Source organism: Smaragdicoccus niigatensis DSM 44881 = NBRC 103563 (genome assembly GCF_000380645.1).
GTDB classification, from domain to species: Bacteria; Actinomycetota; Actinomycetes; order Mycobacteriales; family Mycobacteriaceae; genus Smaragdicoccus; species Smaragdicoccus niigatensis.
Genome location: NZ_AQXZ01000008.1, coordinates 1 through 55,935, shown reverse-complemented (window position 1 = coordinate 55,935; position 55,935 = coordinate 1). Strand labels below are relative to the sequence as shown.

Genomic DNA, 55,935 nt, shown 5'->3' with positions numbered 1-55,935 from the left:
ATTCCTCGAGCTGTGCAGCCTTGTCGGGGTTGTTGCTCAGGAGTCGAATGCGGTCGGCACCGAACGACAGCAGCATCTGCGCGGCAACGCGGTAGTCGCGTTCGTCCTCGCCGTGCCCGAGTGCGACGTTCGCCTCGTAGGTGTCGAGGCCGGAGTCCTGCAACGCGTAGGCGTCGAGCTTGGCGTACAAGCCGATTCCGCGACCTTCCTGGCGGAGGTACAGCAGGAATCCACCTTCGGCCGCGATCCGCTCGACCGCTTCGCGCAGCTGCGGGCCGCAGTCGCAACGCTGCGAACCGAACACATCGCCCGTGAGGCATTCGCTGTGCGGGCGCACGATGGGAGCGTCACCGCGATCGAGCGCACCGCGCCAGTCCCCCAGCCCCAGGAGCAGGTGCTCGCGGTTGTCGACGAGGTCGAAGAACGTGAAGACGTCGGCGACGGTCGAGTACCCGTCGGCGAACGTCAGCGGGATTCGCACGTGAGTACGGACCGTGGCGGGGACCAGCCCCGCAGTGGGGCGCAGCGCGGCGGTCATGATGGCTCCTCGGCGTCGGCGATTCACTTCAAGCTTGAAGTGACGCCACGTTCAGCACCCAGCCGCCGCGGATTATTCCCGTCCGCTCATGAAGTCTTGAGGGCCGCCGCGAGATCCTCGACCGTCGTCACCGGCAGATCGCACACGTATCCGCGGCAGACATAGGCCGCCGGTTGGCCGTCGACGAGTCCGCGATCCGTCAAAAGCGGCATCGAATCGCGAGGCCCCGCGACCACGACCGCTCCTCCGGGCGCGAGTCGTCGCGCAACCTCGACCAACGTCTGGTCACCGTCCGTCGCCACCGCGACCTGCAGCGATGCGATCTCCGCCTCGGCTACGGCCAGCCAGTGCCCGGCGGATCGACTCGCGCGCGCGAGCAGGACTGCGGACCGGCCGACGGTCTGCGCGACATGGTCGCGGTAGGTCTGTGCCTCGGCCGGATCGCTCAACGCAGCAGCCAGTTGCAACGCTTCCGCAAGCGACGACGCGCCCGCCGGCGTCGCCCCGTCGACGGCGTCCCGCGGTCGTGTGATGAGGCTCTCGGCGTCATCGGCCGTGTCGTACCAGCTGCCCAGATCGCCCGGAACCTCGAAGTGGTTGATCGCCCGCTGCAGAATCTCCTGCGCGTGCGTGAGCCATTCCCGCTGGCCCGTCACCTGGTTCAGCGTCAGCAAGCCGGTCGCGAGCCACGCATAATCCTCGAGGACGCCCGGCGCCTTACCTACCGCACCGCCGAGCGACGACCGCCGGACGCGCCCCTTCTTCACATGCTTGTCGAGCAGGAACTCGGCACATTCGACCGCGGCGGCGATCCACTCCGGACGTCCATGAATCGCACCCGCCTCCGCGAGCGCGGCGATCGCCATGCCGTTCCACGCCGTGACGACCTTGTCGTCGCGCGCCGGCTGCGGCCGCGATTCCCGGGCCTTGAGCAACGCCGCCTTGACCCGCGCGAATCGCTCCGGATCGTCCGGATCGGCGAGCAACTGAAGCACCGACGCGCCCTCTTCGAACGTCCCCTCGACCGTCACGTGAAAAAGGTCTGCGGCCCAGTCGCTGTCCGACTGGTCGAGCACCTCGTCGAGTTGCTCGGGCGTCCAGACATACGTGAGTCCCTCGACGCCGTCGGTGTCCGCATCGAGTGCCGACGCGAAGCCGCCTTCGGACGTGCGCAGGTCAGCGAGGAGAAACTCCGCGGTCTCCGCGCTGATCCGCAGGGCGAAGTCGTACCCGAGGCGCCCGAGGTGCGTGTACGCGCGCAACAGCAACGCGTTGTCGTAGAGCATCTTCTCGAAGTGCGGAACGACCCAATCCGCGTCGACCGAATAGCGGGCGAACCCACCTTTGAGCTGGTCGTAGATCCCACCGCGCGCCATCGCGTCGGCGGTGATGGCGACCGCGTCGAGCGTCGTCGAGTCGCCGGTCCGCTCGTAACTCCGCAACAGCCCTTCGAGCAGCGACGACGGCGGGAACTTGGGCGCCCCACCGAACCCGCCCTTCTCGTGGTCCAGGTCGCGCAGCACGTTCGCCGTGGCCGCGTCGAGCAATTCCGGGCCGACTGTTCCGCCGAACCGCGGAATGGCGTTCTGTTTGCGAAGTTGCGCGGAGATCCCCGACGCAGCCCGGACCACCTCAGCACGGCGCGATGTCCATGTCCGCGCGACCGCTTCGAGCACCTGGGTGAACGACGGCATGCCACCCCGCGGAGTCTTCGGGTAGTAGGTGCCGCACAAGAAGGGCTCGCCCTCCGGAGTCAAGAAGCACGTCATGGGCCAGCCACCCTGGCCGATCATCGCGACGGTCGCGTTCATATAGACCGAGTCGATGTCGGGCCGCTCCTCGCGGTCGACCTTGATGCAGATGAAGTTGTTGTTCATCAAGGTCGCCGTGGCCGGGTCCTCGAATGACTCGTGCGCCATCACGTGGCACCAGTGGCACGCCGCATATCCGACCGACAGCAGGATCGGGACATCGAGCTGTTTGGCTTGCTCGATCGCCGAGGGTCCCCACTGCCACCAGTCGACCGGATTGTCCGCATGCTGTCGCAGGTAGGGACTCGTTGCGTTCCGCAAGCGGTTCATGACACAACCCTAGGCATGCCCTATGGCTCCTGCACCTCGGCGGGCGGCGCTTCCGGCGTCGTCGTCGGTGGTGTGGTGGTCGGCGTCGCGGGCGCCGGCTTAGCATCGTCGGCCGGCTTGGGGTCGGGCTTCGCCGGTGGCTTCGGCTTCTCGCAGATCACGACGGGCACGGGCTCGTACACGACGATTCGCGTGGCACGCGAGCGCTCCGCATTCGTCGTGGCGTCGCGGATCACGCGGGTGTCGCTCGTGGTGAATCCGTCCTGACCACCCGACGCCGCACAGCCCGGCCCTTCTGGCAGTCGAATCGTCGACGGACTCGTGTAGTCCCAGCGACCACCGTTGATCGACTCGACGTTGACGGTCTTCGTACCCCAGATCCGCACCGTGATCGACGAGTCGTCGCCGATCGCCTGGATCAGGACGCCGGTCTTGGCCGGGTTGCGGAACTTGACGTCGATCGAGCCCTCCCACACCGTCGCCTCCCGACCGGCCGGATAGCGCGAGATGTAGTAGCTGTGCTCACGGTGTTCGATGTCGTCCATGCCAGCGAAGTAGCCCGCGTTGTACAGCGTCGTCGCGAACTGGCTCACGCCGCCGCCGACACCGCGACCGGGACGGCCGTTGATGATCACTCCGGACTCGACGTACCCCTGGTCGAGTCCCCGCGGACCTGTCCAGCCGTTCAGCGAGAAGTCCGCGCCCGGCTTGACGATCGCGCCGTTGACCTGCTCAGCAGTGCGACGAATGTTCACCCCGGAGGCGTACTCGAAGCCGCTCGTGGAGAACTCCCCGATGACCTCGCGAATGCCCAGCTTCTCGGCGTCGGCCTTCTTGAACGTGGGGACCGAGTCGCCGTAGGTCGCGGTCAACACCCGGTCGGTCGGCTTGAGCATGTCCTTGCTGAAGTTCGCGAGGGTCTTACCCCAGTCCACCGTGCGACCCGATTGCTCGCCGACGACGTACGGCCCCTTGGCGCCGATCGCGACCGTGGCGTCGCGGGCCGGCTTCTCCGTCGATGCGAGTTGCGGGGCCAGGATCTTCTCCGCCGACTTCACGTCCCACTTCGCGTCGAGCCCACCCTTGCCGTCCGGCTTGAACGACAGCACCTCGCCGATTCGATCGCGCGGGAGCGTCGCCTTGATGTTCTGCTCGCCCTGGACGACCAGGTCAGCAGACGAAGCCGGAATCGCGACCTCGCGCATGGTCTGCTTGAGCGCCTGGTCGGTGACGAGGGCGCCTGGGTCGGTCAGCGGAAGTTCGACCGGTCCGCCCGTGGGCCACCCGTCTTGAACCGCGCCGCGCAGCTTTGCCGCATCGAGCTTCTGGCCCGCGATCGAGTTGATCGCCTCCGGGACCGACCCGTGGAACACGATGCCGCCCTGCAGTTGCTCATGGTTGATCGCGGCGGACACGCTCTGCAGCTCCGCGCTGAACTTCGGCTCGTCGACGGTCTGCACCGGTGCGATGTCGTGCGTGTGGAACAGCGCGATGAGACGGCTGAAGGGGTTGTAGCTCTGATGGGCCGCAGATTCTGCGGTCGCCTTCCAGTTGATACCGAGACCGGCGGTCGCCGGGACCATCTCGACCGAGGTCTCACCAGCGCGGAGGCTCACCGGCTTCGACGCGATCTCCGGGAACTGGCCTTCGAGCTTTTGCTGCGCGGCGGCCGGCGAGATTCCGCTGATGTCGACGCCGAGGACGCTCGTTCCCCGGCCGGTCTCGCCGTGGGTCACGTAGATATCGACGCCGTACGCCGCGATCGCGGCCATGGCGACCCCGGCACCGGCGAACAGAACCTTCCGGCTCAGCCTGCGTTTCGGTGTCGCCGTTGGGGTTTCGACGTTTTCCTCGGCGACCTCGGCGCTTGCGTCGGCGTTTTCGATGCTCTCGTCACGGTCGTCGTCGGGATGCTGCGCGTCGGAATCCACGCGACCAGTATCCAATGAAGATCACAGATCGGTCGCTCCGTGGTCGCCCGGCGCGCCATTTGCGCACGTGGCGGCGCTGAAAGATGGCAAGCTGAATGCCATGTCCAGCAACGAAGCCCGGTTCATACCCAGCCTCGATTCGGTTGCCAAGAAACTGCATCTGCCGTTCGGCGTACCGGACTTCATCGACAACATGGTCAAAGGCGCGTCGAACGACATCGGCGAACGCCTCATCAAGACCATGATCATCACGTGGGACGCCACGGGCGGCGGTCCGTTCGCGGTCAGCGCGGCCGGTGGCCTCGCCGCCAACAAGGCCGTCGACGCCTCGATGGACCTGTTCCTCGGCCCCGTGTTCGAGCAGCTTCTCCGGCGCCTCGGTGTGCAAGACGTCCCGTTCCGGGCGTCGCTGTGCGCATCGGCGATCGTCGGCATGGGCACGATGCGCTGGGTTGTGCGGACCGATCCGCTGGCTTCGGCGCCGGTCGACGACCTCGTCGCCGCGCTGGCGCCCACATTGCAGCGCTACCTCACCGGGGAGATCAGGAAGCCGGCGAAGGAAACGCCCCGCTGATCCTCGGAATCCACGCGGCCCGGGTTCAATGTCTCCCGCACGGCGGCCTGTACAAACTATAAGTTTTGTACAAGCCACCTGGGCAGAGACCTTCACCCGGATTTCCGGAGCCCAACGTCCGGTGCAGAACCGCTAGTCTTCCGGCTTCTTTCCCGGCTGCTCTTGCGCTTCCGGAGCTTCCGCCGGTTCGTCGAATGATTCCGGCAGCCGCTTGATGTGCCCGTTCATCGACCGCACTAGCAGGATCGTGCCGATGAGCAGCAGCAGGATGATGAACAACCCGAGCGGCGATGCTTCGCCGAATTCGGGTCCTGCGGGGTTGTTGTCACCGGCCGCGAGCAGGAGCTGGTTCATCAGGGCTGCGCCTCCTCGTCGTCAATGCCAGCGAACAGATCGGACTCCGGGATCGAAGTCTGCACCCGCGATTGTGCCAGTTCGAATTCCTCCGTTGTCCACACGCGTTGCTGCAAGTCCATCGGGATCGCGAAGAACGGGCCGTTCGGGTCGACCTGCGTCGCGTGCGCGCGGAGGGCGTCGTCGCGCTGTTGGAAGTACTTTCCGCACTCGATCTGCGTGGTGATGCGGTCCGGAGCGATCAGCAGCGGACGCATCATCTCCATCCGTTCGGCGAACGGGAACTTCTCGCCACGAGCGGCGTAGTCCGCCGCGAGCGCCTCGCCCCGGGCACGGACGAACCACGCGCCGTGGACGTAGTACAGCTTCGACACCAACCAGGCTTCGCCCGCGTCCGGGAACTGGTCCGGATCTGCGGCGGCGTGGTAGGCCGCGACCGAAACCTCATGGCAGCGAATGTGATCCGGGTGCGGGTAGTCGCCGTTCTCGTCGTACGTGATCATCACGTGCGGCTGGAAATCGCGCACGACCTGGACCAACGCGGCCGTCGCCTCGTCCAGTGGAACCGCAGCGAAGGAGTCCTCAGGCAGCGGCGGCAACGGGTCGCCCTCCGGCCACCCGGAATCGACGAACCCCAGCCAGTGCTGCCGGACGCCGAGGATTCGCGCAGCTTCGGCCATCTCCTGCCGCCGGACTTCGTGCATCCGATCCGCGACACCTTCGATGTCGACAGCTGGGTTGAGAACGTCGCCGCGCTCGCCCCCGGTCAGTGTGACCACAAGCACGTCGTGCCCCTCGGCGGCGTACTTGGCCAAGGTCGCCGCACCCTTGCTCGATTCGTCGTCCGGATGTGCATGCACCGCCATCAGACGCAAAGCTGCTCACCGTCCCTCTCGCCGTAGCTGAAGAGCGGGCCGACCGGATGTGTCGACCACTCCCCTATAGTTCCACTTGATGGCTGAGCGTCCACTGACAACCCCAGCAGGTCGTTATCCGACCGCGGGCAGTTCGCGCATTTCCAAACGCGCCGCGGTTCTCGTCCTCGTCGCGGGACTCGTGGTGGGCGCGGGGATCGGTGTCGCCTTCTATCTGCGGTTCGGGCGGACGCCGATCGACACCGGAGCGGTCTCGTTCCAGCTCGTCGACGACTCGACCGTCGAGATGACGTTCTCCGTCACTCGAGACGACCCGAGCAGGCCCGCGGTCTGCATCGTGCGTGCGCGCTCCAAGCAGGCGGATGAAGTCGGCCGGCGCGAGGTTCTCGTTCCTCAGAGTGCGGAATCGTCGACAGTGGTGCACACTTCCATCCGTACGTCGCGTCCTCCGGTGGTCGCTGAGGTTTACGGTTGCGGATATGAGGTACCCCGTTACCTGCGGTCCGACCAGGCCGGCATCAATTAGCTGAAGGTTCACAAGATCAGCCCGGAGTTGCCTTCGCACGTTGTCATGCGTGTTGGCTAAGGGTGCTAAAATGTTCGGATACACGGTTCCGTGCATCGGAGCCGTGTTTGCTGCTTTACGTGGCCGGGAGCGAGACCCCGAGCACGGTGGTTCGGGGGGACACCGCCCGATGATCGCCATGCAACCAGACCTCTGGCCGCGGCTGGGCAGCTGCGTGCACATGGATCCCGCGGGGGGATCCAACGTATGAGGGAGAGACCGAGATGTCCGAAACCACGTGGTTGACGCCCGAGTCCCACGACCGGCTTAAGCGGGAACTCGACGCGCTCATCGCGAACCGACCGATCATTGCGGCGGAGATCAACGAGCGACGTGAAGAAGGTGACCTCCGGGAGAACGGTGGCTACCACGCCGCGCGCGAGCAGCAGGGCCAGGAAGAGGCGCGTATCCGCGAGCTCCAGGAACTGCTCAACAACGCCAAGGTCGGCGTTGCGCCGGCGCAGGCGGGCGTTGCGCAGCCGGGCACCGTGGTGACCGTTTACTACGACGGCGACGAAAGCGACACCGAAACCTTCCTCATCGGGACGCGCGCCGCCGGTGGCGCCACCACGCTCGAGGTTTACTCCCCCGATTCGCCGCTGGGCGGTGCCCTGATCGGCGCCAAGATCGGCGACACCAAGAAGTACCAGCTGCCCAACGGCAACTACATGCAGGTCACGCTCGTCAGCGCAGAGCCGTACCACGGCTGACAATTCAGACCAAGAGAGCGGCCCGCCGGATCACCGGCGGGCCGCTTCTTTGTCCAGGTCAGGCCGTGCGTGCAGGGCTGAAGACCCAACCGCGGAGTGCCACGAAGCGCATACCGCCGATCACTCCGCTGAGCGCGATCGTGATCAGCGCCAAAACCGCTGCACTGATCGCCGGCACGGACATCTGAAGCAGCGCGATCGCTGCCGCACTGATGCCCAACCCGACGAGCGCCACGCCGCCGCCTTCCACCTGCGCGGTGAGCCAGTGGACCCGGTCGCTCGCGTGGAATGAGACTCGGCGATGCAGCTCGTTGGCAGCGATCGTGCTGGCGACGACGGCGGCCACATTCGCGACCTGGGTCCCGTCGTCGGTGAGCAGAACAAATACGGCAAAATAGAGAACGTTGCTCAGCCCGCCGGTCACTGCGAACCGCGTCAGCTGCGCAGCCCAGTGGTCACCTCGAATATCGATGCGTCCAGGCACGAATCGCGTGGGCGCTGCCCAGTTGATCGTGGGCACTTCGGTGAGGATCATTGCATCGTTCTTTCGATCGGCCAGCGACTCGATCCGCCAAGCGGAGGGGGTCATTCCGTTTACTGATTTGACCCTATCTGATTAAACGGACGATGTCATTCCGTTTACGCGTAGAATAGTGTTATGCAGCTAACAGGGGCGGACCCTGCGGTGAACGAGAAAACTCCCGCGGACGAAAAGCCGCTGCGCAAAGACGCCATTCGCAATCGCGAGAAGATCGTTCCGGCCGCGATGGCCGCGTTTGCCGAACACGGTTTGGAAGTCTCGATCGCCGAGGTCGCCGAACGGGCCGGAGTGGGCGTCGGCACGGTCTACCGGCGCTTCGGCGACAAAGAGAATCTGATCGACGCACTGTTCGCCGCAAAGATCGACGAGGTCATCGAACTCGCCGAGCGCGCGCTCGCCGAAGACGACGCAGCGGCCGCTTTCCTGACCTTCTGCGTTCGGTGCAGCGAACTGTTTGCCGAGAACAAGGGTCTGCGCCAGCTCATGTTGAGCCGTCAGCTCCCGCCCACCGAACTCACCTCGTCCGCCGCCGCGCGGCTGGGACCACTGCGAGAAGCCATTACCGACCGCGCCAAGAAGGCTGGCTGGCTGCGGGAATCTTTCGCCCCCAGCGATTTTCCGGTCATGCTGATCGCCGTTCAAGCGGTCCGCGACCTCGGCGGGGCCGAGCACCCCGACCTCTGGCGGCGTGCCCTGCGCCTGTGCATGGACGGCGCCCGTCAGGACTCCCGCATCCCCTCCGACTTGGACGTCCCCACACCGCTCACCCGCGAGGAACTCCAATCCGTCATCGACCGCCGCATTCGGGCGGCACAGGTAGATTGCGGTAAGTGACGACGCGCATAACCCCCTGGGGTTTGACGGCCAAAGTTCTCGTGGACGGCATTCTGCCGCGCATCGACAGCCGTCTCGAGGCGTCCCGACGGCCGTTCGACCGCGACGACCTGTTTCGGCCGTACGCCCAGTCCCGCCTGTGGGGCTGGACGCACTACGGCGTGTTCATTCCCGACCTGCCTGCGCCGTATCGGTACCTCAACACGATGACGTTCATCGGCCCCACCGGAACCCTCATGTTCGACAACGACGAGCTCGCCGCGGCGGACGCCCGCAACACCGCCACCGTGCTTTCGTCGACCGCACATGCGAACCAGCACCACTACCGGGCCTACGACGCGTCCACCGAGTGCGATTTCGCCGAGGACGGACATCTCCTGAAATGGGGTGACGACCTTTCGATCCGGGTCGCGCTCCCGAACGTTGCCGTCGACGCCACGTACGAGTCGTTCGAAGCGCACATCACGCTCACTGTCACCGACACCGTGTCGTACTTCGTGCGTAGCGCCGTCTACGACCACATCAGTCTTCTCGCACCGTTCGACGCGGTGATCAAAGACGAGACCGGCAACCACCGATTCTCCGGCCTGGGCACTTTTGAGTACGCCCGCTGTGTGTCGCCGCAGGCGTTGTCCAGTCGCCCGCTTCCCAAGGCGCTCAAGCTGCCGGCCGACTTCTTCACGTACCAGATCATCAATCTGGATGCGGACACCCAACTATTGCTCACCGACGTTCGCGCCGCTGGAGCCACCGCGTGCCGACTGGCACACGTGCGCACGCGCAGCGGGCAGGCTGAGGTGTATTCCGACGTGACGTTCGAGGTCCTCGAGCACGAGGAACCGCTCACCGACCCGTACGGCCGGGAAATGCGCGTCCCAGCGCGCATGCGGTGGACTGTCCGAGACGGCGAGCGCGAAGTCCTGACGATCGACGCCACCCATGACTCCCCGTGGCGATTCGGACACGGCCGCGGTTACGTCTCCGCGTACAGCTACACCGGTCGGTGGAACGGCTCCGCGATCAGCGGGAATGGCTACATCGAGTGGGTCGACGTCGAGCCCTGAGCCGCACCCGTCAACGCTCGATCCACTCGATGTAGCCGGTGCCGTCGATGGACTCACCTTCGAACGTTCCCGTGTAGCGGTAACTGCCGGCATAACCGGCGGCGAGCCCGTAAGCCCAGTCGCCGTTGGTTTCGCCCTCGATGGTGACGAGGTCCCCGCAACTCCAACGGAATCGTGTCGGCAATTCCATCTTCGCGCCGTCTGGCGTGGTCACGGTTGTCGTCGCGAGCACCTCGTGATGGAACCCGCTGCTGTGCACCGTCGCCGTACCGTCCGTGCGCCGGACGTAGACGTACCGGGACACGGGAAGTCCGGCCGTCGCGCGCACGTCGGTGAAGAGCACCTGCGTGTTGTCGTCGATGTTCAGGATTTGATAGGTGAAGAACCGGAACGGCAGCGGGAGGTTCACCGCCCGGGCGTATTCGAACGTGCACAGGCCCGTTTGGGTGAACGTTTCGCCGCCGGTCGGGGTGAAGGTGCCCTCGTACTCGCACAGCACGCTCCAGTGGTCGTAGACACCGAGCATGTGCGCAAAGTGCGAGACCGCCGCCGTCGGACGGATCGTCAGCTCGATGTGCGCCTGCGGCCGGACGGCTTTCAGTGCAATCTCATCGGCGCCGTGTTTGATGTCGAGGTCGTCGCCGAATCGCAGTGCCTTCCCATCGGGCGCGAGATCACAGTCGGCCGCCTGACTGAATTCGCGGAAGGAGTCCCGGGTGATTGCCGATCCAACGAGCACCCACGCCGGGTCATCGGTCGTGGCGAGTTTCCGATTGTCGAAGATCGGCGCCTTCGACGTCCCGAGCACGACGATGGCGTCGAAGAAGCAGAACGGCTCGGGCAGGCCCGGGATCATCACGCCGTAGTGGATGATCCCGAAGCGCCCGTGCTGGGTCGCGATCGTGGTGTTCGCGTCGAACGGCCGGCGGTTGAGCTCGTGCGTCCGGTTGATGAGTCCTAAAGCGTTGTGCAGTAATGACATTGCGAATCCCCGCTATCTCGTTCGGGTGGCGGCGGCCATGGTCTTCTTGACGACCGACCGCAGCGTTCGCTGGGTGGCCCGGCTGATGAAATCGAGCGAGAAGATCGTCCGTTCCCCCAGCGCCTGCTCGACATCGAACGCGGCTGACTCATTGAGTCCGACACTTGCGTACGTCGATTCCCGGTCGCTGAGCAGGCACGCCTGCGGGTGCCCGGCGATGAGTTCTGCAAGTTCGGTCGCTGCCGTGAGCGCGGTGCCGTCCGGCACCAGTCGATTGACGAAGCCAAGATGGAACGCCTCGTCGGCATCGAACTCACGTCCGGTCAAAATCAGGTCGAGCGCACGGCCCAGCCCGATGATCCGAGGTAGGCGAACCGTCCCGCCATCCACGAGTGGGACGCCGTGGAGTCGATCGAAGAAGCCGAACCGGGCACCTTCCCCGGCGACTCGGAGGTCGCAGAGCGCGGCCAGTTCGATGCCGCCGGCGATGCACCATCCTTCGATTGCCGCGATCACTGGTTTGGTGATCAGGCGGCGACTCGGCCCGAGCGGCCCGTCATCGCGGAGCGCCGGCAACCGCACGAGGTCTGCGCCGGAACTGAACGCCTTCTCGTCGCCGTACAGCACCGCGACCTTGGCTTCCGGATCGGCTTCGAACTCGGCGAACTCGTGGTGCAGGCGCTCGGCGGTCGCCGCATCGATCGCGTTGCGCACCTCGGGGCGGCCGATCCGAATAACCCGCACGGAGGTCACTTGCTGACTCCCGCCGGAATGAGCACACCGGGATTGAGGATCGCAGCGGGATCGAGCGCAGCCTTCGCTCCGGTCAGTGCGAGGGCGAACGGCTCAGGTCGCTGCCGGTCGTACCACGGCCGATGATCACGCCCAACGGCGTGATGGTGCGTGATCGTGCCACCGTTGAGGTTGATCGCCTCCGACACCGCGGACTTGATGTCGTCCCACTGCGCCAGGAGGGAATCCCAACGGCCCGGGGCATAGATCCCGTAGTAGGGCGCGGGTCCGTCGGGATAGACATGGGTGAACCGACAGGTGACCACACCGCCTCCGCAGACTTCCGCGAGCGCCGCGTTCGCCGCCGAGGTGACGGCGCCATGGAAGCGGTCGAAGTTGTCCCACGTGCACGAGGTCTCGAAGGTCTCGGCGATCATCGATCGCCGTGCCATGGCATCTCGCTGGTACGGCATCCGGAGGAACGAGGATTTCCAGGCCGCCGCCGCTGAAACATTGGCCGATTCGTCCTTGGATTTCGACGACACGACCACTCCGCCATAGTTGGTCGCGATGTCGATCGCACGGTCGAACCACGCATCGACCGGGTGGTCAGCGGATTCGAAAGCAACGATCAACACCCCTCCGCTCGTACCCACCCCGGCATTGATGAAGGCCTCCGCGGGATCGAGAAGCCGACAGTTCGACGGGTAGAGACCGGACTGCGAGATGGCCCGGGTGGCCGCGACTGCCGACGCGAAATCGGTGAACGTGATCGATGCGGTGATCTGCCATTTCGGCCGGTCCTGCAACCGCATCCACGCCTCGGTGATGACCCCGAGCGTTCCTTCCGAGCCCAGGAACATTCGATCCGGCGACGGACCCGCACCCGATCCCGGCAGACGCCGGGACTCGCTGATCCCGGCGGGAGTGACGGCTCGAATCGACTCGGTCAGATCGTCGATGTGCGTGTAGAGCGTGGCGAAATGGCCGCCGGCGCGGGTCGCGAGCCAGCCGCCCAGGGTCGAGTAGGCGAACGACTGCGGGAAGTGCCGCAGCGTCAGACCTTCGGGACGAAGCTGCTGTTCCAGCGCCGGACCGTACGTTCCGGACTGAATACGCGCCGCGCGACTGACCAGGTCGACCTCGAGGACCTGGTCGAGCAAGCCGAGGTCGAGACTCACCGACGGCCCGTCGAACCGCGGCTCGACACCACCGACAACGGAACTTCCACCGCCATACGGAATGACCGGTGTCGAAGTGGCCGAGCACCAGTCCAGCACGTCGACAACGTCCTGTTCATCGCGCGGCCGGAGCACGAGGTCCGGCACATGCGCGACATCACCCTGCAGGTTTCGCACCACATCGCGGAACGCCTTACCGCGGGCATGCGAGAGACGGTCGACCTGCTCATCGCTGGCGATTGCGGTCAGCGCCGCGGGCATCGAGATCCGGGGCGCTGAGACCGGCAAGCTCGACGGGTCCGGCGGGGCATGGTCGGTGAAGTCGTGACCGGGCAGCAGCGCCTGCACACGTGCGACGAGAGCTTCGGTTTCGGTCGCGGTCAGCTCGTCGCCGACGGCACCCCATCCCCACCACGAACGAGTCTCGGGCGATCGATCCGTCACAGTTGAACCCCTCACTGAATTGACTAATCGGTAATATACCGATCGGTTAATCTAATGCAAGGGTTCGAGGAAAGGTCGTCACGACGGTGAGCACCGCAGGAACGAAAGGCGTGCCGCGCGCTGCCCGAGAGTCGCAGATTCTCGACATCGCGGCTGAGCAGATCGCCCGAACCGGGTATGCCGGACTGTCATTGCGCGAGGTAGCGGCGCAGGCCGGAGTGTCGAAACCGCTGGTGTACGCCTACTTCGACACGAAGGACCGGCTGTACATCGCATGCGTCGAACGCGCCGCGGGAATCCTGAGCACGGCGATCGACTCGGCCGCCCACGGCAGTGGACGCGAGCGTGCGAAAGAGACGTTTCGGCGCGTGTTCACCGCGCTCGAACCTCGCCCCAGTGACTGGTCTGTGCTCTTCGATCGATCCCATCCGATGGACGGACCGGTCGCCGACGCGGCCCGTAGCGCTCGCCGGCGAATCGCCGCTCAATCCCGCGAAAGTGTCGCCGCAGCCTTCATCAGCACCGGGATTCAGCCTGATCCCACCGATTTGTCGACGCTCGCCGACATCTGGATGAGCAGCTTTTCCGCCCTGGTGAATGGGTGGCTCCGGCATCCCGACGTCAGTGCCGAGGTCATGGTGGCGCGCAGTCATCGACTCATCGACACCCTCCTCCGCGCTGCCAGCGGACCGCACACCTTGACTGCGCCTTTCCAGGACCACGCCCCCGATATCGACGACACCGCCTGGGTCGCTCCCAACGCGACCGTGATCGGCGACATCACGATCGGTCCCGGCGCCAGCATCTGGTACCAGGCAGTGCTTCGCGCCGAAGCGGAACCCATCTCCATCGGCGCCGGTTCGAACATCCAGGACGGGTGCGTGCTGCACACTGACCGCGGGTTCCCACTGCGGGTCGGTGCGGGTGTCTCCGTGGGACACAACGCGATCCTGCATGGCTGCACGATCGGCGACGACGTTCTGATCGGAATGGGCGCGACGGTCCTCAACGGCGCCACGATCGGCGCCGGCTCACTCATCGCCGCGAACGCCCTGGTCCCCCAGGGTGTCGACATTCCGCCGGGCTCACTCGTCGCGGGGGTACCCGGAAAGATTCGCCGGCCCGTGACCGACGAGGAGGTCGCCGACATCCGCGCGAACGCCGCCGGCTACGAGGAGCTGCGCGAACATCACCGGCAGATCAGTCTGCGGGCGCGTTGAGATAGGCCTCGGTCAGCCAGTTGCGGATCTCGTCGTCGAAGTCCGCGGGTTCGCGCAGGTTGACGACGTGAAAGTACTTGCCCGAGTACTCCATCGGCTTGCGGGTCATCAGGCCATGCGACACCCGATGCGACAGCGAGAACGACAGCGCCACCCACTTCGTCATGGGTCGCAACTGCGCGAACGACTGCGCTCGTTTGAGGAAGATCCCGACCGAGACCGGCTCGACGTGTACCGGTCCGATCGACTCCAGATGGTCGATGACCGCTTCGAAGATCGGTCGTTCCCACGGCGGGCCGGTCGCGAAATACTCCTCGATCGACATCGCCGGCGCGCACTCGTGGGACTGCCCGGACCGCCGGAAGCGGCGACCACACTGCGGGCAGTCCCAGGGCACGTTCTATCCCAGCGCTTGCTCGAGGTCGGCGAGCAGGTCTTCGATGTCCTCGATACCCACCGAGAGACGCACGAGGTCAGCCGGAACTTCGAGTTCCGAGCCCTCGGTCGACGCGTGCGTCATGGCCGCGGGGTGCTCGATGAGCGATTCGACGCCACCGAGCGACTCGGCGAGCGTGAAGACCTTGGTACCGGCGCACAGTTCGCGGGCGGCGTCCGCTCCCCCGTGGAGGCGGACCGACAGCATGCCACCGAACCGGCGCATCTGCTTCTCGGCGACCTTGTGGCCCGGGTGGCTTTCGAGTCCCGGGTAGATCACCTGAGACACCGCCGAGTGCCCGACGAGGAAGTCGGCGATCTTCTCGGCGTTATCGCTGTGGCGCTCCATGCGGATCGCGAGCGTCTTGATCCCGCGCAGCGTGAGGTAGCAATCCATCGGTCCCGGAACCGCGCCGGCGCCGTTCTGCAGGAATCCGAAACCTGCGTGCAGTTCTTCGTCGTTGGTGACCAACGCACCACCAACCACGTCGGAGTGACCACCCAGGTACTTCGTCGTCGAGTGCAGCACGATGTCCGCGCCGAGCGTGATCGGCTGCTGGAGGTACGGCGACGCAAAGGTGTTGTCGACGACGAGCTTCGCGCCACTCTCATGCGCGATGTCGGCGAGGGCGGCGATGTCTCCGATGTTGAGCAGCGGGTTCGTCGGCGTCTCGACCCACACGAGCTTGGTGTTGGGGCGCATCGCCGCGCGAACGGCATCGGGGTCGCTCACGGCGGCGACGCTGTGCTCGATTCCCCAGTGCTTGAACACCTTGTCGATCAGGCGGAAGGTGCCGCCGTAGGCGTCGTTCGGGATCACCAGGTGGTCGCCCGGGCGCAGCACCGTACGGAGCGTGCAGTCCGTGGCGGCCATACCGGAGCTGAATGCCCGGCCGAACTGACCGGCTTCGATCGCGGCGATGTTCGCCTCGAGCGCGGCACGGGTCGGGTTGCCGGTGCGCGCGTACTCGTAGCCGTTGCGCATGCCGCCCACGCCGTCCTGCATGAACGTCGAGCTCGTGTAGATCGGAACGTTGACGGCGCCGGTCTGCGGGTCCGGGTCATATCCGGCGTGAATGGCTTTCGTCGAGAACCCGGCGTTGTCGAAGGCGCTGTCACTCATTCCTTGAGGGTATCGGGTGCCCGAACGGTTAGTGGCGTCCGATCCGGGTACGCGGACTGAAGCAACTTGCCGTCAAGGAGGAACTCATCATGCCGGAATTCACGATCCCTGGAATGACGAAGAAGGACAGCGTCAAGGTCGCCCAGATTCTGCAGAAGCAGCTCAGCACGTACAACGACCTGCATCTCACGCTCAAGCACGTTCACTGGAACGTCGTCGGCCCGAACTTCATCGGCGTCCACGAGATGATCGACCCGCAGGTCGTGCTCGTGCGCGGCTTCGCGGACGAGACCGCCGAACGCATCGCCGCACTGGGCGAGTCACCGCAGGGCACGCCCGGCGCCATCATCAAGGACCGGACCTGGAACGACTACTCGCTGGGCCGGGACACGGTCCTCGCCCATCTGGGCGCGCTCGACGTCGTCTATCGAGGCGTCATCGAAGACACGCGCAAGGCCATCTCGGACACCGATAAGCCCGACCCGGTCACCCAGGACATGCTCATCGGTCATGCCGCTGAGCTGGAGAAGTTCCAGTGGTTCGTGCGGGCACACCTCGAGAACGCCGGTGGTCAGCTCAGCGATTCCGGTCAGCGGACCGAGAAGGGCGCCGCAGCCAAATCGCGGTGACGCCACCACCGAATGAGCGCGTAGACACCGCCCGCCGCCCACACGACGATCAGTACCGCAGCCAGCCCCCCGACGTAGTTGCGATCGAGGACCGTCGTGTTCGGCAGCGTGCGCCCGAGCACGGGTATCGCGATCAACACCAGGACGACCGTCAAGAAGCCGCAGACCGAGACCCACACGGGCATCCGGCGAAGGAGCAGGAACCACACCGCCAAGCACAGTGGAGCGAACAGCCCGTCGTGCAGCGCGATGCCGCCTCCAAACCACACTGCGGCGTTGATGAGTTCCGGGATCGGACGGGTGAACGCCGACGCCACGCCGAAGGCGATCGCGGCGAGACCACCGACGATGAGGGCCGTTCGGACCAACATCACAACACCTCGATTCGCGACAGCCACTTCGTCTGCAGCACGCCCGGACGCGCGGGTGCGATGAGTCGGCACGGATAGCCGTGGTCGAGGTCGAGCACGGCGCCGTTGAGGCGCAGCGCCACCACAGTGAGCGGATCGTCGGCGACGTCGGCGGGCAGTGTCGTCGCGCGATAGAGCCCGTTCTTCTCGAGCGAAGTGACTCGGACTTCGCGGCCTTGGGGCGCTTTAACGAGGTCCAGGAGCTGCCGCACCGTGACGCCTTCCCAGTTCGCGGAGGCACTCCAGCCCTCGACGCAGGAGATCGGAAGGGTGGCCTTCGTCTGGGCCATCAACTGCAGATCAATCCGGCTGAAACTCTTTTCCTGGCCGGCGCCGACCACGGCAAGTCGATAATCGGGCGATTGCGCGGCCGCGCCGATGTCGGCTGCGGCGGCGGTCCGGTTGATCGGCAGATCCTGCGGGCCGTTCCCGCTGCGCGGCGCCAGTACCGACACGCGCCGGAGAACAGGTACCGATTGTCCGGCGACCACGAGCACGGCAATACCGGTCGCCAGCCACGCGGTACGCAGCACCGTCCGACGAGCGGGATCGATCTCCTTCTCCGCGAGCGCCGTCCGAATCTCGGGCAGTTTGACCCCGATGTGAATGAGCAACGCGCCCACCACAACCCACGCGACGGCATAGTGGACGGGCGGGAAGAAGAAGGCCCACGGGTACCACTGCGCTGCGTTGAGAATGCCCGAGACGACCTCGAAGATCATCGCACCGACGAGGACCGCGATACTTCCCCGCTCCGCGGCGTGCAAGGGCGATCGGATGATCGGCTTCTGGAACAGATTCGGGAACACCGCCCACAGCTTGACCAGCAACAACGGGATGCTCGCGACGCCGGTGATGACGTGCAATCCCTGCGTGAAGCTGTAGAGCCACACGGGACGCGTCGGCCACGGAACCCAACCGTGCGAATGCTGGATCAGGAACGAGAGATATCCCGTCACGAAGCAGATCGTGATCGCAATCCCGAGCAAGAGTCCAACCCGGGAGGCGATCGCGGGGCCTCGCACTGTCTTCGCGTCGCTCATGCTGCTCGCCCCATTACCGCCAGATGCCGACCGTCGTCCGACATCGTGGACATCACCGCAAGACCCGCCGACGCAGCCAGTTCGGCAGCAGAATCGAGTCCCGCCTGCGCCCACGGGAACCATGGACTGGCCGCGTCCCGGGTTTCGAGGCGCACCGCCCGAACTCCCAATGCCACTCCAGGCGAATCGAATTCGACGATCGCCGTGCCGTTGGGACGAAGCAGTTCGCCGACCCTGCGCAGCAGTCGAACCGGGTTCGCACCGAGCCCGAGGTTGTGATCCATCACCAGCACGTGATGCCAGCGACCACCGCCGGGCAGTTGGCCGAAGACGTCCCGCTGCAGCGCCGGAACGCCGAGTGCCGGCGTCCCGCGTTCCGCGAGCCACTCCACGAATCGGCCCGGACCGCAGACCACATCGATCGTCGGGCCGCTGCACAGCCGGAGCACCCTCGACTCGAATGATCCGACGACTCGGGGATGTCCCAACGGGAGCGGTGCGCGGCTGCCATCCGCGGCGCGCATCCAGACGCGGTCGCCGCTCAACGCGCGCTCGAAGATTTCGGTCGTTTTCACGCGCCGCATCTCAGGCTCCTCGGGCCATTCGCGCGGCAAAGAGTTCCGCGCGAAAGTGCGAGTCAGGTTGGCACTGCGCGGCAACTGCGGCCGCATCCTCCGGAGTGTCGACATCGCGAAGCTGGGCGACGGACCGAATGACGAGTCCCGCACCACGCAGGGCCGCGGCGGTCAGGTCACCGGTCTGCGACGTCGACATCGGCACCTCGGCCAGTACTGCCGCAGCCTCCGGGTTCGCCAGCCCGAGGACCCACCAGCCGCCGTCGTCGGCCGGTCCGAGTGCGGCAAAGCCCGGCTGGGTGGAGGTGGCCGCGGCATGCAATTCTTCCGACGTGACCTGCGGGGTATCCATTCCGATCTGCACGACGGGCCCGCGACCCAGGCGCGCCGAATCGACGTGCGCGTTCGCCAGACGCGCGCCGAATCCGTCACCACGCTGCGGAATCACCGTGAAATGCGCAAGCATCCGCCGAACCTCGTCGGCGCGCTCGGCGCGGGCGAGATCACCGGTGAAGGCCACCACGCGATGCTGAGCCGGGGTTCGAAGGACGGTTCCCAGAGTGTCGAGCAGGCTCGCGGCCGCCAGCCGCGCAGCCTGAACGCTTCCGAACTCGGGCGCCAGCCGCGTCTTCGCCTCTCCGGCAACCGGAGCCTTTGCAATCACCAGAAGAGTCGTCATCGCAGCATCCTCAGAAAATCCACCGTCGCGACGAAGCTGCCGCGAACCGACCCGGAAACCTTCGACACCCCACCTGCCCGACGCCGGTACGAGATGTCGTGCTCGCTGATGCGCCAATTGGCGGCACCCGCGCGGACCAACAGTTCGATCGGAAAACCGAAGCGTCGATCCTGGACATTGAGTCCTTGCAGCCGATCGGTCCGGGCGACTCGCATCGGTGCGATGTCATGGACGTCGACGCCGTGTTTGCGACGCAGCCGCCACGCCGCGACCGACGATCCCAGTCGCGCATGCCATGGCCAGACTCCAGCCTCGGAGAGGCGGGACCGCCGGCGACCCACTGCCAGATCGGCACCCGCCTCGACCGCGGCGATCAGTTGAGCCAATTCCTTCGGGTCGAGAGATCCGTCGCCATCGATCACTGCCGTCAGCGGCGTCGTGACCGTGGCGATGCCCGCGAGAACCGCCGCCCCATATCCGGGCTGTGGTTCGTGGACGACCCGTGCGCCCCACGCGGTGGCTACCTCCGCGGTCGCATCGGTCGAACCGTTGTCGACGACGATCACTGAGTACTCCGGCGGGATCGCGGCCAGAACCACTGGCAATGCGTCCGCTTCGTTTCGGCACGGCACCACGACCGTCACGGGTTGTCCCATGTCTCGACGCTAGAGGGGGCGGGCGTCTCGCGACCCCAAGATGGCCATGACGAAACCATGACATTCGCTGTTTCCACGTCTTGACCTGCGTTTATCGGACAAACAGGCGACTATCGTCTTCTCGTATGGCGGTTGGCACCCTCGAGTCGAAGAGCGCGTCGCGGACGCGACTCGATTACCTGATGGCGGCCGGCGCATTGACGCTCGTCGCGATCGCCATAGCGGTGCCATTGATCAACAAGAGCCTGCACCGCCGGAATCACGCATCGACCGCGCCGATCTTCGGCGAATGGCACCCCCACGTGGGATGGGGCACCGTTCCGGCGCTCGCCATCGCCGCCGCTGTTGTCTGGTGGGGTCCCGACCTAGCCCAACGACTGTCATGGCGCAGGCTTGTCGCGGTCACCTGGCTGGGGAATCTAGCGTGGACGGTGAGCCTCGTCTTAGTCGACTCTTCCCTGCGCGGATTCGGCGACCCGCTGACCGACAAGAACGAGTATCTGCACGACATTCCGCGCATCAGCAGCATCGGCGAAGCTGTGCGCGACTTCTCGAGCCGAATTCTCGACTTTCAGCCGGATTCCTGGACCACGCACGTGTCGGGTCATCCGCCCGGCGCCTTCCTCACGTTCGTCGCCCTCGACCGTCTGGGCCTATCCGGCGGAACGTGGGCGGGACTCTTCGTGGTCATCACCGGGAGTTCGGCGGTGGTTGCCGTCATGCTGACCATCCGAGTTCTGGGCGACGCAGACTGGGCGCGACGGACCGCACCATTTCTCGCGTTGGCTCCGATCGCAGTCTGGGTCGGAACATCTGCGGACGGCTGGTTCATGTGCGTCACCGCATGGGGAATCGCACTTCTGGCCATCGCCGCGACGACCTCGAACCTGGCCGCCGGTTTTGCGAGCGGCCTGCTCCTCGGGTTCGGGGTGTACCTCAACTACGGACTTCTCCTCATGGGTGTGCCCGCGGTGGCCGTCCTGTGGGCGGCCCGGAATTGGCGGCCGCTGGTACCCGCGCTCGTCGGTGCGGTGCTTGTCGCCGCGGCGTTCACGCTGAGCGGGTTCTGGTGGCTGGACGGCATGCATCTTGTCGTTCAGCGCTACTACCAGGGCATCGCGAGCGAGCGTCAGTTCGGATATTGGGTGTGGGCCAACCTCGCGGCGACCGTGTGTGCGGTCGGCCTCGCGACGGTCGCGGGGCTGCACCGGGTACGACCGCAAGGTGCTGGCATGCTGCCGATCGGCGGATTGGTCGCGATCCTCGCCGCCGACCTCAGCGCGCTGTCGAAAGCCGAAACCGAACGAATCTGGCTATCGTTCACCATCTGGCTGCTCGCGGCCGCCGCCCTACTCCCCCAGGCGCGAAGATGGCTCGTCGTCCAAGCGGCGGGCGCACTATTGATCAACCATGTGATCCTGACGAATTGGTGAGTGAGATGACCGTCCTGATTGCCGACGACGATCCGATCGTCCTCGACATCGCCCGCCGCTACCTCGAGCGCGACGGCCATACGGTGCTCGCCGCCCCGGACGGCAACCGCGCGTGGGACCTGTTGCGCAACAACGAGGTCGAACTGGTGGTCGCCGACATCATGATGCCCGGCCGAGATGGACTTTCGCTGTGCCGCGACATCCGAACGGGCGCGGTCGTCGACGCGGCGACGCCGATCATCCTGCTCACCGCACTCGGCGAAGAGGAGGACCGCGTCGTCGGGCTCGAATCCGGAGCCGACGACTACATCGTGAAGCCGTTCAGCCCGCGCGAGCTCGCGCTGCGCGTTGCGGCTCTGCTCCGTCGCGCCCAGGCGGCACCGATCACTCGAACGGCGGCGGTGATCCGCGATGGCGATATCGAACTGCATCCCGGTGCGCGGACAGTCGTGGCGGGCGGAAAGCCGATCAATCTCACGGGTCGCGAGTTCGACCTTCTGCACTTCTTCCTCACGCACCAGGGCGTGGTGTTCTCTCGGCAGGACCTCCTCGAGCAGGTCTGGAACTGGGACTTCGGCGACTACTCGACCGTCACCGTGCACGTGAAGCGCCTGCGCGCCAAACTCGCGGAGCATCACCGAGTGCGGACGGTGTGGGGTCACGGTTACAGCTGGGGCGGCTCGGGGGAAGAGGAATGACGATGCCCACCGACTCGCTCCACATCGTTTTATATGCGCTGGTCTTCGCGGTTCCGGTGGTAGTGCTCGGCGCGCTTGTGGTCCTCCGGATGAACCGTGGTTCACTCACGCTCAGCACCGCAGTGCTCGTGATGATCCCGGTCCTCGCGACGCTTTCCGGCGTCGTCGGGGTCAGCGGGTTCATGTTCACCGACGACTTCACGCGCAACCTGTTCGTCCTGATCGTCGTCGCCGTCGTGACGCTGCCTGCTGCCGTCGCGCTAGGTCGAATGCAGGCGAAACGAACGGTCTGGCAGGAGCAGATGCGCGAGAAGGAACGCGCTGCGGAGAAGTCCCGCCGCGAACTCGTCGCGTGGATCAGCCACGACCTGCGAACGCCGCTCGCCGGCATTCGTGCCGTGACCGAGGCTTTCCTCGACGGCGTCGTCACCGATCGCGACGACGTCGAGAACTACGCCCGCCAAGTCCGAAGCGAGGCGCTTCGGCTTTCTGCGATGGTCGACGACCTGTTCGAGATGTCGCGGATCAACTCGGGCGCGATGATGCTCGACGTGGAACCGGTCGACCTCGCCGAGATCGCCGACGAAGTACTCGCCTCGCATCGCCTCGCGGCCGCGCGCGCTCAGGTCGACCTCCGGTCACACGCTCCTGATCAGCGGGTTGTCGTGAAAGGCAGCGACCGCGCGCTGGCACGCGTGCTGTCCAACCTCATCGTCAACGCCATTCAGCACACGCCACCCGGAGGTGCCGTCGACGTGTCGCTCGGCGCTGATTCCGCACACGCCTGGGCCCGCGTCGACGACACCGGAACCGGCATTCCGGCGGCCGATCTCCCCCGCGTTTTCGAGATGGCCTATCGCGGGACCAACTCTCGGACACCGACCGCCGACAGCGATTTCGGACCCGGAACCGGGCTCGGGCTGGCCATCGCCGCCGGCCTCGTCTCGGCACACGACGGCGAGATCACTGCCGCCAACCGGGCGCAGGGCTGTCGCTTCGAGGTCCGGATTCCGCTGGCGGTCTAGATGACCTGCGGCGATCGTTTTCGGAGGCAATGTCTCCCGCAAAATGGGTTGTACAAAAGTGGACTTTTGTACACGTCGCCGCGCAGGAGACTTTCATCCGCGCCGCCTCGGGACGGTTACACCTCGATCTGCGAACCGATCGTGACGGTGTGGCTCCGCGGGAGCCGGAAGTAGTCGGCGGCATCGGAACTGACGTGTGCGGACGCGATGAACAGCCGCTTGCGCCAGGCCGCCATCGTGGGCTGATCGCCCTTCTTGAGCTCGATCTTCGACAGGAAGTACGACACGTCGTCCGCGGCGACGCGGCCTTCGGTGAGCGCCGGATCGAGCATGCGCAGAACGCGCGGCACGTTCGGGTTCTCCATGTAGCCGTAGCGCACCGTCACACGGATGATGCCGTCGTTCTCAAACCCGAGACTGTCGACACTGAGGCGCTCCGAATCCCGGATCGAGGGCACCGACTCCGTCAGGATCGTCATGATCACCACCTGTTCGTGGAGAACGTGGAAGTGCTCGACCGTCTCTCGCATGGCAATCGGTGCAGACTCCAGGCCGCGGTTGAGGTAAACCGCGGTTCCGGGAGTTCGCGTAAGGCTCGGAGTCCAGGTGTGTAGCTCGTCGATGAACTGCTGCAGGGGACCTTCCTCGGCCTCGCGTGCAGCGGTCGCGATAATTCGGCCCTTCTGCCATGTCTGCATGATCGTGAATGCGGTGATGCCGATCAGCAGCGGCAGCCAGGCGCCGTGCACGAGCTTGGTGACGTTGACCGCGACGAAGAGGACGTCGATGCTGAGCAGCGGAATTCCGACGAGGAGTACCAGCCACAGCGGTGTCTTCCAACGCTTGTACGCAAGGAATCCGAACAATGCGGTCGTGATGAGGATCGTCGCCGTGACGGCCATACCGTAGGCGAACGCGAGCGCCGCGGAGCTGCGGAACGCGAATACGAGCGTCAGCACCGACACCATGAGCATCCAGTTGATCCACGGAACGTAGATCTGGCCCATCGTCGACTCCGACGTGTAGACGATCCGAAGTCGCGGCAAGTAACCAAGCTGCGCGGCTTGGGAAGCGACGGAATAGGCACCGGTGATGACCGCCTGCGAGGCGATGATCGTCGCCACAACCGTCAGAAGAATGAGCGGAATCCGAGCCCAATCCGGCGACAGCAGGAAGAACGGCGCGCTCACGGTCGACTGGTCGCCGAGGATGAGCGCACCCTGTCCGAGATAGCACAGGACGAGCGATGGCAGAACGAGTCCCAACCAGCCGAATGTGATCGCACGACGTCCGAAATGGCCCATGTCGGCATACAGCGCCTCGGCACCCGTTACCGACAGCACGATCGCGGCGAGCGCAAAGAACGCCAAGTGGAAGTGATTACCGAGGTAGCCCAACGCGTAAGTCGGGGACAGCGCCTTCAGAATCACCGGGTGTCCCATGATGCCCTTGATGCCGAGCGCGGCCAGGGTCAGGAACCAGACGATCATGACCGGCCCGAAGAACTTGCCGACCGTGTCGGTCCCCTTCTTCTGCACCATGAACAGCGCGACGATGATCACCGCCGTGACGGGGACGACCCAATCCGCGAAGCCGGGGTCGAGAGTCTTGACACCTTCGACGGCCGACAGGACCGAGATCGCCGGCGTGATCATGCTGTCGCCGAAGAACAGGGCAGCACCGAAGACGCCCATCGCGGCGAGGACCCTCGTCTTGCCGCCGCTGCGGGCGCCCCACTTCTTGACCAGGGTGATCAGCGCCATCACGCCGCCCTCGCCGTGGTTGTCGGCCCGCATGACGAGCGTGACGTAGGTGAGCGTGACGATCGCCATGACCGACCAGAACAACAGCGAGACGACGCCGTAGACCGCCTCGTGGTTGAGCGGGACGGGGTGTGGATCGTCCGGGTTGAAGACCGTCGAAATGGTGTAGATGGGACTCGTTCCGATGTCGCCGAAGACGACCCCGAGAGCGCCGATGATCAGGGCCGTTCGCCCCTCGGAATGCCCGTTCGCCGCTTCATCTTTCGTGTCCGCCACAGCCACTGCCATGGGCTGAGTATGCGCGCCCTTTACGCCATCCGACATGATCTTTACGCCATCCTTGCGCCGGGGAAAGCGTCATCACACTGTGGGTCGCGTGTGCCCGGTAGTCGCGCGCAGCGGAGCCGTGGCGAACCCGGCCAGTCCGTCCCTCGGAGCCACCCCCGCCTCGAAGCCGAGCACATCACGAGCCTTCGCCGGGCTCGCGACAATGTGCCGAACATCGCCCGGGCGGAACTCACCGGTCACCACGGGCTGCGGACCACCAACCGCCGACGACAGCGCCGAGGCAACCTCCAGAATGCTGACCGGACGACCGGAACACACGTTCACTGCCTCGAATCCGGACACCGACGATTCGACGGCCAGCCGGTTCGCCCGCGCAACATCACTGACCTCGACGAAGTCCCGCATCTGCTGGCCGTCTTCGAAGACTCGCGGCGGCTCGCCCCGTTCGAGCGACGACCGGAACATCGCCGCCACACCGGAGTACGGCGTATCGCGCGGCATGTTCGGCCCGTAGACGTTGTGGTACCTCAAAGCCACGACCGAACCTCCGGTCGTCCGCGTCCAGGCCAACGCGAAGTGCTCCTGGGCGAGCTTGCTGGCGGCATAGAAGCTACGCGGTCGCAATGGCGCATCCTCAGGGACGACTTCCCAGCTCAGCGGCTCGCCCGCGTCGGAGAGGGGATCGAACCGGCCGGCCCGAAGGTCGGCGATCGACCGAGTCACCTCGTCCGCTCCCCGATATCGCCCTTCGCCGTAGACGACCATCGACGACGCCAGAACCAGTCGCGTGCAGCCCGCCCGAGCCATCGCGGCCAGCAATACAGCAGTCCCAAAGTCGTTGTGGGAAGCGAAGGCCGGCGCATCGAGCGCATCGACCCCGGCGCCGACGACCGCAGCCTGGTGACACACGACGTCGACACCCTTCAACGCCTCGTCGAGCGCGTATCCGTCCCGTACATCGCGCCGCACGCCCGAGGAATCACCGTGCGCCGACGGCAGATACGCGTCGAATTCGACGACCTCATGCCCGTGGGATCGCAACTCCGCCGCAACCGCAGACCCGATGAAACCCGCCGACCCCGTGAGCAATACGCGCATGGGTCCATCGTTGCTGCGGCGGGAGAGGACGAAAACCCCGGACGGAGTGACGTTATGGAACGGTCACCCTTCCTGTGCGGCGAACGGCTTGATCCGTCGTCGCTTGCTACTTTGTCCGAATCGGACTGCTATCGACTCCCCCACGCAACGAAGAAGCCACGTCGGCCGAACCCGTCGACGCGTCGGTTCGCCGCGTCCACCGCATTGAGGTCACCGCCTTGGCGGGAGTGTTCGCCACTCTCATGGTCGCGCTCGCCGTCGTAGGTGGCTGGCGGGGATACACCGCGGTCCCGCTCTGGGACATGTGGCCCGGAACGATCGGATTCCTGCTAGCCGTCCGCCGCGGCGACTGGTCGATCTGGTGGGCCCCGCACAACGAGCACCGCATCGTCCTCACGCGTGGGCTGTTCTGGCTGGATCAGTACGTTTTCGGTGGTCAGTCGGCATTTCTGATCACGATGAACTACCTGCTCGTCGCCCTCGCCGCGGTGCTGTTCGGACTGCTCATCCGCGAGTTGGCGCGCGAGGGCAGACTGCGGGTCCCGGCCCTTGCGCTGTCGCTCGTCGCCACCGGTCTGCTGTTTCTCTGGACCCAGAGCGAGAACTTCATCTGGGCGTTTCAACCGCAGTTCTTCCTCGCGTTCGTCGTCCCCCTGCTGGCGCTGTATCTCCTCGCCCGATCCACCACAGTGTCCGGGTCGACGTCATTCGTGCTGGCGTGCGTTGCCGGCGTGGCATCGGCCGGGACCATGTCCAACAGCCTTCTCACGCTGCCGATCATGTGGTTGTACAGCCTTTTCGTACTGCACACCCGGCAGCGCCAGATCATTCTGTTCGCATTGTCAGTCGTCGTGACGGCCGCCTATCTGCCGGGGCTGTCACCCGTTGACTCGGTCAATCCGGCGATTCGTCACGGTTCCTTCCCCGGAACTCTCCTGGCTCACCCGTTGTCGGGGGCAAAGTTCGCGCTCCTCTACCTGGGCAACCCCGTCGCCATCCTCCTTGGGTACGACCACGTGGCGAAGTTGTCGGGAGCCGTCGCCGGCGGTGGGCTGGTCATCGGAATTCTGTGGCTCGCATGGCGGGAACGTCGCAGCCCGAGCGTGTCGCCATATGTCATGGCCCTGCTGGCGCTGAGCGGCTACGTCGTGCTGACCGCCGTCGTCACCTCGGCGGGGCGCCTCGAGTTCGGTATCGGCGCGGCGCTGGTGAGCCGGTACTCGACGCCCGCCGTCGTGGCCTGGTGTGCATTCCTCGTTCTACTCGCTACGGTTCGCGTGAATTTTCGGCACCGACCTGGGCCGGTGATGACGACGGCTGCCGTCACGCTCGTGGCGGTCTTTCTCCTGCAGTATCAAGAAAGAGCCCTCGACGCCCAGGACGCGGTGCACGCGACGCGTGATGCCGTCGCGCTGGCCGCGGAACTCGGGGTCGACGACATCTCGCTGATCAGCGTGGAACCGGCATTCGAGTACGCGCGGTCCATCGCGCCGGAGGCGGAGCGCGCCGACGTGTCGATCTTCGGTCACTACCCCTACAAAGGCCTCCGCCAACAGCTCGGGCAGCGACTCGACGACACGACAACGACCGTTTGCCGGGGTGCCTTGGATAGCCCACCGCAACCGGTCGACGATCGCTTTGTTCGGGTGACGGGCTGGATCGTCAACCCACAGACCGCAGCGGCCCCGCGACTCGTCCGTTTCGTCACCCCTGACAACCGGATCGTGGGTTTCGCTCTGACCGGTACCCCACGTCCCGACGTCGCCCGCGTTGTCGGCCCCGCGGGGGCAACCTCCGGCTTTCACGGCTACCTCCTTGCGACGGCAAACGGGCTGGTGACTGCAGTCGGCGACGAACCATCCTGTCGGCTCGCTCTTGAAACGAAGGTGTCATGACTACCGAGCGCAGGATCGTTGTCACCGGAGGCGCAGGCTTGGTCGGGCAGAATCTCGTCGCGCGTCTGTCCGCGGCCGGGTGGTCGAACCTCGTGGTCCTGGACAAGCACGCGGGAAATCTCCGCGTTCTGCGCGAGCTTCACCCGGGAGTCGAGTGCGTGGACGCCGACCTGGCCGAACCCGGCGACTGGCCGCAACACTTCGATTCGGCGGACGTCGTCATCATGCTGCACGCCCAGATCGGTGGAAACGACCCCGACGCGTTCACCCGCAACAACGTGGAGGCGACGCGCCTGGTCCTCGCCGCGGCGCGCACGCATGCGGTACCGCACATCGTCCACGTCAGTTCCTCGGCCGTGAATTCCGTCGTCGACGACCTGTACGCGAACAGCAAACGAGCGCAGGAAGCGATGGTGCGGGACAGCGGCCTTTCCTGCGTCACACTCCGGCCGACCTTGATGTTCGGCTGGTTTGACCGCAAACACCTCGGCTGGCTCGCCCGTTTCATGAGCCGTAGTCCGGTTTTTCCGGTCCCGGGACGCGGCCGCTACCGCCGCCAGCCACTGTTCGTCGCGAACTTCTGCGACATCATCGTCGCCTGCCTCGAGCGCGACATTCGCAGCGGTGCATACGACATCTCGGGCGTGGAGGAGATCGATTACATCGACATCATCCGAACGCTCAAGCACGTCACGCGAGCACGTGCCCGCATCGTCCAAATCCCCTACCTGCTGTTTTATGCACTGCTGTGGATTTGGGGGCGCTTCGAACGCCAGCCTCCCTTCACGACCCAGCAACTCGCCGCGCTGGTGGCACCTGACGAATTTCCCGTCATCGACTGGCCGGACATCTTCGGCGTCGAGCCGACACCGTTCCGGGATGCGCTGGTCCAAACTTTCGGGCCCTCCCGGTTCAGTCACGTCGTGCTCGAGCGTGAGCGATGACTGCGCCGGAACGCATCGCGGTCCTCGGCGGCGGCCCGATGGGGCTGGCTGTCGCGTATCAACTCGCTCGAGACGGACAGCGGCCGGTCGTGTTCGAGGCGGACGACCGCATCGGCGGGATGACCGCGTCGTTCGAATTCGGCGACCTGGAGATCGAGCGCTACTACCACTTCCATTGCACGAGCGACTCGGACCTGCTGACTCTGCTCGACGAACTCGGCATTTCCGAACGCATGAACTGGGTCTCGACCCGGATGGCGTACTGGCACGGCGGCCGGTTACAACCATGGGGAAATCCGATCGCGCTGCTGCGGTTCCGCGGCCTCAGTTGGCACGCGAAACTGCGCTACGGCCTGCATGTCATGGGCGCGACGCGGCGCCGCAACTGGCGGCCCCTCGACAGCCTCCACGCCACTCGCTGGGTGCAGCGGTGGGTCGGCGCGGAGGCGTACGAGGTGCTCTGGCGCCGACTCTTCGAACTCAAGTTTCACCACCACAGCGATCGTCTGTCCGCGGCGTGGATCTGGGGACGGGTCAGTCGAGTCGGGACATCGCGGGACGACGCCTTCCGCGAGAAGCTCGGCTACCTCGACGGCGGAACTGTCGGCGTGCTGCGCGCGATGCGCCACGACATCGAGAAGCACGGCGGCGAAGTGCGGCTCGGCAGTCCGGTCAACCGCGTTGTGGTCACGGACGGTGCGGTCTGTGGCGTGCAGACCAACGGAGCAGTTGAGAGCTTCGACAAAGTGATCAGCACGGTTCCCCTGCCGTACGTGCCCAGGATCATCCCGGACCTGCCTGCCGAAAACATCGCGGGATATCGATCCATCGACAGCATGGCGGTCGTGTGTGTCATCGCGAAGTTGCGCAAGCCGGTCTCCGAGAACTTCTGGATCAACACCAGCGACCCGGACATGGACGTCCCTGGGTTCGTCGAATACTCCAACCTCCGGCCGATGTCCCGCCCGCTGGTTTACGTGCCGTTCTATCTCCCACCCGAACACGCCATGTACGCCGAGCCCGACTCCTCGTTCATCACGAAGGTCACGCGCTACCTCTCGACCATCAATCCCCAGCTCGCTGCGGGCGACTTCATGGACTTCAACGTCAGCCGGTACCTGCGCGCACAGCCGATCTGCGAACCGGGTCACCTCGATCGACTCCCACCGATCGCAACTCCCATTCGGGGCCTGTGGGTCGCCGACACGGCGTACTACTACCCCCAGGATCGCGCGATGTCGGAGAGCATTCGACTGGGCCGCAGCATGGCTCGGGAAGCTGGCCTATCGTGACTGCATGGCCAGCAGTGTTGAGGAACTCTTCGCTTTCGACTCTCTCCTGAACGACGAGGAACGCGAAATACGTTCCACCGTGAGGAAATTCGCCGATTCGACGCTGCGCCCCAACCTCGCCGAGTGGTTCGAGAACGGGACGTTCCCGGTACGTGAACTGGCCCCCGAATTCGGCAACCTCGGCCTGCTCGGCATGCACCTCGACGGCTACGGCTGTCCGGGTATGTCGGCCACGGCTTATGGCCTGGCGTGCCTGGAGATAGAGGCGGCCGACTCCGGCGCGCGCAGCCTGATGTCTGTGCAGGGATCGCTGTCCATGACCGCGATCCACAAGTACGGCAGCGAAGAACAGAAGCAGCAGTGGCTTCCGGATATGGCCGCCGGCACGAAGATCGGCTGCTTCGGCCTCACCGAACCGGACTTCGGTTCGAACCCCGGCGGGATGCGCACCCGTGCGACCCGCAAGGGCACCGACTGGGTCTTGAACGGCTCAAAGATGTGGATCACGAACGGCACCGTTGCCGACGTCGCGATCGTCTGGGCGCAGACCGACGACCGGATCCGCGGCTTCCTCGTTCCCACCGACTGCCCCGGCTTCAGTGCCAACGAAATGCACCGCAAGTTGTCGTTGCGCGCGTCCATCACCGCGGAACTGTCGTTCGACGACGTCGTTCTCCCCGCCGACGCGATCCTGCCGGAATCGCGCGGACTCGCCTCTCCCCTCGGCTGCCTGTCCGAGGCCCGCTTCGGCATCATCTTCGGTTCGATCGGTGCCGCACGTGACTGTCTCGAATCGGCGGTCGCCTACTCCAAGACGCGTGAAGTCTTCGAAAAGCCCTTGGCGGGTTACCAACTCACGCAGGCCAAACTCGCCGACATGGCCGTCGACATCGGCAACGGCATGCTCCTGGCGGTCCACCTGGGCCGTCTCAAAGACCAGGGCGTCATCCGGCCCGAGCAGGTCAGCGTCGGAAAGCTCAACAACACCCGGACCGCCATTCGAGTCGCGCGCGAATGTCGCACGATCCTCGGCGCGAACGGCATCACCCTCGACTACCCGGTCATGCGGCATGCGAACAACCTCGAATCGGTTCTCACCTATGAGGGCACCGCCGAGGTGCACCAACTCGTCGTCGGTCAGTCGCTCACCGGCGAAAGCGCGTTCCGCTGACCATTCGCAACCAGCGACTCGGCATCCGACTGGGGGTACAGAAGGCGTCAGTCACCATCGAGCGCAGTGATTCTCACGAGTTCATCTTCGAACTCGTCGTCGACGGCCAACCCGTGCTGTCGGCCGGCCCGCTCTGCTCGACGTGCGAGTTCGTGTTCAAGCGGTGGCGGCAGGCACCCGAACTAACGCAGTGGGAAGACCTCGCGCTGCGCCTGGCGAACGGCCTCGACACCGTCGACGCCGAACTGCTCGACATCTACGGAAGTTTGCTTGCCGAAGGCGATTACGACGTATTCCTGCTCCGAATCAGCCCCTCTCTGACACCGAACGATCGGTACCTGACAAACACCACTCTGCTCGACGAGGAAGACGTTGCCAACGAGTACGTCATTCCCATCGGCCCAGTTCAGCTCGACGAATCCCAGGTTCTCTTCTACGAACAGAAGATCCGCGAGGGGACCGTTCCGACCGCAGTGAGCCTCGGCGTCCTCGACTCGAGGTCACACAGAGTGGAAGGCACCGACGACTGCGATTACGTCGGCGAAGACAACCTCGTCCACTTCCTGCTCGACGGTCACCACAAACTGCGCGCCGCCGCCAATCTCGGCGCTGAATTGGACGTCGTGGCCATCGTCCCGAGCCGCGACGAGATCCGGGCGATCACGCAGGCCTTGCATGAATCCCATCCCGCTTCGCGATGAGAAACCGGCGCATCGGCGCATCGACAGTCAGGCCGATCGCCTTGTCATAGGCCTCCATCGCCTCCGCGATCCGACCGGCACCCCGAAGCAGATGCGCACGCGCCGCCCACGTCGGCTGGAATCGGTCGGCACCGGGGATATCGAGCAGCGCAAGCCCCGCATCGGCGCCGTGACGCTCCCCCGCCACGATCGCGAGCGAAACCTGCGATCCGAGCGTCGGCTCAGTCGCAACAAGTGCGCGATAGATCGTCTCCAGCGCAGCCCAGTCGGTTCGCCCGGAAGCCTTTCGATTGCAGTGCACCGACTGCACCGACGCCTCGAACTGGAATCGACCCGGACGCCCGACGCGATGGGCCCGCGCGAGCCAGGCCTCACCGTCGGTGATCAGTTCCGCATCCCAGGCTTCGACATCCTGCTCGCCCACCGGGACCAGAACCCCGTCCCGAATTCGGGCCCGGGCCCGCGCATTGGACAGTGCGATCAGCGCGGCGAGCCCCAAGACCTCGGGTTCCGAGGGCATCAATTCCACGAGCGTCCGCGCGAGATAGAGCGCCTCCGCGGCGAGTCCGTCGCGTTCGGTGATTCCGGCGATGCCCTGCCAGTCGATCGCGAACGCGCCGTACACCGCTTCGAGGACCGCATTGAGCCGTCCCGGGAGCGCATCAGCCCCGGGCACGACGAACGGAATTCCGGCGTCGCGGATCTTGCGCTTCGCCCGCACCAGGCGTTGCGCCATCGTCGACGTCGGAATCGCGAACGCTCCCGCGATCTGCACTGCCTCGAGGCCGAGCACGGTCTGCAGCATGAGCGGTGTCCGGATACCCGGATCGATCGCGGGGTGCGCGCAGACGAACATCAACTCGAGCCGGCGATCGCTCACCACCGCAGGTTCGGCCGCCTCGACGTCGTCCTCGAGCTCGACCGACGTGCGATAAGCCGCTGATCGATACGAATCTCGAAGCCGATTGCGGGCCACGGTCAGCAGCCACGCTTCTGGGTTGTCGGGAATCCCGTCGTCCGCCCATTTCACGAGTGCACGCTCCAACGCATCCGACAGCGCATCTTCGGCGGCCGCGAGGTCGCGCGTGGGCGCGGCGAGCAGCGCGATGAGCCGACCGTACGACCGGCTCACCACCGCCGATACCGCGGACCTCAGCTCTTGAGACGGCACGGATCCGACCACTCACCATCGATGATCGCGGTCGCGACGGGCCGCACTTCGATGACCCCGAACTGGGCCGCCGGGCACTTCTCCGCCCAGGCGAGTGCGGCATCGAGATCCGGCACATCGATGACGAAGACGCCCGCGAGCATCTCCTTCGATTCCACGAACGGGCCGTCCTGAACCTTGAGCGTGCCGTCCCGCAGGGTCACCTGGGTGGTCGCCGAGCTCGGCCGCAGGATGTCCGCGCCGATCAGCACACCTGACGAAACCAGGTCGTCGGCATACCGGGAGAATGCCGCCTGGGTCTGCTGGATGGCTTCCTCCGGGATGTCGCCGGGTGCCGGTTCAGCGTGGTTGAGAACGAGTGCGTAGCGCATGATCTTTTCCTTTCATCGAGCCCGGCTTGAGGTCCGGACATCACGATGACGATCGAAGGTCTGCGCAATCGACACTCGCGCGCAGATTTCTACCGTTCCGGGCGTCCGCTGACGAAGCCCAGCAGGTCGTGCCGCGTGATGACACCGATCGGCTTACCGTCGTCGACGACCATGAGCGCGTCCGATTCGGCCAGTGCCTTCTGCGCAACGGAGACCGTCTCACCAGCGCCGATGAGCGGCAGCGGCGGACTCATGTGCTTGGACACCTGGTCGGTCAGCTTCGCGCGACCTTCGAACACCGCGCTGAGCAGGTCGCGCTCGGACACCGAGCCGCGGACCTCACCCATCATGACCGGAGGTTCGGCCAGGACGACAGGCATCTGCGAGACGCTGTACTCGCGCAGGATCTCCACCGCGTCGCGCACGGTCTCGGTCGGGTGCGTGTGGACGAGATCCGGGAGCGCGCCGGACTTGCCCTTAAGGACGTCCGACACGCGCTTCTCCTCGGCCTTTCCATCCAGACGCGACCGCAGGAAGCCATACGACGACATCCAGTCATCGTTGAAGATCTTCGACAGGTAGCCGCGGCCACCGTCCGGGAGCAACACGACGACAACCGCGTCCGGTCCCTCACGCTCGGCAACCCGAAGCGCCGCGACGACCGCCATACCGCACGATCCGCCGACGAGCAGGCCCTCTTCCCGCGCGAGGCGACGCGTCATGTCGAATGAGTCAGCGTCCGAGACGGCGATGACCTCGTCGACGACCGACGGGTCGTAGGCGCTCGGCCAGAAGTCCTCACCGACGCCTTCGACGAGGTACGGACGGCCGGTGCCACCCGAGTAGACCGAGCCCTCCGGGTCAGCGCCGATGATCTTCACCGCACCGCCCGACTGCTCCTTGAGGTAGCGGCCGACGCCGGTGATCGTGCCACCGGTGCCCACACCAGCAACGAAGTGCGTGATCTTGCCGTCGGTGTCCGCCCAGATCTCGGGTCCGGTCGTCTCGTAGTGACTCGCCGGGCCGTTCGGGTTCGAATACTGGTCCGGCTTCCAGGCGCCCGGGGTCTCGCGAACCAGTCGGTCCGAGACGTTGTAGTACGAGTCCGGGTGCTCCGGCGGCACCGCCGTCGGGCATACGACAACCTCAGCGCCGTACGCGCGCAGCACGTTCTGCTTGTCGAGGCTCACTTTGTCCGGGCATACGAAAATGCACTTGTAGCCCTTCTTCTGAGCGATCAGCGCAAGGCCGACACCGGTGTTGCCCGACGTCGGCTCGACGATCGTCCCACCCGGCTTGAGCTGGCCGGATGCCTCGGCGGCCTCGACCATCTTGACCGCGATGCGGTCCTTGCTGCTGCCACCAGGGTTCAGGTATTCGAGCTTCGCGGCCACGATTCCCATGCCCTGCTCGGTGACCGAGTTCAGCTTGACGAGCGGGGTGTTGCCGATCAGATCCACGACGTGGTCAGCGATGCGCATACCTCTATGTTTCCAGACGCCCCGGAAGGCCGTCAGCTAGGTAACCTTTTAGGGGCATCCCTTCGCACGGAAGGTCATCGGTCCATGCCCACTCCAGGCTGGCGAACTGCAGCGCTCACCGGAACGGCAACCGTTGTCGCCGGTCAGAGCGCGCGTCGAGCGTATCGACACCTCAACTCCCAGGCCGCGGTCGCGCGAAAGCGGATCGGCCGCGACACGACCAAGCCACCCGAAGCCGACGGCGTCTACTTGCCTGCCGGCGGTGATCCCCTGCCCTACCGACTCGGCGTCGCATACGACCTGCACCTCATGATCTTCGGCGACTCGACCGCCGCCGGGCTCGGCTGCATCAGCCCCGAGGAAGTTCCCGGCGTCCTGATCGCCAGGGCTCTCGCGGACGAGTCCGGAAAGCGCATCCGGCTCAGCACGAAGGCAATCTGCGGTGCCACGTCGAAGGGACTCCGAGGACAGGTCGACGCGATGTTCGTGGCCGGCACGGCGCCCGACGCCGCTGTCATCTTCATCGGCGCCAACGACGTGACGAAGAAGCACTCCGTCCATCGTTCCGCCGAGCGCCTGGGCGAGACGGTCGATCGCCTGCGCCGGGCCGGGTCGGTCGTGGTGGTTGGCACATGCCCTGACCTGGGCACCGTCGGCGCCATCCCGCAACCGCTGCGCGCCGTGCTCCGCGAGTATGGACTTCGCCTGGCGAAGGCCCAGGCGCACGAGGTCCTCGAGGCCGGTGGACACCCCGTCGCCCTCGCCGACCTGCTCTCGCCCGAATTCCTCGCCGCTCCGGATCAGATGTTCTCCGCCGACGGCTTCCATCCGTCGGCCGCAGGGTACGAGCGGGCTGCCAATCTACTGCTCCCGGTACTCGCGTCGGCGCTCGGCGTCTGGGCCGGTGGCCCACTCCCGCAGGTGCCCGAACGCTCGCCGCACGTTGAGGAGAAGAAGGTCAGTACGCGACTTACCCGGTTCTTCACCTCGGCTGGTTGATGGTAGGAGTTCACGCAGCCAGGGTGTGTTGCAGAATGGCGGCCGGACGAGCGTCCGCCGGACATCGGTGAGTTGGACGTCAGAAGAATGCATCGCTTGCCGATTCAAGCATCGAATACCGAGGTCAGGTTCATAGCCTGCCGTAGAGAGCACCTGATCAGGCGCTCTCTACGGCACTGGATGCACGGTACCGTCGATCGTCCACATGGTGGGCGGCTGATGCCACATGTTGGCATGTCAGCCGGATCAACGACGGCCCCTGGTTTCCCGGAGGCCGTCGGCTGTTCACGACAGCTAGTCGTTGTTGAAGTAGCTCAGCAGTCGAAGGATTTCGACATAGAGCCAGACGAGCGTGACGGTGAGGCCGAAGGCCACGCCCCACGCCATCTTCTCCGGTGCACCGGCGCGAATCAGCTGGTCAGCGGCGTCGAAGTCCAGCAGGAAGCTGAACGCGGCGAGACCGATGCAGACGAGGCTGAAGATGATCGCGATCGGGCCGCCCGTACGGAGGCCGAAGCCGCCATCCATGAAGAAGCTCGCGACGAGGTTTCCGAGCATGAGGACGACGACACCGATCAGCGCGCCGAACATCACGCGCTGGAAGCGCGGGGTGACCCGAACTGCACCGGTCTTGTAGACCACGAGCATGCCGGCGAAAACACCGATCGTGCCGAGAACGGCCTGGATGATGATCGAACTGCCGTTCGGCGCGTTTCCACCGATTGCGACGTTCGCAAACAGGTGGGAGATCGCACCGAGGAACAGACCCTCGAAGGCGGCGTAGCTCAGGACGAGCGCCGGGTTGTTCATGAGGCGGCTGAAGCTACCGACCATCGCGAGGATGAAGCCGATCAGTCCACCACCGATGACGAACAACGGGGCAAGCCCCGGGTTGCCCGCGGAGAGAATGAACGAAACGATCGCGGCGACGACCAGAACACCGAGCGTGATGCCGGTCTTCGTCACTACGTCGTCGATCGTCATGGCGCGCGTAGGCGCCTGCTGCTGGTATTCGCCGTATTGCGGCTGGCCGTAACCCTGCTGGTGACCGTAGTAACCGGCACCCGCGGCGGCAGAACCGAACGCGGAATATCCGCCGGACTGCTGCGGCAGGTTGCGGAATACCGGGTTGCTGGTGGAGCGCACCGTAGTTTTCCCTTCTCGGTTAGCACCGCGGCGAGCTACGCCGCGAGATCGCACGTGCGATTCTGATTGTTGAACGACCGGGATGGCCGTTGAGTTCCCACAGAATTCGACAATTCGGACTCTACCCGCGAATTCTTTGCTAGCCCCGTCGTATGGAACACGTCACGGTGTAACGCCCGTTCCGTCCGACGACCCGCGTGGTCCCAACGAGCTTGCGCAGTTGCTCGCGGTAGTTCAGGTGCGAGTTGTACACCGTCCACAGCTCGCCACCAGGTCGCAGCGCACGAGCCGCACCCTCAAGCAGCTTGATGCCCGCACCCGCATGAACGGCCGCGCCGGCGTGAAACGGCGGATTGCACACCACGAGATCGACGCTGGATTCCGCGACGGAATCGAGCGCGTCATCACGCACGACCTCGACCCGTCCGGCGACCCCGTTGGCCGCCACGGTCCCTGCGGTCGAGCAGACGGCCGCATACGACTGGTCGGCCGCAATGACCTTCAGATCGCGCCGCGACTTGGCGAGGACCGTCGCCAAAATGCCGGTGCCGCATCCGATGTCGGCCGCGATCTTCGCCTCGGGAAGCATGTCGTCGATGAAGCCGAGCAGGAAGCGGGTGCCGTGGTCGAGCTTGTTGCCCCCGAAGGCAGCGCCGTGCGCCATCACGCGGATTCCGATGTCCGACAGCTCGGACAACTGCGGAAAGGTGACTTCGCCCGTCATCGGCCCCGTCGCAGTGATCACCCGCGCCTTCTTGCGGCCCAGGCCACCCTGGACGGTCATGAAGCGACGGCCCAGAACCTCGTTCATCGTCCGGCTGAGGTGCTTGTCCATGCCGGCGGCGAACAACGTCGCGCCGGGATCTGCGTGATTGGCGGCGAGCTCGCTGATCTCCGCGATCGCGGCCAGGCTCCGCGGCATGCGCAGCAGGATGACGTGCGCGCCGTCGAACAACTCGGCGTCGAGCCGGTGATGAGTGAAGCAATCAGCCAAGCCGACTTCGGCGGCGTTCCGATCGAGGGCACGCTCGCCGGTCAACTCATCCTGATGGACCCGCAGGTCGCGAAATCCGAACCGCTCGGCGACGCCGAGAGTGAGTGCTCCGTAGTGGTCCCCGACGATGGCCACCGGACCACCGGCTTCGAGAGTGGGGGCGGCGATGTCGAGCAGCAACGTGTCGGCAGCGTCGAATGCATACAGATTCGGCGCCTCGACGTCTGGCCAACGGCGCAGACTCTGCAGGACGGTCACGGCAAATACCCTAGAGTGCGCCGCGGTAATCCGTTACTGCCAGCGGATAATTCAAGATCTAATACGCCGCAACGGCTGCATCGACGGTCGGGTGAATGTGCAGCACCTCGTCCAGCCCGGTGAGCATGAGCGGTCGCGCGGTCACCGGACCGTCGGCGACGACGGCCAGTCCGCGCTCGTCATCGATGCGCTGGTGGGTGGCGACGAGCAACGCGATTCCGGCCGAAGCCAGGAAATCGACTCCCGTCAGATCGACGACAATCGGACCATTTTCGGACTCGATGACTTTCTCAATCGCGGCTTCGAGCGTCTCCACCGTGGCCAGATCGATCGCGCCCACGGCCGAGAGCACCGTGACCTGCGCTTTCGTCGTCACGTCCACAGTCAATGGCGATACTCGAGAGTCGCCGACGTTGGTAGCCATGGTCTCCACTCTGCATGAAAAGTAGCGGTGAGTCACCCTCACCGCTGTCAGCCACATACCGTTGCCGACTTGTGTTTTACCCACGCGAGAAGGCTGCCAAACATCGAATTTGTCGGTATATGGTGCAAGCCGGAACGCAGTGCACGCGGGCCTTGTTTCCGCCCGCCCGAAACGCAGGGGTTGACCGTGTCAGACACCTCCACCGCAGTCGCACCGAGTAATTCCTCGGACACGCTGCTCCCCCTCCTCGTCGAGCACCTCCGGCAGAACCGTTCCGCGCTGCGTGAGGAATGGGCACGTCGTATCACCAACGCCCGACTGCTCACCGCGATGACGCAGGACGAGATCTTCTCCGAAGCGACGTCGGTGTACGACAACTACGTCGAGGTGCTCGAGACGGGTTCGGTCGAGGCCCTGCAGGCCTACGCGCGGAACCTGTCCGAGCGCATCATTCCGCGAGGCGTCGAGACCGACGAAGTCCTCGGCATCGTGCTTCTGCTTCGAGACGTTCTCGCCCGTTCGCTGTTCGAGAAGTACCAGTCCGACTTCGAACTGCTGAACCGAGTTCTCGACGCGTACGAGCCGGCCGCGAACCGAATCGCGAACACCGTGGGCGTGTCCTTCGTCCAAGAGCGCGAGCGCATCATTCGCCAGCAGCAGGAGGCCATCCGCGAGCTGTCGACCCCGGTTCTCCAGGTTCGTGAGCAGCTCCTCATCCTCCCCATCATCGGTGTCCTCGACGGCCAGCGCGCCCGCCAGCTCACCGAGCAGCTGCTGCGAGCCATCCGCGCCAACCGCGCGAAGGTCGTCGTCATCGACATCACCGGTGTTCCGACCATCGACTCCACGGTGGCGAACCACCTCGTGCAGACCGTCGACGCGTCCGGCCTCATGGGTGCGAACGTCATCATCACCGGCCTGTCGTCGGAGATCGCCCTGACCCTGGTCACCATCGGTCTCGACCTGTCGAAGATGAACGCGGTCGGTGACCTCCAGGGTGGTATCGAAGAGGCCGAGCGACTCCTCGGCTACGAGGTCACGCGCGCCGGCGACGGCCGCGACCAGCGCTGACGTAGCGGACTAATCGATGCCAGTACCCATTCTCAAACAGGGCTACTACCTGATCGCAACCGTTCAGGCAGAGCTCTCGGACACCGACGCCCAGCGTCTGCAAGACGACCTCATGGAGCGGGTCAGTCGCTTCCGCTCCCAGGGGATCATCGTCGACGTGACGGCGATCGATGTCATGGACTCGTTCGCGGCCCGCGCCCTACAGACGATTGCGCACATGACGCGACTCCGTGGCGCGGACACCGTCATCGTCGGCGTCCAGCCCGACGTCGCGTTCTCGATGGTCCAACTCGGGCTCACCTTCAACGACATGTCTCTGGCGCTCGACCTCGAGGAAGGTCTGGCGTTGCTCGACCACCAACTCTCGAAACGCCGAAGCAAGGATGTGCGCGACGGTGGACGATGAGCGGACGGATGTGACGGTGGTCGCTGTCGACAGCCCTGACGACATCGTCAAGGCACGGCAATCGGGCCGGGAACTCGCTACTCGGCTCGGCTTCACGCTCACCGACGTCACCATGATCGCCACGGCGATTTCCGAAGTCGCCCGGAACATCACGAGCTACGCCGATCGCGGTGAAATCCACTTTTCGGTCGAAAAGTATGATGGTCGAACGGCATTCGTCGTTCGAGCGCACGACAACGGACCGGGAATCGCGGACGTTTCGCGCGCGCTCGAAGACGGGTACTCCAGCGGCAAAGGGCTGGGACTCGGCCTTCCGGGCGCCAAACGACTGATGGATCGACTCGAGGTTCACTCCGAGGTCGGCGCCGGGACCGTCGTCGAAATGTGGAAATGGGTCTGAATCTGGTGCAGGAGCAAGGGCGAATCGGTTCCGCCGAATGGGCCGCGGCCGGACGTGCGCTACCCGGGGAGAACGTTTCGGGCGATCACTTCGTCGCCCTCGATACCGGCGACGGCTCCGCGCTGTTCGGGGCCATCGACGGCCTCGGTCATGGGGATGCCGCGTTCGACGCGGCGCATCGTGCGGCCGCCGTGCTCAGCGAGAACCCCGCCGAGCCACTCGACGTCCTGATCCTGCTGTGTCACCGGGCGTTGGCGAACACGCGCGGGGCCGCGGTCACGCTGGTGAGTTTCTCCCCGAGTTCGATCTCCTGGATCGGCATCGGCAACGTCCGGGCAAGTCTGGTCGCTGTCGCGCCGGGCGGTCCCATGGTCCGGGCCACCGCGCTGAACTTCGGCGGCATCGTCGGCTACAGCCTCCCGTCGGTCTTCGAAGCCCAGACGATCCCGGTTCGTACCGGCGACCTGCTGGTCATCGCCACTGATGGTCTCGGCACCGACGAGTCCGCATCGGTCAACCTATCGAGCCAGACTCGGGAGATCGCCGAAGACCTCGTCGCGACCCGCTCGAAGTCGACCGACGACTCGCTCGTCCTCGTGGTCCGCCACCGCGGGACACCACAGTGATTCGCCATGCCTGCTAGCAAATTCGCCGCAGCGTACAGCGAAGCTCTGCGCCGCTACGTTCGCGAACGCAGCGAGGAGAGTCTCGAAGCGGGGCACGAACTCGGCCGACTCTTCCTCGAAGAGGGAATCAGCCTTCTCGAGGTCGCGGAAACGCACATGCGCCTACTTGCCGAGGTGCGCAAGGAGCCCGGCGGCGAAGAACTCGCACTGCAATTCCTGCTGCAGACCTTGGCCGCGCTCGATGTCGCGACCCGCGGCTTCCTCGACGAGACGCGACAGCACCAGCAACAGCGGGCTCGCGCCGACGATCTCGCCGAACGCGACGCGTTCCGCACCGCGCTCGTCGACTCGCTGCAGGACGGGTTCTTCGTCGCCGATTCGAGGTCGTCGGTCGTCGAGATCAATGCCGCGTTCGCGTCGATCACTGGCTACGACGCCGAAGGAGTGCCGTTCGACTGGCCCTACCCCTGGGTTCCCGAGGACGGCGACGACTCGTACAAGCTCACCGGCCGACGACTGCTGGCGATCACCCACAAGACGGGTCGGCGGGTCTGGGTCGCGATCAACTCGCACCCGGTCCGCGGACCGCATGGCCGTACCGGAACGTACGTCGGCACGATTCGCGATGTCACCGCGGACCAACTCGCCCGGGCCCGCGAGAAAGCCGATTACCTGCAGGCGCGCGACATCTCGATGACCCTGCAGCGCGCGATGCTCGGCCCGGTCGACCGCCCCGCCGGGTTCGCCTTCCGCTATGAGCCGGCTGTCTCGCCATTGGAGGTCGGTGGCGACTGGTACGACGTAGTTTCCCTGTCCCGCAACCGAATTGCCGTGGTGACGGGCGATTGCGTCGGCCGTGGCCTGGAAGCCGCGGTGGTGATGTCACAGCTGCGAAGCGCCAGTCGAGCGCTGCTCCTGCAGGACGTTCGACCGGCTGCGGTACTCGAAGGGCTCGACGCGGTCGCCGCACGCATCCCCGGAGCCCTGTGCACGACGGTCTGCGTCTCGATCATCGATCCGTGCACCGGCGAGATGTCCACGAGCAGCGCCGGCCACATGCCGGCGCTGTGGGCGGGCCCGAACGGCACGTTCGGCGAAATCGTCGGTGGGCGCGGTGTGCCGCTCGCGGCCGTGCCTGGCCGTCGCCGACCGGACGCCCACCTCGTCATTCCGCCCGGCGCCACCGTGGTCTGGTACACCGACGGCCTGGTCGAACGGCGCGGTCTGTCGATCGACGACGGCATCTCGGATCTGACCGCGATGATCCGGACCTCGGCGAACCGGAAGCCGGACGTCCTGGCCGATCGCATTCTGTCCTGGATGCGGCCGAGCGTCGGATACGACGACGACATCGCGATGGTCGTCTACCGACAGCCACCGCTCCCGCTGGACCTGGACCTCGCGGCGACTCCGGACAGCCTCGCCACGATCCGGCAGGATCTGACGACGTGGCTCCGCCTCGGCGGTGTGGAGACGGCCAAGGTCAGCGACATCGTCCTGGCGGTCGCCGAAGCGGCGACGAACGCCATTGAGCACGCCTACCGCAACGTCGACTCGGGTCGCGTCGACATCAAAGCGTCCGTCGACAATCACGACGTCGTCGTTTCCATTCGGGACGCCGGTTTGTGGCAGCCACCCGCGGCGGATTCCGGTCAGCGCGGACGCGGAATTTCACTCATTCGAGCCCTGACCGACGAGACGGACATTTCGACCAACGACGCTGGAACCCTCGTCACGATGCGGGTGCACGGCGCACTCGCCTGACCTGCCGACACGTCCAGAACGTAGGTTTCCCTAACTGTGTGACACCTGAGCAATTTGCGATAGCCGTTGTGTCCTGCGCAATTTGGCTAGAAGAGTGCAATACCGGCATCTTTGCGGCTACCGTTTTAGGTGTAGAGGGCTAAACTTCGCCTCACCTAAAATGAAACTTGTGACGACCGAAAAAATGGGCCCTGCCAGGCCCATAGGAGGTGCGGTAATGCGAGGCCGATACCAATGACAGCTGACTCGAACCCCGGCCCGACTCGGCGCGGATTCTTGGCCGGTGGCGCACTGCTCGGAGTAGCCGGCGCCACGTTCGGAGCACGGCAACTTGCCGGCGCAGCACCCCTCCACAGCGAAGAGTCGCACAGCCACGGCGTGATGTCCGGTGCCACCTTCCGGGGCAGCGGCGTCGTCGACCCGGCGATCAACGGATTCGACCCGACGAAGATCCTGCGCGACTTCGACTACGGCAAGGTCAGCACGCTGCCGAATGGCCGGACGCTGCGCGAATGGACCGTCACCGCGAGCGACAAGGACATCGAGATCGCCCCGGGCGTCAAGTTCCCGTCCTGGCTCTTCAACGGTCGCACTCCCGGACCGACGCTGCGTGCCACCGAAGGCGACCGCCTGCGGATCCGCTTCATCAACAACTCGAAGCACCCGCACACGATGCACTTCCACTCCATCCACCCCTCGGAGATGGACGGCGTACCCGGACAGGGAGCCGGACTCGTAGCGCCCGGCAGCGAAACGACGTACGAGATCGACGCCGAGCCGTTCGGATTCCACCTGTACCACTGCCACGCGAACCCACTGGCCGAACACATCGCCCGCGGCATGTACGCCGGGCTCATCATCGACCCAGATGGCGGGCGTCCGGACGCCGACGAAATGGTCATGATCCAGAACGGCTGGAACACGACGTTCGACGGCGAGGGCAACCAGATGTACGCCGTGAACGCGATCCCGTTCCACTACATGTACGCGCCGATCCAGGTGAAGAAGAACAAGCTCGTGCGGATCTACCTCGGCAACATGCTCGAGTACGACCCGATCAACAGCTTCCATTTGCACGCGAACTTCTTCAAGTACTACCCAACGGGTACGAGCCTGGTGCACTCCGAGTTCACCGACACGATCATCCAGGGACAGGGCCAGCGCGGAATCCTCGAGGTCACGTTCCCCTTCGCCGGCAAGTTCATGTTCCATGCACACAAGTCCGAGTTCGCTGACCTCGGCTGGATGGGCTTCTTCGAGGTGACCGAATGACCGAGACAAAGCTGGACGACCCATTCGAAGAAGCCACCGAATCCGTCGACGCGGTCTTCGCCAGTCGGCCGTCGTGGCTGGTCGCCGCGATCGCCGGCCTCCTCGTCGGCACGCTGGCGATCCTGACCGGCGTCTTCGGCGCTGCACTGCATTCGAAGAGCACCGCGGCGCCAGCCACACCGGCCGCCGAGGTCGCGACGATCGAGGCGAAGAACACCGCGTTCTCCCCGAGCACGATCGAGATGGACCTGAAGAACAACGGCGACAAGCCGGTCAGCGTCGCGCAGTTGTTCATTCAGGACCAGTACACCAACTTCGAGGGCGCCGAAGATCCGATCGCTGCGGGTTCGTCCGCGCACGTGATCATCGACTATCCGTGGATCGAGGGTCACCCGTACGCGATGTCGTTCGTTCTCGGCGACGGTTCGCTCTTCGAGACCACGGTCACCGCCGGTGAGGTCACCGCGAAAGGCGAGGCAACTCCGGCGCCGACCCCGACTCCGTCCGAGGTCTGGTACCTGTTCGCCATCGCAGCGATCGCGGCGGTGGGAGTCGTCGGTTTCGGCATTCCGGCACTGCGGAAGTCGGGACCGGACGCCACCCGGGCCGTCCTCGGAGTGTCCGCCGGCCTACTCGCGGCAACCGCTGTCATCGCCGCGTACTTCGCCATCATCAACCTCTAGAACAACGCTCCGACCTGCAGGGCCTGGCTTGATGCCGGGCCCTGCAGGCGTTTAATCGGCACCCGTTGTCTCATACACCTAAGATTTCGAACGTGGAGACCTCAGAGCAGAGCACCGAGCCGGCGCCGACGGCACCGACCAAAACGAACTACATCTCATATGAGCAGTTCGGTCGTGCTTTCGTGGAATACGCGGTGACCGCGGACAAAGTGCGCGCCTCGGTGGGTGAACTGTCGGGCCAGTCGTTCCAGTTCGGCCCGCTGCCGGTCGGCCCAGGTGGCCTCGCGAAGGTTGACGCGGACGTCACGCTCGGCGATGTCGCCGTACATCGCAAGCTGGGCCGCGAGATGCACTTCGATGTCGCGATCCCGATCAAGGTGCTGCTCAAGATCAACCTGACGCTCGATTCGAGCAAGTTCGACGTCGACGGCGACATCCACATTCGCCTTCGGGTACGCGCCGCCTCTCCCCTGCGGATCCTCATCGAGATCGAGAAGCCGCGGACCCGGGACGTGCAGATCGTGGTTCAGCACGAGGGCACCCGGGGCGCACTGCTCCGCATCTTCGCGGCGGTCGATCATCAGATCAAGAAGTACATCGTCAAATACATCACCGACGAAGTGAACAAGCCGGAGATCCAGAAGAGCCTCGAGATCGACCTGACACACCAGATCGACGGAGCGTGGGATGCGATCTCGGGGTCGCCTTCGCTGCGCCTCAACGGCGACGAATCTCAAGATGATCCCGATTCGCCGGAAGTGGCGGCGGGCCTCTCATAGTCGGAGTAAATCTGGCACTACCTGCGCCAATGGTGGCGCGGCATCAGTAGTCACAAAGAGGTGATGTCAGATGCAGATGGTCCTTCCCATGGGTGTGCACGGCCATGCCGACGCCCGGTTCGCCACGCCTGTCCGTCAGTTCGGCCGCCTCTTCGCCGGTCATCGCGGCGGCGGCGCACTCGCAATCTACGAACACGGCACGCCCGTCGTCGACATCTGGTCGGGCGTCGCCGATCATCGCGGTCGCACCCGGTGGGACAGCAACACCGCGGCGGTTCCGTTCTCCGCCACCAAGGGTGTCGCCGCGACCGTTCTGCACCGTCTCGCGGACCGCGGACTGCTCGACTACGACGCCCCGATCGCTGAATACTGGCCGGAGTTCGGCGCCAACGGCAAGCGGCACATCACCACCCGAATGGTCCTGACCCACCAGGCCGGCCTGGGGCTCATGACCGGTGTCGCATCGAATCTCGAGGAGATGCTCGACCACCGCCTCATGGAGGAACGCCTCGCCGCTGCGCAGGCCACCCACCATTTCGGCGCGTCGGCGTATCACTCGCTCACGTACGGCTGGTTGTGCGCGGGCATCGCGCGCGCGATCACCGGTAAGGGCATGGCGGAACTGTTCCGCACGGAGATCGCGGAACCGATCGACGACGACGGCATCCACTTGGGCACACCGCCGGCTCACTCCCCCACGAAGGCCTCTCAGTTTGTGGGAAAGGTAGCGTTCGGCGGTGCGGTCGGGCAGACCGCCATGGCTGCCGCGCGGCGCCTCCCCGGCCCGGTCGGCGGCTTCTTGAACACCGTCTATGTCCCACACTTCGAGGCGCTGATCCGCGGCACGACGCCACCGATTCTGCGTTCGGAGATGCCGGCCGCCAACGGCGTCCTCACGGCCCGGGCGCTCGGCAAGATGTACAGCGCCTACGCGTGCGAAGGTGAGACCGCCGGTGGTCGCCTCCTGTCCGCGTCGACTGTCCGCAACGTGACGAGTGTTCAGCAGCGCTCGCTCGACAGGACCCTCTTCCTGCCGATGAACTGGCGACTGGGACTGCACTCGTTCCACTTCGCCGGAGTCCCGAAAGGCTTCGGACACATCGGTTTCGCTGGTTCGGGCGGTTGGGCGGACCCGAGCAACGGACTGTCGGTCGGCTTCGTGCACAACCGGATCGGTGAGCCGCGGTACTTCGTGTACGACCAGACGATTCTGTTCTGGTTGTCGCCGTCGATCCTGCAGGCGGCGAAGTCACGCCCGAAGGTTCTGCAGCGCTCCGCGTGACGTGATGGCGAGTGCGCTGAGCACCGCGACAACTGCCCCCGCGGCCGACAGCACGGTGTAGCCGACGTTGGCCACGATCGGTCCGGACCCGAAGGCGGCACCCGCTCCGGAGATCGCGATCACCATGTCGAGTCGACCCTGGATTCGGGCTCGAACGTCGGGTGGCGTCGACTGCGCAACCATCGTCGTGCCGGCGATGAGGCCCAGGTTCCAGCCGAGGCCGAGAAGAACCAGCGCGAGTGCGATCCCCGCGACCGAGGACGGCGGCGCCAGTGCGGCAACCAATCCGGCGGCAGTCAGCACCACCGCCCCGAGATAGGCGAGCCGCTGCGCACCCCATCGATCGACGAGGTATCCGCTCAGCGGTGACGGCAGGTACATGGCTGCGATGTGCAGGCCAATGACGAATCCTGCGGTGCCGAGTCCGTGATGGTGATCCCGCAGGTAGATCGGGGTCATCGTCATGATCGCGACCATGATGAGCTGCGCCGATGCCATGACGATCGCACCCGTGCGGAGCCCGGCTCTCGACGTGGCGGCCACCGTATCCGTGGCATCGTGGCCGAGGCTGAGCTCGCGCGATCGAAGGAGCGGGTCCGGCCGAAGCGCGACCGCCAGGACGACGGCTCCGAGGCCATACGCGGCGCCGGACAGCAGGAACGGCCCGGAGAGTTCCGGCAAACCGATCCGCCCGGCGAACGCGCCCATGACCGAGACGAGGTTCGGCCCGGCCACCGCCCCGAAGGTCGTCGCCACGAGGACGGTGCTGATGGCTCGCCCCTTACGACTCGGTTCGGCGAGATCGGCGCCGGCGTAACGGGCTTGGAGGTTTGCGGCAGTACCCGCCCCATAGACGGCGAAACTCGCGAAGAACAGGACCGCACTGCCGGTCACCGCCGCGAGCACCACGCCGAACGCGCCGATGGCTCCGCCCGTATAGCCCAGCACGAGACCGTGTCGACGGCCCGATGCCTGCGAGAGGTTTCCGATCAGAATCGCGGCCGTCGCCGACCCGACGGTGATGAAAGCACCAGGCAATCCGGCCCAACCAGCGGAACCGAACATCTGCTGCGCCAGCAGCGCGCCCACGGTGACGCCGGCTGCCAGGCCCGCGCCACTGAGCATCTGGGCGATCACCAACACGGCCAGAATCCGGCGCTGTTCGGGTGCTTCAACGTGAGATGTCACTGACACTCCCTATCGTTGGAGACGTGAGCACAACCGAACAGCGTGAGGGTGTCACGCTCACGAACCTCGATCAACCACTTTTCGACGGCGCCGATGCCACCAAGCGCGACCTCGTCGACTACCTCGATGCCGTGAGCGATCGGATCATTCCGGTGCTCGCGCAACGTCCGCTGTCGGTGGTCCGAGTCCGGCCCGGGCAGGCCCCGTTCATGCAGAAGAATGTGCCAAAGTACGCGCCGGAGTGGTTGAAAACCGTTGACATCTGGTCGCATTCATCGCATCGGTCCGTGTCTTACGCGTTGTGCGACGACCGCCCGACGCTCCTCTGGTTCGCCAATCAACGCGCGGTCGAGTACCACCCGACGCTCGTTCGGGGCGAGTCCGATGAGCAGACGCATCTGGTGATCGACCTCGACCCGCCGGAAGGTTCGGACTTCTCGCATGTCGTCGCCGTGGCCAAGCTTGTCCGCGAGGCGATGAACGAGTGCGGCCTCCGGGGCGCGGTCAAGACAAGCGGATCGAAAGGTCTACACATCTTCATTCCGGTCACTGGTCTCGCACTCGATGACGGCGCGGCCGTCACCCGCGCGCTCGCCGAACGTGCCGCCAAGCTCGACCCCGAGATCGCGACCACCGAGTTCATCAAGGCGGACCGCGGCGGCCGCGTCTTCGTCGATTCCACCCGCGTCGGCGGCGCAACGGTCGTGGCGGCGTACAGCCCGCGCATCCGGCCGGGGACAACGGTCTCCTATCCCCTGACCTGGGATGTCCTCGACGACATTCATCCGCGCGACTTCACCATCAAGACCGCCCCGGGACTGCTGGGCGATGCCGATCCGTGGGCCGAGCAGATGCCCGAAGCACAACAGATCTCCGCGGATCTGATCGCCGAGGGCCACACCATCCCGGTCGCCCGGGTCGCCGCGATGCACGAAGGAAAACGCCGCAAGCGATCCGGTTCCTGATCGGTGTCCGACTTCGGTAGCGTCTAGCCTCATGGCGGCCAACGGTTCTCCCAAGCGCGGACTCATTCTCGGAGCCGGCGGTGACACTGGCTTCCAGTGGGCGATCGCAACTCTTGATGCACTCGAGAAGCACCTCGGCTGGGACGCCCGGGAAGCCGACATGTTCGTCGGAACGTCCGCGGGTGCGCTCATCTCCGCACTTCTCGCCCAGGGAATCTCGGTCAGCGACCTCGTCGCGTGGCGGACGAAGCAGTTGCCGGAAGATCACCCCCTGCGATCGAAGCCCGAGGCGCCGACCCCGTCGGAGAAGGGTTCGCGCCTGCCGGCGGATCCGCTGCTGGCCCTGCGCGCCCTCACGGGTGCGGTGCCGGTGACGGCCGCCCTCACCGGCATGCTGCCTCGCGGCACGCACAGCCTCGACATCTGGCTCGCTCCGCTGGCCGCACACTCGAACCCCGGCGAATGGGTCAACCACCCGAAGACGTGGATCGTCGCGGTCGACTGCGAAAACGGCAAGCCGGTCGCGTTCGGCTCCCCCGGCGCACCGAAGTGCGGGATCGTCGACGCCGTACGCGCCTCCGGGTCGGTCCCGAGCGTCTTCACGCCGGTCCTGATCGAAGGCCGAAAGTACATGGACGGTGCCGTGGCGTCGTCGACGAGCGCCCACCTCGCCCTCGACCAAGGGCTTGACGAGGTCATCGTCGTGGCGCCCATGGCCGCCGCCGGACGGCCAACCTACAGCGACTTCCTACTGCGCCAGCGCATGCGCTTCCTGCTCGGCAACGAGGTCAAGAAGCTGCGGGACGCCGGCGTGACCGTTCGCGTGCTCACGCCGACTTCGGCCGAACTCGACGCGCTCGGGGCGAACGCGTTGGACGTCAAGCGCGCACGCGCCGCGTTCCCGCTGATCATGGAGACCGCGCCGGGCAACGTCGCGGCCACATTCCGCTGATCGATACCCCGTCTGCCAGACAGGGCCTAGCCAGCCTGTAAGGATCGAGGAATGACTGAGGCCAAGCGTCGCGCCGCGGAAAAGGCGATCGACTTCATCGAAGACGGCATGATCGTGGGAGTCGGCACCGGCTCGACGGTCGCCTACTTCATCGATGCGCTCGCCGACATCAAGCACCGCATCGCGGGCACGGTGTCGAGTTCGGTCGACAGCACGAAAAAGCTGAAGGCCCATGGCATTCCGGTGTTGGAACTCAACGAATCGGGCCCCCTGCAGCTGTACGTCGACGGCGCGGACGAGTGCGACCCGAAGAAGAACCTCATCAAGGGCGGGGGCGGCGCGTTGACTCGCGAGAAGATCATCGCCGAAGCCAGCGACACCTACGTCTGCATCATCGACCCGAGCAAGCGAGTGCCGGTGCTGGGCACCTTCCCGCTGCCGGTCGAGGTGATTCCGATGGGCCTGGCGCTGGTCGGCGGCGTGCTCACCCAACTCGGCGGCAATCCCGTGCTGCGCGAGGGATTCGTGACCGACAACGGGAACCTCATCCTCGACGTCCACGGCCTGCAGATCACCGATCCGGTGATGCTCGAGCAGGCCATCAACCAAGTACCCGGTGTCGTTACGGTGGGATTGTTCGCCCGTCGCGGTGCCGACATCGTCATCGAAGGCCACGAGAACCCGGAGGTTTGGTGAGCGAGCAGATCGCAGTCCGCAAGGCCGAAGGCCGTTTCGAAGTCACGGTCGATGAGGCCGTCGCCGGCTTCACCGAGTTCTTCGAGCTCGAGGGCAAGCGCGTTTTCTTCCACACCGAGATCGGCGAGGAATGGGGCGGACGCGGGCTCGGCAAGATCCTCGCGAGCAACGCTCTCGACCAGACCCGTGCGGACGGACTGCGCATCGTCGCCATCTGCCCGTTCATCAAGGGTTTCCTGTCGAAGACCGACGCCTACGACGACATCGTCGACCCTGTCAGCCACGAGATCGCCGCGTTCTACAAGGCGAATTACCAGGTCTAGGAGGAGTCATGTCCGGAGCCCGATTCCTTGCAGTACTCGCGGTTGCCGGACTGGCCGCCGCCTGTAGTTCGACTACTGAGCCGGGAACCTCGGCGACCAGCTCATCGACGTCCGCAGCAGCCGCGTCGTCGTCGGGCCAGACCGTCACGAAGAACGGCGTCACCGGCACCGTCCTCGCCACCGGTTTCGCGCCCGCCGGGATCGACGCTGAGTCGACCGGAGAGACCGATGTGGTGTTCCGCAAGATCACCATCGCGCCCGGTTCGGACACCGGCTGGCACTATCACAACGGCGAACTCATCGCGACGATCACCGCAGGCACCCTGACGCGGGAGTTCGCGGACTGCACCGAACAGGTGAGCAAGGCCGGCGACGCGATCCTCGAGCCGGAGGGCAACCAGAACGTCCACATCGGCCGGAACCTCGGCACCGTGCCCGTCGAGATGTACGTCACCTACATCATTCCGAAGGGCTCGAAGCTCGCGATCGACGCTCCGGCGCCGGCCTGCGCGGCGAAATGACTAATGGCCTCCCGCAGCCCGCACCCTGATCAGGTGCACGTTGCGGAAGGCCATGGATCGAGTGGAGACTAAGCCGACACGGCGACCTTCGCCGGCTGCCAGCCTGGACCTCGGAACATGTAGCCCAACTTGTCCGAGAACTTCGACGCGTTCTTGACGTCGTTCCAGATGGCGACCATCTCGTGCGTGTAGATCTTTCCGACGTTGTACGTGTTGATGTTCTTCGTGAGGCCGTAGACCACGCGCTCGCCCTCGGGCTCGAACGTCCCGAACATGCGGTCCCAGATGATGAGGACACCGGCGTAGTTGCGGTCGAGGTACTGGCTCTGCGAGCCGTGGTGTACGCGGTGGTGGCTGGGCGTGTTGAAGATGAACTCGATCGGCTTCCACATCTTGTCGATGACCTCGGTGTGAATGCCGAACTGGTACAGCAGGTTGATCGCGTAGGCGGCCGCGATGATCCGGCCGTCGATGCCGAGGAACGCCAGCGGGATGAAGAACGGCAGCGTGGTGGCAACCATCCACGGCTGACGCAGCGCGACGGTCAGGTTGTAGTTCTCGCTCGAGTGGTGGACGACGTGCACCGACCAGAACAGGCGGATCTCGTGGTGCGTCCGGTGGTACCAGTAGTACGCGAAGTCGACGCCGATGAGCGCGACGACCCAGGCCTGCCATCCGGTGATTTCCCACGGAATCAGCGACGAGATCCACGCGAAGATCGCCAGTTCGGCGAGCGCCCACGGGATGTTGAGGAGCTGGTATCCGAGGCCAGTGGTGATGCTGGCGGCGGAGTCACGGTAGTCGAACGGCTTGCCGTTGACCTTCAGGTAAATGAACTCGGCCGCGATACCCAGGACGAAAACCGGGATCGCGAGCCAGATCAGCAGGGTCGAGATGTCCATGCCGATTAAGGTAGCGGCAACTGGTCCAACCAGTCAACCAGTTAGCAAGATTTTGTTATCCTGATCGCGTGACCCTTGAGCGCGTAGACCCTGTTCCGGTATCCGAACAGGTCTACCGACAGCTGCTCGACGCGATCCTGAGCGGCGAGATCCGGGACAAGCTCCCCTCGGAGCGGGACCTGGCCGTCACGTTCACGGTCAACCGGCACGCGGTCCGCGAGGCGATGAAGCGGCTGCAGCAGGCCAACCTCGTCGAAATCAATCAGGGCGGGGCAACGCGAGTGCTGTCCGTTCGGGAAAGCGGTCGCCTCGACCTCATGCCGGACATGCTCGTCCACGGCGGCCAGATCGATTTCGAAGTGGTTCGCTCGATCCTCGAGATGCGAGTGTGCATCGGCGGCGACGCCGCGCGCCGGTGTGCGGAACGCTCCCCCGAATCCGGTGCCGAACTGCGCCGACTGGCCGGTCTGTGCGAGAACGCCGACGACGAGCAACTCATCGCGCTGAACCGCAAATACTGGACACACCTCGTCGACGGTGCGGACAACATCGCCTACCGGCTTTCGCTCAACACGCTTATCGCCGGAATCGACGCGGTGACGAACACAGTGGGAGGCGAAGCGTTCATCGCGCTCCTGGTTACCGAGTACCGCCGAACCGCCGAGATGCTCGAACTCGCGGACGCGATTCACGACTCGAATGCCGACAAGGCAGCCATGATCGCGACGTCGCTACTGAGCCCGGTTTCCCTGGCGCCGTAGCTACTTGTCCTTGCCTTTGCCCTTACCCTTGCCGTTTCCATTGCCGTCGTTTCCGCCACCGATGTCGATGCCAGGGACCGAGAAAGGCAGAGTTATTTGCGGCGTGGTCGCGGCATCGAGGTCGGCCTTGACCTTTGCCGCAGCGTCGACGATCTCTGACCGACGTGAGCTGCTGATCTTGCCGGCCCGATAGGCGGCCTCGGTGTCATCAAGAAGCTTTGCCAGCGCTGACTTCGCACTGGCGTAATCCTTCGACGCGGCGGCCGTCGCCACTGCGGTCATGTCATTGCGGAGGAGGTCGCGGGTGTCGGCATCGACGGTTCCGCTACCGCATCCGGCCACTAGTGCGACGAGGCAGACGGCGAGAATTCGGCGAATCATGGAATCGCCCCCTCGAGCTCACCGAGATGCACTCCCAGTTGTCCGTCGACGGTCGGATACGTCGGCGTTGGAACATCATCGGACGACGGGATCACGGCCCACAGTCCGAGTCCCAACACCGCGGCGACGATCACTGCGGCCGCGATCGCAAGCGGACGCTTCGGGAGCGTGCGAGGCGCCTTGATCTCGGCCATCTTGGTCGCGAATGCCGTCGTTTTGGCCGGCGGAGGGGTGAGGATTGCGGTCGGCGGCGGCGGAACCGGCGTCTGCGGGCTCCCCTGCGCGAGCGCCGTGAGTTCCTGCGCCACCTGCGCAGCTGTCGGCCGATCGCCAGGTTTGCGCGCCGTCATGCGTTCGAGCAAGCGCACCCAATCGGCGGACAATCCCTTGGGCATCGTCGGATCGCGGTGAAGTCGCGGACTCACGGCCTCGACACCGGTACCCGGGAAAACGACGCTCCCGCTCATCGACTCGATGAGGATCAACGCGAGCGAGTAGATGTCGCTCGGCGGACCGATACGCTCCCCCAACGCCTGCTCCGGGCTGACGTAGTTCGCCGTTCCGACGGCGGCTCCGACCGCCGTGTACCGAGTCGAGTCGACGAGCCGGGCAATGCCGAAGTCCGCAAGCTTCGCGCGAAAACCGCCAGGGATGGGGTCGAGAAGAATGTTCGCGGGCTTGATGTCCCGGTGGACGATGCCGATCTTGTGGACATAGACGAGCGTTGCGGCAACTTCTGCGCCGAGCCGAGCGATCTCGTTCAACGACAAGCGCTTGCCCTTGAGCCGGTCCGAGAGCGTCGGGCCTTCGATCAGTTCCATGACAAGGAACGGCGACTCACCCCCGGCGCCGTCGGGGACGAAACCAGCGTCGAAAACGGTCACCAGACCCGGATCGCGCAACGACGCCAGCATTCGAATCTCGCGATCGATTCGTCGATGATCGGCGGTCGAAGAAGTGTCGAGTCGGAACGCCTTGATGGCGACCTTGCGGCTCAGAACGGGGTCAATTGCCGCGTAAACGTCAGCCATTCCCCCGCGAGCGATGCGTCTCTCGATGCGGTATCTCCCCGCGAGAACCCGGCCCGGCGCAAACGGCACGTCGGATTCCTGCATTTATCCAGTCTCCCAGTGATTCTGAGAACCATCCAACTTCGACCAACAATTCATGACAAAGATCGCACTATGTTTAGCATCGGTGCTGGTCAGGGCCGTTACTTGTCAGAGGTCGAACATATGATCGAGTCATGTTCGACCGTTTGATAGGCGAGCTTGATGCGGCTCTGCCCGACCCCTACCTATCCACCGACCATCTCGTTGGCACCGTCGCCGCCCTGCACCGATTCGAGTCCGCCGTCTCGGCACGCAAGCATGCCTATGTTTCGGAACTGTTCTCGCGCTTCGAGGACATCGCCGCACTCAACGATGAGTACAGCTCGATCGACCCCTGGGACGCGCTCGAAGCCGAACTCGGACCTGCGTTGGTCATCACCCCGTACCACGCATCGTCGTTGATCAGCCTCGGCGTGACCCTGTCCCGGCGCCTGCCGAACGTGTGGGACGCGTTCTCCCGCGGTGAGTTGGATGTTGCCCGCGTGCAGAAGATCGCCGACGCCACCGCCGGGGTGTCCGACGA

60 protein-coding genes and 1 pseudogene (1 of these 61 only partly in view) are annotated in these 55,935 nt (G+C 65.2%); 33 read left to right on the top strand and 28 right to left on the bottom strand.

Going from position 1 to position 55,935, the window contains the following annotated elements:
• The 3 genes from F600_RS0101810 to F600_RS0101800 all read right to left on the bottom strand — a co-directional run.
• Positions 1–538, bottom strand: the 5' portion of a protein-coding gene (locus F600_RS0101810; RefSeq protein ID WP_018158871.1) for a GTP cyclohydrolase II. It extends 122 nt beyond the left edge of the window; the window shows 538 of its 660 coding nt (coding positions 1–538); its start codon is at positions 536–538; its stop codon lies beyond the left edge, outside the window.
• An 86-nt stretch (positions 539–624) separates the two neighbouring features.
• On the bottom strand, positions 625–2,619 hold the full coding sequence (locus tag F600_RS0101805; protein WP_018158870.1) for a thioredoxin domain-containing protein: 1,995 nt from the start codon (positions 2,617–2,619) through the stop codon (positions 625–627).
• 20 nt (positions 2,620–2,639) lie between these two features.
• Positions 2,640–4,550, bottom strand: coding sequence for a VanW family protein (locus F600_RS0101800; protein ID WP_018158869.1), 1,911 nt, complete (start codon positions 4,548–4,550; stop codon positions 2,640–2,642).
• A gap of 100 nt (positions 4,551–4,650) precedes the next feature.
• Between F600_RS0101800 and F600_RS0101795 the strand changes: the two genes are divergently transcribed.
• The gene (locus tag F600_RS0101795; protein WP_026306058.1) at positions 4,651–5,124 is read left to right on the top strand and encodes a TetR/AcrR family transcriptional regulator; all 474 of its coding nucleotides are present in this window, start codon (positions 4,651–4,653) and stop codon (positions 5,122–5,124) included.
• 132 nt (positions 5,125–5,256) lie between these two features.
• On the opposite strand, the gene F600_RS0101790 is transcribed toward F600_RS0101795, so the two are convergent.
• Both F600_RS0101790 and mca read right to left on the bottom strand, forming a co-directional pair.
• Complete coding sequence (locus tag F600_RS0101790; RefSeq protein ID WP_018158867.1) at positions 5,257–5,478, bottom strand: hypothetical protein; 222 nt, start codon at positions 5,476–5,478, stop codon at positions 5,257–5,259.
• Complete coding sequence (mca, locus tag F600_RS0101785; RefSeq protein ID WP_018158866.1) at positions 5,478–6,344, bottom strand: mycothiol conjugate amidase Mca; 867 nt, start codon at positions 6,342–6,344, stop codon at positions 5,478–5,480. The genes F600_RS0101790 and mca overlap by 1 nt, the downstream gene beginning before the upstream one ends.
• A gap of 88 nt (positions 6,345–6,432) precedes the next feature.
• Here mca and F600_RS0101780 point away from each other — a divergent pair, with 88 nt between their 5' ends.
• Entirely contained in the window at positions 6,433–6,879 is a 447-nt protein-coding gene (locus F600_RS0101780; RefSeq protein ID WP_018158865.1) for a DUF4307 domain-containing protein, read from the top strand.
• A gap of 263 nt (positions 6,880–7,142) precedes the next feature.
• Complete coding sequence (greA, locus tag F600_RS0101775) at positions 7,143–7,628, top strand: transcription elongation factor GreA (RefSeq protein WP_018158864.1); 486 nt, start codon at positions 7,143–7,145, stop codon at positions 7,626–7,628.
• A gap of 58 nt (positions 7,629–7,686) precedes the next feature.
• Here greA and F600_RS26415 read toward each other — a convergent pair whose 3' ends face one another.
• The gene (locus tag F600_RS26415; RefSeq protein WP_018158863.1) at positions 7,687–8,217 is read right to left on the bottom strand and encodes a GtrA family protein; all 531 of its coding nucleotides are present in this window, start codon (positions 8,215–8,217) and stop codon (positions 7,687–7,689) included.
• Between the two features lie 69 nt (positions 8,218–8,286).
• On the opposite strand from F600_RS26415, the gene F600_RS0101765 reads away from it, so the two are divergent.
• Together F600_RS0101765 and F600_RS0101760 are read left to right on the top strand one after the other, a co-directional pair.
• The gene (locus tag F600_RS0101765; RefSeq protein ID WP_081628661.1) at positions 8,287–9,003 is read left to right on the top strand and encodes a TetR/AcrR family transcriptional regulator; all 717 of its coding nucleotides are present in this window, start codon (positions 8,287–8,289) and stop codon (positions 9,001–9,003) included.
• Complete coding sequence (locus F600_RS0101760) at positions 9,000–10,067, top strand: DUF6670 family protein (RefSeq protein ID WP_026306057.1); 1,068 nt, start codon at positions 9,000–9,002, stop codon at positions 10,065–10,067. The genes F600_RS0101765 and F600_RS0101760 overlap by 4 nt, the downstream gene beginning before the upstream one ends.
• Before the next feature lie 10 nt (positions 10,068–10,077).
• Here F600_RS0101760 and F600_RS0101755 read toward each other — a convergent pair whose 3' ends face one another.
• The 3 genes from F600_RS0101755 to F600_RS0101745 are packed head-to-tail and all read right to left on the bottom strand — an operon-like array spanning position 10,078 to position 13,406.
• Entirely contained in the window at positions 10,078–11,049 is a 972-nt protein-coding gene (locus F600_RS0101755) for a DUF6670 family protein (RefSeq protein ID WP_018158860.1), read from the bottom strand.
• A gap of 12 nt (positions 11,050–11,061) precedes the next feature.
• Positions 11,062–11,802: an enoyl-CoA hydratase-related protein gene (locus tag F600_RS26410; RefSeq protein ID WP_040630029.1), complete on the bottom strand. Its 741-nt coding sequence runs from the start codon at positions 11,800–11,802 to the stop codon at positions 11,062–11,064.
• Positions 11,799–13,406, bottom strand: coding sequence for an FAD-binding oxidoreductase (locus tag F600_RS0101745; protein WP_018158858.1), 1,608 nt, complete (start codon positions 13,404–13,406; stop codon positions 11,799–11,801). The genes F600_RS26410 and F600_RS0101745 overlap by 4 nt, the downstream gene beginning before the upstream one ends.
• Positions 13,407–13,492: 86 nt before the next feature.
• Between F600_RS0101745 and F600_RS32230 the strand changes: the two are divergent.
• Positions 13,493–13,672 (top strand): annotated as a pseudogene (locus F600_RS32230) (TetR/AcrR family transcriptional regulator); the annotation flags it as partial.
• A 369-nt stretch (positions 13,673–14,041) separates the two neighbouring features.
• A complete protein-coding gene (locus F600_RS31440; protein ID WP_156024364.1) occupies positions 14,042–14,626 on the top strand; it encodes a gamma carbonic anhydrase family protein in 585 nt (194 codons plus the stop codon).
• On the opposite strand, the gene F600_RS0101735 is transcribed toward F600_RS31440, so the two are convergent.
• Complete coding sequence (locus F600_RS0101735) at positions 14,607–15,023, bottom strand: DUF5655 domain-containing protein (protein ID WP_026306055.1); 417 nt, start codon at positions 15,021–15,023, stop codon at positions 14,607–14,609. The genes F600_RS31440 and F600_RS0101735 overlap by 20 nt on opposite strands.
• 3 nt (positions 15,024–15,026) lie before the next feature.
• The gene (locus tag F600_RS0101730; protein WP_018158855.1) at positions 15,027–16,184 is read right to left on the bottom strand and encodes a cystathionine gamma-synthase; all 1,158 of its coding nucleotides are present in this window, start codon (positions 16,182–16,184) and stop codon (positions 15,027–15,029) included.
• 89 nt (positions 16,185–16,273) lie between these two features.
• On the opposite strand from F600_RS0101730, the gene F600_RS0101725 reads away from it, so the two are divergent.
• On the top strand, positions 16,274–16,813 hold the full coding sequence (locus F600_RS0101725) for a Dps family protein (RefSeq protein ID WP_018158854.1): 540 nt from the start codon (positions 16,274–16,276) through the stop codon (positions 16,811–16,813).
• Here F600_RS0101725 and F600_RS26405 read toward each other — a convergent pair.
• From F600_RS26405 to F600_RS0101700, 5 genes are read right to left on the bottom strand one after another with little or no spacing between them, the layout of a single operon-like run.
• A complete protein-coding gene (locus F600_RS26405; RefSeq protein WP_018158853.1) occupies positions 16,774–17,184 on the bottom strand; it encodes a hypothetical protein in 411 nt (136 codons plus the stop codon). The two genes, F600_RS0101725 and F600_RS26405, sit on opposite strands and share 40 nt — an antisense overlap.
• Entirely contained in the window at positions 17,184–18,266 is a 1,083-nt protein-coding gene (locus F600_RS0101715) for a molybdopterin-dependent oxidoreductase (protein WP_018158852.1), read from the bottom strand. The genes F600_RS26405 and F600_RS0101715 overlap by 1 nt, the downstream gene beginning before the upstream one ends.
• The gene (locus tag F600_RS0101710) at positions 18,263–18,850 is read right to left on the bottom strand and encodes a class I SAM-dependent methyltransferase (RefSeq protein ID WP_018158851.1); all 588 of its coding nucleotides are present in this window, start codon (positions 18,848–18,850) and stop codon (positions 18,263–18,265) included. Before F600_RS0101710 ends, F600_RS0101715 begins: the two co-directional genes overlap by 4 nt.
• A 1-nt stretch (position 18,851) precedes the next feature.
• Positions 18,852–19,520, bottom strand: a complete 669-nt coding sequence (locus F600_RS0101705) for a TIGR04282 family arsenosugar biosynthesis glycosyltransferase (RefSeq protein ID WP_018158850.1) — start codon at positions 19,518–19,520, stop codon at positions 18,852–18,854.
• Positions 19,517–20,176 (bottom strand): glycosyltransferase family 2 protein, encoded by a 660-nt coding sequence (locus F600_RS0101700; protein ID WP_018158849.1) that lies wholly within the window; start codon positions 20,174–20,176, stop codon positions 19,517–19,519. The genes F600_RS0101705 and F600_RS0101700 overlap by 4 nt, the downstream gene beginning before the upstream one ends.
• Positions 20,177–20,301: 125 nt before the next feature.
• Here F600_RS0101700 and F600_RS0101695 point away from each other — a divergent pair, with 125 nt between their 5' ends.
• Genes F600_RS0101695 through F600_RS0101685 form a run of 3 tightly spaced genes read left to right on the top strand, consistent with a single transcriptional unit; the run spans position 20,302 to position 23,332 of the window.
• Positions 20,302–21,609, top strand: coding sequence for a hypothetical protein (locus tag F600_RS0101695; protein WP_018158848.1), 1,308 nt, complete (start codon positions 20,302–20,304; stop codon positions 21,607–21,609).
• A 5-nt stretch (positions 21,610–21,614) separates the two neighbouring features.
• Entirely contained in the window at positions 21,615–22,307 is a 693-nt protein-coding gene (locus F600_RS0101690; RefSeq protein ID WP_026306054.1) for a response regulator transcription factor, read from the top strand.
• Positions 22,308–22,309: 2 nt separating this feature from the next.
• Positions 22,310–23,332, top strand: a complete 1,023-nt coding sequence (locus tag F600_RS0101685) for a sensor histidine kinase (RefSeq protein WP_026306053.1) — start codon at positions 22,310–22,312, stop codon at positions 23,330–23,332.
• 116 nt (positions 23,333–23,448) lie between these two features.
• On the opposite strand, the gene F600_RS0101680 is transcribed toward F600_RS0101685, so the two are convergent.
• Positions 23,449–25,383 carry a potassium transporter Kup gene (locus tag F600_RS0101680; protein WP_018158845.1) on the bottom strand — a complete coding sequence of 645 codons (1,935 nt, stop codon included), beginning with the start codon at positions 25,381–25,383 and terminating at the stop codon, positions 23,449–23,451.
• Between the two features lie 72 nt (positions 25,384–25,455).
• Complete coding sequence (locus tag F600_RS0101675) at positions 25,456–26,481, bottom strand: NAD-dependent epimerase/dehydratase family protein (protein ID WP_018158844.1); 1,026 nt, start codon at positions 26,479–26,481, stop codon at positions 25,456–25,458.
• 218 nt (positions 26,482–26,699) lie between these two features.
• Here F600_RS0101675 and F600_RS0101670 point away from each other — a divergent pair, with 218 nt between their 5' ends.
• From F600_RS0101670 to F600_RS0101650, 5 genes are all read left to right on the top strand, one after another.
• The gene (locus F600_RS0101670) at positions 26,700–28,376 is read left to right on the top strand and encodes a hypothetical protein (protein ID WP_156024356.1); all 1,677 of its coding nucleotides are present in this window, start codon (positions 26,700–26,702) and stop codon (positions 28,374–28,376) included.
• Complete coding sequence (locus F600_RS0101665) at positions 28,373–29,320, top strand: NAD-dependent epimerase/dehydratase family protein (protein WP_018158842.1); 948 nt, start codon at positions 28,373–28,375, stop codon at positions 29,318–29,320. The genes F600_RS0101670 and F600_RS0101665 overlap by 4 nt, the downstream gene beginning before the upstream one ends.
• Complete coding sequence (locus F600_RS0101660) at positions 29,317–30,612, top strand: NAD(P)/FAD-dependent oxidoreductase (RefSeq protein WP_018158841.1); 1,296 nt, start codon at positions 29,317–29,319, stop codon at positions 30,610–30,612. Before F600_RS0101665 ends, F600_RS0101660 begins: the two co-directional genes overlap by 4 nt.
• Before the next feature lie 4 nt (positions 30,613–30,616).
• Positions 30,617–31,783 (top strand): acyl-CoA dehydrogenase family protein, encoded by a 1,167-nt coding sequence (locus F600_RS0101655; protein WP_018158840.1) that lies wholly within the window; start codon positions 30,617–30,619, stop codon positions 31,781–31,783.
• Between the two features lie 113 nt (positions 31,784–31,896).
• The gene (locus F600_RS0101650; protein WP_018158839.1) at positions 31,897–32,484 is read left to right on the top strand and encodes a hypothetical protein; all 588 of its coding nucleotides are present in this window, start codon (positions 31,897–31,899) and stop codon (positions 32,482–32,484) included.
• On the opposite strand, the gene F600_RS0101645 is transcribed toward F600_RS0101650, so the two are convergent.
• The 3 genes from F600_RS0101645 to F600_RS0101635 form a co-directional block, all read right to left on the bottom strand.
• On the bottom strand, positions 32,444–33,655 hold the full coding sequence (locus tag F600_RS0101645) for an RNA polymerase sigma factor (protein ID WP_174523557.1): 1,212 nt from the start codon (positions 33,653–33,655) through the stop codon (positions 32,444–32,446). The genes F600_RS0101650 and F600_RS0101645 overlap by 41 nt on opposite strands.
• Positions 33,637–34,026 (bottom strand): YciI family protein, encoded by a 390-nt coding sequence (locus F600_RS0101640; RefSeq protein ID WP_018158837.1) that lies wholly within the window; start codon positions 34,024–34,026, stop codon positions 33,637–33,639. Before F600_RS0101640 ends, F600_RS0101645 begins: the two co-directional genes overlap by 19 nt.
• An 89-nt stretch (positions 34,027–34,115) precedes the next feature.
• Positions 34,116–35,507 carry a cystathionine beta-synthase gene (locus tag F600_RS0101635; protein WP_018158836.1) on the bottom strand — a complete coding sequence of 464 codons (1,392 nt, stop codon included), beginning with the start codon at positions 35,505–35,507 and terminating at the stop codon, positions 34,116–34,118.
• Between the two features lie 84 nt (positions 35,508–35,591).
• On the opposite strand from F600_RS0101635, the gene F600_RS0101630 reads away from it, so the two are divergent.
• Positions 35,592–36,506, top strand: a complete 915-nt coding sequence (locus F600_RS0101630; protein WP_018158835.1) for an SGNH/GDSL hydrolase family protein — start codon at positions 35,592–35,594, stop codon at positions 36,504–36,506.
• Positions 36,507–36,800: 294 nt separating this feature from the next.
• Here the strand turns inward: F600_RS0101630 and F600_RS0101625 are convergent, their stop codons facing one another.
• The 3 genes from F600_RS0101625 to F600_RS0101615 all read right to left on the bottom strand — a co-directional run bounded on the left by F600_RS0101625 (position 36,801) and on the right by F600_RS0101615 (position 39,328).
• Positions 36,801–37,652 carry a Bax inhibitor-1/YccA family protein gene (locus F600_RS0101625; protein WP_018158834.1) on the bottom strand — a complete coding sequence of 284 codons (852 nt, stop codon included), beginning with the start codon at positions 37,650–37,652 and terminating at the stop codon, positions 36,801–36,803.
• A gap of 139 nt (positions 37,653–37,791) precedes the next feature.
• Positions 37,792–38,904, bottom strand: coding sequence for a class I SAM-dependent methyltransferase (locus F600_RS0101620; RefSeq protein ID WP_018158833.1), 1,113 nt, complete (start codon positions 38,902–38,904; stop codon positions 37,792–37,794).
• 58 nt (positions 38,905–38,962) lie between these two features.
• On the bottom strand, positions 38,963–39,328 hold the full coding sequence (locus tag F600_RS0101615; protein ID WP_081628663.1) for an STAS domain-containing protein: 366 nt from the start codon (positions 39,326–39,328) through the stop codon (positions 38,963–38,965).
• Between the two features lie 186 nt (positions 39,329–39,514).
• Here F600_RS0101615 and F600_RS0101610 point away from each other — a divergent pair, with 186 nt between their 5' ends.
• The 9 genes from F600_RS0101610 (at position 39,515) to F600_RS0101570 (ending at position 47,611) form a co-directional block, all read left to right on the top strand.
• Positions 39,515–40,399, top strand: a complete 885-nt coding sequence (locus tag F600_RS0101610) for an STAS domain-containing protein (RefSeq protein ID WP_018158831.1) — start codon at positions 39,515–39,517, stop codon at positions 40,397–40,399.
• Between the two features lie 16 nt (positions 40,400–40,415).
• On the top strand, positions 40,416–40,805 hold the full coding sequence (locus F600_RS0101605; RefSeq protein ID WP_018158830.1) for an STAS domain-containing protein: 390 nt from the start codon (positions 40,416–40,418) through the stop codon (positions 40,803–40,805).
• A complete protein-coding gene (locus tag F600_RS0101600; protein ID WP_018158829.1) occupies positions 40,795–41,205 on the top strand; it encodes an ATP-binding protein in 411 nt (136 codons plus the stop codon). Before F600_RS0101605 ends, F600_RS0101600 begins: the two co-directional genes overlap by 11 nt.
• Complete coding sequence (locus F600_RS0101595) at positions 41,196–41,831, top strand: PP2C family serine/threonine-protein phosphatase (RefSeq protein ID WP_018158828.1); 636 nt, start codon at positions 41,196–41,198, stop codon at positions 41,829–41,831. The genes F600_RS0101600 and F600_RS0101595 overlap by 10 nt, the downstream gene beginning before the upstream one ends.
• 6 nt (positions 41,832–41,837) lie before the next feature.
• A complete protein-coding gene (locus tag F600_RS26400) occupies positions 41,838–43,595 on the top strand; it encodes an ATP-binding SpoIIE family protein phosphatase (RefSeq protein ID WP_018158827.1) in 1,758 nt (585 codons plus the stop codon).
• Positions 43,596–43,829: 234 nt separating this feature from the next.
• Positions 43,830–44,867, top strand: a complete 1,038-nt coding sequence (locus tag F600_RS0101585; RefSeq protein ID WP_018158826.1) for a multicopper oxidase domain-containing protein — start codon at positions 43,830–43,832, stop codon at positions 44,865–44,867.
• Positions 44,864–45,550, top strand: coding sequence for a hypothetical protein (locus F600_RS0101580; protein ID WP_018158825.1), 687 nt, complete (start codon positions 44,864–44,866; stop codon positions 45,548–45,550). The genes F600_RS0101585 and F600_RS0101580 overlap by 4 nt, the downstream gene beginning before the upstream one ends.
• 92 nt (positions 45,551–45,642) lie before the next feature.
• Positions 45,643–46,329 carry a hypothetical protein gene (locus F600_RS26395; protein WP_018158824.1) on the top strand — a complete coding sequence of 229 codons (687 nt, stop codon included), beginning with the start codon at positions 45,643–45,645 and terminating at the stop codon, positions 46,327–46,329.
• A 70-nt stretch (positions 46,330–46,399) separates the two neighbouring features.
• Positions 46,400–47,611: a serine hydrolase domain-containing protein gene (locus tag F600_RS0101570; RefSeq protein WP_018158823.1), complete on the top strand. Its 1,212-nt coding sequence runs from the start codon at positions 46,400–46,402 to the stop codon at positions 47,609–47,611.
• Here F600_RS0101570 and F600_RS0101565 read toward each other — a convergent pair.
• Complete coding sequence (locus tag F600_RS0101565; RefSeq protein ID WP_018158822.1) at positions 47,579–48,799, bottom strand: MFS transporter; 1,221 nt, start codon at positions 48,797–48,799, stop codon at positions 47,579–47,581. The two genes, F600_RS0101570 and F600_RS0101565, sit on opposite strands and share 33 nt — an antisense overlap.
• Positions 48,800–48,822: 23 nt before the next feature.
• Between F600_RS0101565 and F600_RS0101560 the strand changes: the two genes are divergently transcribed.
• The 5 genes from F600_RS0101560 to F600_RS26385 are packed head-to-tail and all read left to right on the top strand — an operon-like array spanning position 48,823 to position 52,256.
• Complete coding sequence (locus F600_RS0101560) at positions 48,823–49,764, top strand: DNA polymerase domain-containing protein (RefSeq protein WP_018158821.1); 942 nt, start codon at positions 48,823–48,825, stop codon at positions 49,762–49,764.
• 31 nt (positions 49,765–49,795) lie between these two features.
• Positions 49,796–50,716, top strand: coding sequence for a patatin-like phospholipase family protein (locus F600_RS26390; RefSeq protein ID WP_018158820.1), 921 nt, complete (start codon positions 49,796–49,798; stop codon positions 50,714–50,716).
• A 51-nt stretch (positions 50,717–50,767) separates the two neighbouring features.
• On the top strand, positions 50,768–51,412 hold the full coding sequence (gene rpiA / locus F600_RS0101550; protein WP_018158819.1) for a ribose-5-phosphate isomerase RpiA: 645 nt from the start codon (positions 50,768–50,770) through the stop codon (positions 51,410–51,412).
• The gene (locus F600_RS0101545; protein ID WP_018158818.1) at positions 51,409–51,735 is read left to right on the top strand and encodes a GNAT family N-acetyltransferase; all 327 of its coding nucleotides are present in this window, start codon (positions 51,409–51,411) and stop codon (positions 51,733–51,735) included. Before rpiA ends, F600_RS0101545 begins: the two co-directional genes overlap by 4 nt.
• A gap of 8 nt (positions 51,736–51,743) precedes the next feature.
• Positions 51,744–52,256 (top strand): cupin domain-containing protein, encoded by a 513-nt coding sequence (locus F600_RS26385; protein WP_018158817.1) that lies wholly within the window; start codon positions 51,744–51,746, stop codon positions 52,254–52,256.
• Between the two features lie 68 nt (positions 52,257–52,324).
• Here the strand turns inward: F600_RS26385 and F600_RS0101535 are convergent, their stop codons facing one another.
• Positions 52,325–53,158 carry a sterol desaturase family protein gene (locus F600_RS0101535; protein ID WP_018158816.1) on the bottom strand — a complete coding sequence of 278 codons (834 nt, stop codon included), beginning with the start codon at positions 53,156–53,158 and terminating at the stop codon, positions 52,325–52,327.
• 68 nt (positions 53,159–53,226) lie between these two features.
• On the opposite strand from F600_RS0101535, the gene F600_RS0101530 reads away from it, so the two are divergent.
• A complete protein-coding gene (locus F600_RS0101530; RefSeq protein WP_018158815.1) occupies positions 53,227–53,919 on the top strand; it encodes a FadR/GntR family transcriptional regulator in 693 nt (230 codons plus the stop codon).
• Here F600_RS0101530 and F600_RS0101525 read toward each other — a convergent pair whose 3' ends face one another.
• Positions 53,920–54,300, bottom strand: coding sequence for a hypothetical protein (locus tag F600_RS0101525; RefSeq protein WP_018158814.1), 381 nt, complete (start codon positions 54,298–54,300; stop codon positions 53,920–53,922).
• On the bottom strand, positions 54,297–55,415 hold the full coding sequence (locus tag F600_RS0101520; RefSeq protein WP_026306047.1) for a serine/threonine-protein kinase: 1,119 nt from the start codon (positions 55,413–55,415) through the stop codon (positions 54,297–54,299). The genes F600_RS0101525 and F600_RS0101520 overlap by 4 nt, the downstream gene beginning before the upstream one ends.
• Before the next feature lie 131 nt (positions 55,416–55,546).
• Here F600_RS0101520 and F600_RS26380 point away from each other — a divergent pair.
• The coding region (locus F600_RS26380; protein ID WP_040630016.1) for a DUF222 domain-containing protein at positions 55,547–55,935 on the top strand (389 nt) is incomplete at its 3' end.

Bases quoted from the DNA above. Each gene is read 5' to 3' on its own strand.
- F600_RS26415 (WP_018158863.1), bottom strand. From the start codon at position 8,217: ATGACCCCCTCCGCTTGGCGGATCGAGTCGCTGGCCGATCGAAAGAAC.
- F600_RS0101635 (WP_018158836.1), bottom strand. From the start codon at position 35,507: ATGCGCATCGCTGACCACGTCGTGGATCTGATCGGCAACACCCCGCTC.
- F600_RS0101690 (WP_026306054.1), top strand. From the start codon at position 21,615: ATGACCGTCCTGATTGCCGACGACGATCCGATCGTCCTCGACATCGCC.
- F600_RS0101795 (WP_026306058.1), top strand. From the start codon at position 4,651: ATGTCCAGCAACGAAGCCCGGTTCATACCCAGCCTCGATTCGGTTGCC.
- F600_RS26385 (WP_018158817.1), top strand. From the start codon at position 51,744: ATGTCCGGAGCCCGATTCCTTGCAGTACTCGCGGTTGCCGGACTGGCC.
- F600_RS0101780 (WP_018158865.1), top strand. From the start codon at position 6,433: ATGGCTGAGCGTCCACTGACAACCCCAGCAGGTCGTTATCCGACCGCG.
- F600_RS0101630 (WP_018158835.1), top strand. From the start codon at position 35,592: ATGCCCACTCCAGGCTGGCGAACTGCAGCGCTCACCGGAACGGCAACC.
- F600_RS0101570 (WP_018158823.1), top strand. From the start codon at position 46,400: ATGCAGATGGTCCTTCCCATGGGTGTGCACGGCCATGCCGACGCCCGG.
- F600_RS0101655 (WP_018158840.1), top strand. From the start codon at position 30,617: ATGGCCAGCAGTGTTGAGGAACTCTTCGCTTTCGACTCTCTCCTGAAC.
- F600_RS0101710 (WP_018158851.1), bottom strand. From the start codon at position 18,850: ATGCGGCGCGTGAAAACGACCGAAATCTTCGAGCGCGCGTTGAGCGGC.
- F600_RS0101675 (WP_018158844.1), bottom strand. From the start codon at position 26,481: ATGCGCGTATTGCTCACGGGGTCGGCGGGTTTCATCGGGTCTGCGGTT.
- F600_RS0101705 (WP_018158850.1), bottom strand. From the start codon at position 19,520: ATGACGACTCTTCTGGTGATTGCAAAGGCTCCGGTTGCCGGAGAGGCG.
- F600_RS0101725 (WP_018158854.1), top strand. From the start codon at position 16,274: ATGCCGGAATTCACGATCCCTGGAATGACGAAGAAGGACAGCGTCAAG.
- F600_RS0101695 (WP_018158848.1), top strand. From the start codon at position 20,302: ATGGCGGTTGGCACCCTCGAGTCGAAGAGCGCGTCGCGGACGCGACTC.
- F600_RS0101700 (WP_018158849.1), bottom strand. From the start codon at position 20,176: ATGGGACAACCCGTGACGGTCGTGGTGCCGTGCCGAAACGAAGCGGAC.
- F600_RS0101585 (WP_018158826.1), top strand. From the start codon at position 43,830: ATGACAGCTGACTCGAACCCCGGCCCGACTCGGCGCGGATTCTTGGCC.
- greA (WP_018158864.1), top strand. From the start codon at position 7,143: ATGTCCGAAACCACGTGGTTGACGCCCGAGTCCCACGACCGGCTTAAG.
- F600_RS0101755 (WP_018158860.1), bottom strand. From the start codon at position 11,049: ATGTCATTACTGCACAACGCTTTAGGACTCATCAACCGGACGCACGAG.
- F600_RS26405 (WP_018158853.1), bottom strand. From the start codon at position 17,184: ATGTTGGTCCGAACGGCCCTCATCGTCGGTGGTCTCGCCGCGATCGCC.
- F600_RS26400 (WP_018158827.1), top strand. From the start codon at position 41,838: ATGCCTGCTAGCAAATTCGCCGCAGCGTACAGCGAAGCTCTGCGCCGC.
- F600_RS0101680 (WP_018158845.1), bottom strand. From the start codon at position 25,383: ATGGCAGTGGCTGTGGCGGACACGAAAGATGAAGCGGCGAACGGGCAT.
- F600_RS0101730 (WP_018158855.1), bottom strand. From the start codon at position 16,184: ATGAGTGACAGCGCCTTCGACAACGCCGGGTTCTCGACGAAAGCCATT.
- F600_RS0101520 (WP_026306047.1), bottom strand. From the start codon at position 55,415: ATGCAGGAATCCGACGTGCCGTTTGCGCCGGGCCGGGTTCTCGCGGGG.
- mca (WP_018158866.1), bottom strand. From the start codon at position 6,344: ATGGCGGTGCATGCACATCCGGACGACGAATCGAGCAAGGGTGCGGCG.
- F600_RS26390 (WP_018158820.1), top strand. From the start codon at position 49,796: ATGGCGGCCAACGGTTCTCCCAAGCGCGGACTCATTCTCGGAGCCGGC.
- F600_RS0101615 (WP_081628663.1), bottom strand. From the start codon at position 39,328: ATGGCTACCAACGTCGGCGACTCTCGAGTATCGCCATTGACTGTGGAC.
- rpiA (WP_018158819.1), top strand. From the start codon at position 50,768: ATGACTGAGGCCAAGCGTCGCGCCGCGGAAAAGGCGATCGACTTCATC.
- F600_RS0101580 (WP_018158825.1), top strand. From the start codon at position 44,864: ATGACCGAGACAAAGCTGGACGACCCATTCGAAGAAGCCACCGAATCC.
- F600_RS31440 (WP_156024364.1), top strand. From the start codon at position 14,042: ATGGTGGCGCGCAGTCATCGACTCATCGACACCCTCCTCCGCGCTGCC.
- F600_RS0101535 (WP_018158816.1), bottom strand. From the start codon at position 53,158: ATGGACATCTCGACCCTGCTGATCTGGCTCGCGATCCCGGTTTTCGTC.
- F600_RS0101790 (WP_018158867.1), bottom strand. From the start codon at position 5,478: ATGAACCAGCTCCTGCTCGCGGCCGGTGACAACAACCCCGCAGGACCC.
- F600_RS0101685 (WP_026306053.1), top strand. From the start codon at position 22,310: ATGCCCACCGACTCGCTCCACATCGTTTTATATGCGCTGGTCTTCGCG.
- F600_RS0101640 (WP_018158837.1), bottom strand. From the start codon at position 34,026: ATGCGCTACGCACTCGTTCTCAACCACGCTGAACCGGCACCCGGCGAC.
- F600_RS0101605 (WP_018158830.1), top strand. From the start codon at position 40,416: ATGCCAGTACCCATTCTCAAACAGGGCTACTACCTGATCGCAACCGTT.
- F600_RS0101765 (WP_081628661.1), top strand. From the start codon at position 8,287: ATGCAGCTAACAGGGGCGGACCCTGCGGTGAACGAGAAAACTCCCGCG.
- F600_RS0101665 (WP_018158842.1), top strand. From the start codon at position 28,373: ATGACTACCGAGCGCAGGATCGTTGTCACCGGAGGCGCAGGCTTGGTC.
- F600_RS0101715 (WP_018158852.1), bottom strand. From the start codon at position 18,266: ATGAGCGACGCGAAGACAGTGCGAGGCCCCGCGATCGCCTCCCGGGTT.
- F600_RS0101805 (WP_018158870.1), bottom strand. From the start codon at position 2,619: ATGAACCGCTTGCGGAACGCAACGAGTCCCTACCTGCGACAGCATGCG.
- F600_RS0101525 (WP_018158814.1), bottom strand. From the start codon at position 54,300: ATGATTCGCCGAATTCTCGCCGTCTGCCTCGTCGCACTAGTGGCCGGA.
- F600_RS0101595 (WP_018158828.1), top strand. From the start codon at position 41,196: ATGGGTCTGAATCTGGTGCAGGAGCAAGGGCGAATCGGTTCCGCCGAA.
- F600_RS0101660 (WP_018158841.1), top strand. From the start codon at position 29,317: ATGACTGCGCCGGAACGCATCGCGGTCCTCGGCGGCGGCCCGATGGGG.